The sequence below is a fragment of the Paenibacillus sp. FSL E2-0151 genome (genome assembly GCF_037993015.1).
Classification (GTDB): domain Bacteria; phylum Bacillota; class Bacilli; order Paenibacillales; family Paenibacillaceae; genus Paenibacillus; species Paenibacillus amylolyticus.
Window position 1 is genome coordinate 5,070,098 of the sequence record NZ_CP150308.1, and the last position, 57,671, is coordinate 5,127,768.

Consider the following 57,671-nt stretch of genomic DNA (forward strand, 5'->3'; position numbering starts at 1 on the left):
AGTTTGGCATTGGCTCCGTTAAACGCTTTGGTCTGGAGGTTAAATTGCTTTCGGAATTCAGCAAGCTTCGCATATTCGCTATTCCGTACCCGAATGGCTCGCTTAATCTTAACCAGATTAGGTTCTGCACTTTCTCTCATCAGATCATACAACTGTTCATCGGCACTCAGACTCAGCTGATACGAGGCAACAAAATTTTCCAATGCACGTGCTCTTGATTCATATTGATCCAGCACCTTTTCAGCCTGTGCCAACGTTTCTTCTTTTTCAAATGATAGTTCTTTCAATGAACTGCGCAGGGCCACTGTCTTCTCGTTGGTCTGTTTCATGGCCTCTTCCGCCTGTTTCAACAACGTTCTTCGTTCATGAATATGACCTACTGCCTGATCCAGCAGTGCTTCGAGATCACTGTTTTTGTTCTTGCCTTTGTCTAAAATAGACTTGTATAACTTCATATCTTCCTGCTCATGACTGGTCAGCGTCTTCAAACTCTGATCGATCTCCTGACCGCTGAGCACCAATTGGTTTATCTGATTTGCCGCAGGCTCCTGCGGATCTCCACAACCACTCACCAGCAGAATTAGCAATACACTAACTGCCGCAAGCGCCACTTTTTTACTCGTTAGCACCCAAGTCCTTCCTCTCTTGCATCATCTTGTTGTTATATTACAAGCGGGTATCTCCGCTAAAATTGGCTACCCAGTGTGCATCCGGATCGTATACTTCGAACTCGTAACCCCGATCTTCGAGTAACTTCAGAATGCGTGGTAAAGCCTGCACCGTCTGCTCCCGCTCATGCATCAGAATCACTTCCTTATCCCGATGTACACTTTTGCTCACCCGGGCCACAATCTTGTCCGGCTGACCGGGAAGATTCCAATCGAGTGAATCTGTCGTCCAGTCCCACATCTTGAATCCGGCCGCTGCAATGTCACCTCTGAACTTTTCACCGATCTGTGGACTGCTGCCATAAGGTGCACGAATAAGATGAGGCGTAAAACCAATCAGGTCTTGCACCATCTTCTGCTCTTTCTTGAACTCTTTCACAAAGTTTGCCGAGTTGCCGCTCTTATACAGCTTTTTATAGTTATGTGTCATGCTGTGAAGTCCAGGATAACTGCCTTCCTTCAACAGCCGTTTCACTGCTTCTGGATGCTGATTCAACTGACGTCCGATCATGAAAAAGGTAGCCTTTGCCTCATGCTGCTTCAATATATCCAGCAGTTGTTCTGTATATTCAGTTGGCCCATCATCAAACGTTATGTAAGCCAATTTGCGAACCTGGCCCTGGAACCGTGCCGGCTCCTCCTTCGCATCCGGAGTAACTTGTATCATGCCGAGCTTGGCCGGCTGTTCGATTACAGTAATCGGAGGCGGCGCCACAACGCTTTTGATCCAATGCGTCATGCCAAAGAATACATATGTAATACCGGTAACGAACAGTACCAAGAGCATTAGAGCTATGATTACCCTTCCATACCGGATTTTTCTTCGTTTATGTGTTTTCGTGCGACTTGTGCTAGGCGGAATACTGCCACGCTCTCCCGCTCTCTCTTGTTGAACTCTCACTGTCATGCCACTTCCTTACTTTCATTTTTTCCCGATTATTGGTATATTATCTCGTTTCATGTCTCTATATAGAAGATTAATAGAAAAATGGATCGGGAGAATGACAGAATAGTTACAAGCCCGGTTACAATCTACTTATCTCTTCGTTCTCTTTATCTTTCCTGCGGTTGTCTTCTCCTGTATAATGAAGTGATTTACGCTATCAGACTTCAAGAAGGAGCTACACCCATGACAAGCTTGAACCGTGCCGGCAGATCCATCTATCTGTTATTCTTTGTCGGCATTATCGCCATTTCTTTTTCTTCGATCTTTGTACGCTGGTCTACCGCAGATGTTGCGGTCATTGCCATGTACCGTCTTTTTCTCACCAACCTGCTAATGCTCCCGTTTGTCTGGAAATACAGACATGAGATGATGCGGCTGAGCTTACGGCAGTGGGGCTTGCTGCTTGCATCCGGTGTGATGCTGGCCCTTCATTTTCTGCTCTGGATGGGTTCGCTACGGCTCACCAGTGTTGCCAGTTCCACAGTTATTCTCGCGCTGGAGCCTATACTGATTCTTGCCGGTTCGGTCTGGCTGTTCAAAGCCAAAATTAACCGCATGATGATCATCGGCATGGGCATCGCCCTGCTTGGATCAATCGTCATTGGCGCAGGAGATTTCCAGTTGGCAGGTACTGCCCTACAAGGTGATGTACTGTCTTTGCTTGGCACAATTGCAGTCGCCGTTCATATGCTGCTGGGTCAATTTTTGCGTGTGGGGCTTAGTGCATTTTCGTATAACTTCTGGGTGTTCTTCGTAGCTGCTTGCACGCTGGCGGTATATAATCTGATCATGGGCCACCCGTTCGGAGGTTACGCTGCGTCAGAGTGGGGAATCTTCCTACTGCTCGCCATTGTGCCAACGATCTTTGGACATTATCTCTTCAACTGGCTGCTTCAATATATGAATGCCACAACGGTATCCATGGGCGTACTTGGGGAACCCGTATTCTCTTCATTACTGGCCTGGATGCTGCTCGGCGAATCCCTCAGTGCATTACAGATGTCTGCCGGGGTTGTCATTATATTCGGGGTATGGATCTTCATTCGATATGGCAAAACCAAACCTCAGATTGCTTCAGCAGAAGCCTCAGTTGCGGGAAAAGGGCCTATTGAACCTACCACGGTATAACGTATTTTTTCGTAAATCATAGTAATAAACGACTCTATCACTCTCATAAGGCGGTGTATTTTGATGAAAAATATTGTATCCATGCGCTGGCTGCTCGCCAGAATGTATGAACCGGATGTAGTTATTGCAGATTGCCGATTCTTGCTCGGTCAGCCAGAGGCTGGAAGACAAGCCTATGAAGCTGGACATATTCCAGGAGCTGTTTATCTCGATCTGGAAAAAGATCTGTCTTCTCCTGTGTCTGCGCACGGAGGACGTCATCCGCTTCCTGATCCAGCTGTGCTCGCAAGTCGTCTCTCCAAAGCTGGCATCGGCTCCAATAGTCGTATTGTTGCTTATGACGATCAAGGCGGAATGAATGCATCTCGGCTATGGTGGCTGCTTCGCTATATCGGTCATGAACAAGTGTATATCATGGACGAAGGTTTCTCCGCTTGGAAAAACGCCAAATATCCGGTGACTACGGATGTGCCGGTTCAGATCCCATCTTCCTTTGAGGTGAATGTGCAGCCAGCTATGCTGGCAAGTGTTGAGGATGTGCAACAAGCCTCTGCAAATGGCAGTGCCTTGCTAATTGACTCCCGTGATGCTCGCCGCTATGCGGGTCTGGAGGAACCGATTGATGCCAAGGCCGGACATATTCCGGGTGCGGTGAATTATTTTTGGAAAGATGTGTTGGATTGGGATGGACGTTGGACAGATACTGGGGTGTTAGAAGAGCGTTTCAGTAAGCTGGACAAGGATGGTGCGATTATCGTGTATTGCGGCTCCGGCGTATCAGCCTGCCCGAACGTGATTGCACTGGAAGAAGCGGGATATACAAATGTGAAATTGTATTCCGGGAGCTGGAGCGACTGGATTAGTTATGAGGAGAATCCGGTGGCTACTGGTAATGCGGAAGCGGACAAAGACGTATAGCAGTATATCGATTTGAATACACCGCCAGGTGGCTTATCTGCCCCAGCGGTGTATTTTTCTATGTTTGGAGCCAACATCGAGTCAACAACACAACCCAGTAAGTATTTACAAGCATACAGAAGTAGACATTACGTGGCAGCTTTTTTTGATTCATGATAACGGAAAAAACCGTGATGGATATCTGTCCACCACGGTTGAATAATGAAATCTATTATTGTTTTTTACTTAACGATACATTAGCTGTTAACGTCTTGTCGATCGTCGTCCAGTTGACATAAGCACCTAGTATTTCATTAATAACAGAAACCGGAACTACGGTTTCGCCATTTAAAAGCTTAGGTACGTTACTATTGAACACTAGTTTATCGTTAATTGAATACACATCTGAACCAATTTGCGCACTTATATTTTTCGTACCTAATTTGATTTGCGTTGTACGCGTCTTATTATCCCACACTACTGTACCGCCCAATAGCTCGGAAATTGTTCGAATCGGTACGTAGAACTCATTGTTATGAACAACCGGTTTGATTACCGTACCACCTACATTCATTGCAACGTCAACATATTCAAGGAAATCGGTTTTTCGAATGAGTCCATGAACCCCTTTAGTTCGGTCTACCACCTGAGATACTTCATAATCCGTTGCCGCCGATAAGTACGCATAAGCTACACTTCTATCCATATCAAGCTTATCGGATAAGAATTGAATCGATTCACGTACTGATTCTTTCATGGCTTCATCCAAATCAGGGTCCAGTCCAATTGGAATCCAATAATCCTCTGTTTCAGCAAAAGGTTGCGTGAATTCTCCACTGTGTGGTAGTGATGGATCACCTTTCTTTAACACCGTTAACCGAACTGTCCCCCTTAAGGAAGCTTCCAATGCAGTTAACGCCACTTCCCCATCTCCTTGAGCAAAGTGTGGATCTCCAGTATAGAATAACCCGCCTTTAACTTGAATCGGATAATAAATAGTTGCACCAACACCCAACTCATTAATATCCATATTCCCTCCTGTTTCAATAGGTGGGATAGAACTCACAACTTCACTGGTATTTGGTGCAACCCCCATAACACCTAGAAACGGGTTAATTGGAAAAAGCACATTTTTGCCAGCTTTTGTTGGTAATACTCCATACCAATTGCCGTTGATTTCTTCAATAGGCGTAAATATAGATACATTATTATATAGCTCCGGTTTTGTTGCGCTAGCTCCCTCTAGTGGGCCTGTATTTTCTGGAAATTCGTTAGGAAGGGCCCCTTTACCATGGCGGTTAGAAATGACACCATACGGAACTCGAGTTTGCAACGAAAGGACTTCTACTTTAAGAACATCTCCTGGCTCCGCTCCCTCAACTGCTACTGGTCCAGTGATAATATGAGGTCCGTCTTTAACATAATCATGCTTCATCTCAGAAGCCGCAATTACCTTCGCATCATCCAACACTCCATCGGGTGAGATACCGAATTTGCCGAAGTACTCCACTGGATTTCTCCCTTGATCTTCTATCAATCCCTCATGCGATACCGTATCAAATGTTACAGCACTTCCTGATGGCACAGTAAGAATCGGAGAGCTGTCTCGATTGGGCAGTGATCCCCAGCGAATGTTCTCAATCGCAGACGTTACATAATAATCACCTTCTACCTTATCAAGGGTTGTTGGTTGCAGCGGCATACTGAAGCCCACTGAAGGTAGAGCAAATGTAAACATACTTATAATCCCTACTGAAACCCCAAATTTCCTAATCGTTCGGTTAATAAACATTACGCTCCCCCTCTATACTATGTAATATTTTCTAACACAAATAAACACTAACATATAAATACATTTACAACAATATTTTTTTGTTAACAAACATGACATTAAGGAGCTATTTTTCAAGAATAAACTTATAAACATAAACAATATGTTAATATACTTATCATATGGAAGGCGTGTAAAACTAAAATACTAATAGTAACTTAAGGATCCTTTTCCAGATATTTGAACAAAATAAATTAAGTTACAGGAAAACTATGTATGTATTTCATGTTTCTGAACCCGCCGCAGGAATACTACTGCATTCCGGTTCAGGCTTAATCACCTGTCTGCACGTGATTGCACTGGAAAAAGCGGGATACTCAAATGTGAAGTTGTATTCCGGAAGTTTGAGTTAGTGGATTAGTTATGAGGAGAATCCGGTGGCTATCGGGGAAGAGTAGGTACGGATCACAAGTCTGCAGGATCTCAAAAACAAATACACCGCCATGCAGGCTGATGCCTGGGGCGGTGTATTTTCTAGTGCCTGAGCGTCACTCGGGAATATGGGAGAGATAGAGGCATGTTTCATGGGGAGACTGATCCAACCAAATCCTTTCTCGCTCAATGAAACAGGATCTGCAAAAGAAAATGAGGAGAAGCATTCATGAGTCCATGTATCAAGATAATCACCCATATTTTACGATAGCGGGCCCATAAATAACCAAGAAACAGACCTGTAACCCCATGATTTGCAATTACTGTTGCCACATCAATATCCCAATGACCATTTCCTTGAATGGCGACATGCCAAATGGACCATAGTATTGAAACTAGTAGTATGGCGGGCCATCTTCCAAGCAACGTCTCCAATCGGGTTTGCAGCCATACCCGATAAAAAACTTCCTCCAATACGCTATTGATCATAAAACCAATCAACACCAAGAGAAGTAATTCTGTCATATCGGTTGCTACGATCTCTCCTTCTGGTTGTGCAATTGGAGAATAGAACTTTAGATAACCCCAGACCAAAATAACGATTAGTGGTACGATGACGTGTCTGCGAGTGCGAGGTTTTACCGAGATAATGTCTTGATGCCCGCCAGCCATTTTGCGATAAATCAGCAATAAAATCAACGGAGTGAACAATAATGTCGTTAACTTGAACGCCAAATAATATAGCTGGAAATGTAATCCTTGCTGGTCTATCGTTATCAGAGAAACCGTAAATAAAACGCCTGACAGCAATAATACAATCGATTGAACGACCAAGTGCTGTTTCTCCATTTGTTGGAAAATTGAGGAATCATGACTTTGATAAGGAATCATATGGATTAGAAAAATACCAAGGAATGCCGGTGACATACTATGCCATATTGGAATCACTTCCTCATGATCAGCCGTGTACCTTATATTCAAATTTCCGGTCCACACTAACCACAATACAGCAGCAAATATAATGATCATACATAATAAGCCGATTGCCTTTCCCCATGCTGGAAGCATTACTTTGAATTGCTGATTCATTCCAATTGCACTCCTTTGAGTGGCATGTTGCGTTTGCCCCATTCTTTTTTTAATTCAGTTGAGTTAAATAAATTCTAGCACATCCCTTCTTCATCGTCTATTTATTTCAGTTGAGTTAAATAATATGATATTCTGTGTGTATGCCAAAAATCGTGGACCATGAGAAGATGAAGAATATTATCGCTGAAGCTACTTGGAAAATCATTAGTGAGAAAGGCATTCATCATGCAACGTCAAGAACGATTGCGAAGGAGGCCGGATTATCACAAGGCGCTTTAAGACATTACTTTTCAAAACAAAAGAGTCTATTAGCGTTTGCAATTGAGTTAGTTAAGGAAAAGGTACTTACTCGAATAAAAAATCTGAATGCAAGAGAACTGGCGCCTCAAGAAAGAATTGTTGAATACTTGCTCGAACTAGTCCCGACGGATGAACAAACATTATTGGAAATGGAGGTTTGGTTTGCATTTGTAAGCTATGGAAAAACGCAAAAAGGGTTCGACGCCAATTATGAGGACCTGCAAAACGCAATCAAGAACTGCATCATGTACTTGAAAAATGAAGGTCTTCTGCGTACAACCGATGAAGAGAAGGAACAAGAAAAACTGTATGCCTTTATGAATGGGATGGCTCTCAATTTGTATCTAGAGCCGGATAAGATAAATAGAACACGAAGCAAAGAAATGATACAAGACTATATCAATTGGATTATACGTTAAAGGAAAACTTGATGCATAGATCAGGGAGCTAAGCCAGCTGACCCGCGCCTAGCAAAATACACAAGAAAGTCCGGTGGCTACCAGGGAAAAATAAAGACTAAAGAGCCCACGTTTTGCGTGGGCTTCTTTGTGCTTTCATTATATCCATACATTTTAGGTGCTTACATCTCCGACTTCTGTAACGTTTAGATTCAGCTTATGTTTTCGGCATACTTCGTAAAAATCTTTTGAAACAATGGGTTTGAAGATATTTATATAATCCAGCATAAAAAATTCATGCTCGCCAATTCGCTCTTCATGAAGGCAGATTTGAGATACAACTTTGACGATCTTACGTGGAGGTTGTTGTACAGATGCAGCAATGACCGCTTTGCGCCCATATTCCGAACATTCATAATCAAAAATATCCAAACGATCAAGCTGATGTGCAGTCCAATAGGTTTTTTCAACCGCACGACCATCGTGGTAACAGACCGTTGTCGGAATAAACTGTGTGTTTGTTTTCGTTTCCTCCAACAGCGTTTTAAAACGATCTGATACGTGTCTCGTTCCTGTGATCGTCTCAAAATAATCTACGTTCAGGTTACGCACCGTAGGCACTAACTCAACCTCTGCCGTTGTCCCCTCAGGCAACGGATTCTCTATCGCCAAATAATTCATATCTAATTGGGGAGTGAAAGTTGTTCCGCCACTAATAAACCCTCTACGTGGATATTGAGATTCCAGAAAATAATAGTTCAAAAGAATGATGTCTCCTTTCCAAATAAAGTGCCTTTCAATCAATTATACAGGTTAAGCGGCCCCTCCAATTACTCCGCGGTTTTAAGCAAGTTATCCACAATAAAATCAAGCTGTTTGTCTAACGAATAAATATCATTGTAGAAAAATAAACCAAAGCTCATATCAATCAGACGTCCTTCTTTGACTGCGGCGATGTTATTCCAAATTGAATTGTCTGACAGATCAACCATTCCTTCAAAGGAAGAACGGAATATATAATCACCCACATATTCAGGTAATACTTCATAAGAAACGTCCTTGCTTGTAGCATCGTTTCTTGCATTTTCAATTTCACGTTGCAAGACTTCAGGTGCTTTCATCCCTAAATATTGATAAATAATCTGCGACCCCCGGCCATAACCCAAGCCTGTCATTACAGCCATGGAACCTTTGTTACTTTCCATAATTGTGACGGTTTTATCCAAGATACCTGCTTGTTCAAGTTTTTCCTTGCTTTGCTCAACCTTTTTGTGAAGGTTATCTAACATTTCCTGAGCTTGTCCCTCTTTACCCAAAATTTCTCCAAGCAAATTCATACGTTCTTCTACTGGCAGGTCATAAGGAATATATACTGTAGGGGCAATCATTTTAAGTCCTTCATATATTTCTTCATTGGTAACAATAATGAGATCGGGATTAAGCGCAGTTACTGCTTCCGGGTCCGGATTAAATGCTCCTAATGAGGTGGCACCTTCCAGTTCACTCGCAAAAGCCGCTCCTTCTTCTACAGAAGAGATCCCCACAGGATTTACGCCTAAAGCAAGCAAATCACCCATTAAATACAGGACAACTACTCGTTGTGGATTAACCGGTACTTCAATATCCCCTTTTAAGGTGGTTACGGTCTTCATTTGAGATTGTGTATCTGTATGGTTAGCGTTGTTGGCCGCTACCTGATTCGTTGGCTTCTGAGAACCTTCATTGGCTGCAGGACTTCCTGCCCCACCAGTTGAACAAGCACTAAGCAATAGGGTTAAACAAAGTAATAATGTGATAGCCAAGGGTGTCTTTCTACTTCTGTACATCAATAATTCCTCCTCAAATATATGATGATTATGATAATCATTATCAATATATAAGGAAGTTAGATCCTGTACAATGCCTAATCGTGCCACAGTCGATGGTACATTAGGACTTTCATGCTGCTTTCGATAACGAATAGGTGCAATCCCCATATATTTCTTAAATATTTTAGCAAGATAATAACCATCAGGATAACCAACAGCCTTGGCAATTTCCTGTAAAGTAGCATCTGTAGCAAGCAGCAGTTCCTTCGCTTTGTTCATCCGGATTTGAATGACAAAATCAATCGGACTATAACCAGTCTGGCGTTTGAATAGCCTTGATAAGTGACGTGGACTGCTATCCATAAGCTCTGCTAACAAGTCCATTGTGATGGGTTCAGCGTAATGTTCCTGCATATAATATTTCATTTGTGCAACCAGGTCTGGCTTTATTGTTGGCACGCGCCCATTGTGGATCTGCCATAACAACTCGTATACAAATTGATAAAATAATGACTTTACATGGAACTGTTCCAGTGCCTCTTGCTCTTCCCAAGCTGTCATCATGTATTGTACTTTGCTTAACAAGGAAACAGGCTGATCAGGTGCAAAGCCGTATTGAAGCTTGAAGGGATTACGGTGCTCCATCAAAGCCAAAATATCCTGACGCTCAGGTAGCGGAATGATGGCTTTGTAATAAATCATATAATATTCAAGGAACTCTTCAACAGGCAAAATGTTCAGGCAACAGCCCTTCCCACCATGCAAAACATGGAATCGTGAGACCTGATGATCTTTTCCATCCAACCGTATAACAGCATTGCCACGCACCATGTATAAGAAACAGCTCGCAGGGAATCGGTAGGAGTGAAGTACCTCCTTCCTTTGCATAGTTATATGGCGAATATCCATTATTTTAATAGATGCCTTGTTCCATAATAAAAGATGTTCATTGAAATGTAAGATGGCTTCCCAGCTCCTTAAAATCATTGGTCATATATAGTCAACAGAGAGTCAACTTGCATGCAAAATAGGGGCCGGATCACCCACTAACGTGAGTACCCGACCCCTTGCTTTGATATACATATGAATATACAGACCTTAATCAACACTTTAACAGATCAAAAAGAAACAGTCTATATTTTTGGGAAAATGTTCTATATATTTAGGTTGCTGGCCGGCAAAATACAGTTGAAACGGAGCTTAAGTCGATGATGTCCAACAACCATCTTACTCGTGAAGAATTACAGGATTATGTGCAACATGTATTTGGCGCCAGTTACCTCATAACGCAGAGCGCAAGAATACATGGAGGCGCACAAAAAGTCATTTACAAAATTGACTGCACGAATGGTTTCACTTGTATGCTGTACGTTTGGGATATTTCCAGCAACTATTTTCAGGAAGAGATCTTGAATGAACCCACTTTCCACAGTTCCTATGGCAGCGAACTTTTCTCTTTGAATACTCGCTTTCTCGCTCAACATGGAATTCGAACACCAATCTTGTATGATCTAAATAACGATAGAGACCGGCACTCTTATGATTTTGCTCTTGTTGAGTATGTGGATGGACAGAAAGCCGAAGCGTATTTCCAGCATAAAAATCACAAAGATCGGGATGAGTTGTTTCAACGGATCAGGGATATGTTGTCTAATATGCATGGAATCCAAAGAAACGTTTATGGAAACGCCAACGATAACAGCAAAAAGGCTGGGCCTTGCTACCAAGTTCAGCGGTTAGATGCCGAAACAGCCTTATCTTATGCATCCAAACACATGACAGATATAAGGAAAAATGACGAAAGGTTGCTTGAGAAACTTTACGAATTGGAAGCAGCAATTCAACCTAGAGATCTCTATAGTTTCATTCATGGAGAGTTAGGTCCGGATCATATATGGATAGATCATGTTATGCAACCATGCCTTATTGATATTGAGGGCGCAGGATTCTTCGATCTCGAACATGAGCATAGCTTTCTGGAGTTTCGATTTGGAGACTTTTATCACTACTTAAAAAATAATGATCTCGACCCGGAGCGGATGACATTTTATCGATTTTGCCATCATTTGTCCTTGATATCAGGAGGACTGAAACTGCTTCACAGACAATTCCCCGATCAGCAATTCGCAAGAGGCCTCGCGGAGTATCATGCTAGATGTGCAGTTCAGATGCTTTCATGAATATGGATATAAGCCTGGAAGGAGATTTGAGCATGGAGTTTATTCACGAAGATGAAAAACTTGCAGTGAGCGTTATTCAAGCCATTCACACTGGAGATATTCCAACGTTAGAGCAACTACTGGCAGAGAATCCAGGATTGGCAAACATAAGAATATTGGAAAGAAAGCCTGACAACGTAGATGCAGACTCCAGTATCTCTCGAACACTGCTGCACGTGGTGACGGATTGGCCGGGGCACTTCCCTAATGGAGCGGATGCCGTGCGAGTATTGACCAAGTTCGGTGCGGAAGTGAACGCTCCTTTTGTCGGTCCAAACATCGAGACACCTTTGCATTGGGCTGCAAGCTCCAATGACGTTCAAGTGCTCGATGCCCTTCTTGATGCTGGCGCAGACATTGAAACGCCTGGCGCGGTGATCGCCGGTGGCACGCCGCTGGACGATGCTATTGCTTTTGCACAATGGAATGCAGCACGGCGCTTGGTTGAGCGCGGCGCGATCTTTGCCCTTTGGCATGCAGCCGCCCTTGGAGATATTCACGCCCTACAAGAACATTTTAAAGGAGCCAAACTCCCGGAACGTTATCCTTGGGGAACAAGCACCTCCCCTTCTCCTCCCGATGCAGTAACCGTTGCCTTCTGGTGTGCTTGCCATGGAGGTCAAAGAGAAACAGCCGAATGCCTTCTTGACCAAGGCGCCGAACTGAACTGGATAGCCAGCTGGGATGGAATGACTCCACTGGATACAGCAAAACGTAATTTTTCATCCGAACTGATCCCGTGGCTTGAAAGTCAAGGTGCCAAATCCGCTAGCGAGATTCACAGGTAGATGAATAGCTAGCATGGAATTGCCAATCGCCAGCCGCTGCGAATACAGTTATGAGGAGAATCCGGTGGCTACTGGTGAAGTTTAGAGGACTCCAACAAATAAACACAACGAAAAGGACATCGCCACTTGAGCGATGTCCTTTTCGTTGTGGAGTGACCCTAGAACCGTGAGAGGCGGCAAGGGTCTAATTCATTTCTTGATTTACCATCAATAATTTCACTTGCAGCCAGATTCGCAATCAGCGGCGCCAGCGTAATTGCAGAATGCATTAGCGTCAGATAAAGTCCATTCATGTGATCATGGAAGCCCACAATCGGATAACCGTCTTCAGGCATGGGTCTCCATCCAACTTTTATACTCTCCAGTTCCAGTTGATTACCGTGCTTGAGACTGCGACGCAATGTGTCGTAAGCTCGCTTACCGACCGCCTGTGGTCCATTTGCCTCCGACTCGTCAATATAGTCTTCCGCAGCCAGTAGCGTATAATCTGTCAGTTGACGCGCTTCAAATTGCTCATTGGAGATTAATGTGTGTATCAGTTTATTAGCAGTTTTCATCCGAATCAGAATCGAAGGTGACGAAGTTACCGGCACGTGACAACCTAACGGGTTACAAAGTTCGGGTGTACCTGTTCCTGCAGCCAATACCACAACATCTGACTCCACAAAACCCTTGGATGTATGAACACCAACCAGATGGGAACCCTCTTGCTTCAGCTGTGTAACGTTGGTGTCGAACTGAATCTTTGCTCCGTACTCTTGCGCTTTGCTCAACAACAGCTCCGTTACCGCAATAGGGTCCACCGCACCTTCTTTGCTGACAAACATGGCTTCATCCGGATATTCCTTCAGATTGGGCTCCAATGCCTCAAGCTGCTCCCGGTTTAATTTTTGAAAGTGTTGCTCCCTTAGAGGCGGAGTGTCCCAAGTTAGCGCGCCATGCCAATGAATTTTCAGTTCGGACAACTCTTGCTGAAGTGTGTGATATTCTTCCACAGCTGCATCGTACAAATGCCAGTATTCAGGAGCCACTCTATGCGTCGTATGTATCCAGGCAAATGATTTTTCCGTGACTTCACGCGCCGCGGCTGAGTGCCGTTCAATAACAGTTACATCTTGATTTCGTTTGGCTAGATGATAGGCCATACACGCCCCAACAATCCCTGCACCAATGATCGCAATTTTTTGTTTATTCAAAACTAACTCTCCCTTGTCACCCTATCCCCCAAGGAATCGATTTTCCGAGGTTCGGATGGGTGTGCTCCTTTTTCGTCTTCTTCGCCGTACAGCTTCTCCATATGCTGTATATGGCCGGCTCCCCAGTTGCTCATTGTCTGGAGCACAGGTTTCATGAGCTGTCCGTACTCCGTAATCGAGTATTCGACCTTTGGCGGAATTTGGGCATATACTTCCCGATGCACAATATCGTGATACTCCAGTTCTTTTAACTGCTGGGTCAGCATCTTTTTCGAAATATCTGGAATGGCTTTTTGTAATTCGCTGAACCGCATTGTACCGTTGCTCAGCAGGCGTAGAAGAATCAATGATTTCCATTTACCCGTGAGGATATCCAAGGCCGTTCCGAATCTGCAATATACCGTCATTCTTATTCCTCACTTTCTGACCATACCCAGGTTTACTTTTGGTTACCTGGTTAGGTTTAAGTGCCTACTTCCTGATTCGGCTTTCTCACTTTAGTATAGAGGCAGATATTAAAATCGAGCAAGTAAGGGGAAAAGAAAAGATGAATGTAACGTTATGGATCATACAAATCATATTGGCGCTAGGTTTCATATATTCAGGATGGATGAAAACCATTCGTATCGAGTCGTCAAAAAAGACCTGGGCCTGGGTCAATGATGTGCCGAAGAATCTAGTTGTTCTGATCGGTATCGCGGAGCTACTAGGAGCACTTGGCCTAGTTTTGCCTTGGGCGCTGAACATCACTCCTGTGCTTACACCCATCGCCGCGATTGCTCTGGCTACGGTCACCCTTTTCGGGATGCTGTTTCATATTCGGCGTAAAGAGTACCGGGAGCTCGGCGTAAATATCTTTTTATAGTTCTGGCATTGATCATAGCCTTTGGAAGACTATAAAGGAAACGGGGAACGTTTTGGAAAGTGACAAAAAGCCACTAATATTATTATATAATAACCTCACCACATAAAAGGCTGGCTTCAACAGCTCATGGAAGGAAGACAACTCTCTATTGAAAGCAACCTTGAATGTACAAGAACACATACTCATCTGGAATTGTGCATCGCTCAAAATCATGGATGTACGACATATTGTCATACAAGCCGACGAGTGCGTACGTCCTTACCTGTTCCCTGCCAGCGCCTTTTTGTACGTAACGAATGGCAATGCAACCGTGATCTTAGATGGAAATGAGCATGCTACCAAACCATTTTATATGCTCCATGGGGGCAAAAACACTCGTCTGGACATCATCCCAACGGACGAATCCTTTCATTATTACCTAATTTTCTACAAAGCCTCCTTACCGCTATCTGGCAAGCAGCATACACTTCAACAACCGGATCAACCATTGCCATTTCACCTCCAGTACGGTTTTATTCCATATCATCCTGCCATCCTCTACGAAATCACTGAGCGAATGCTGGGCGAGTGGAATAAACCGGGACGCTTGGAGCGACTCCATACCAAAACACTATTCTATCAATTTGTATATGAATTGCTCAGACAAATGGATCAACAGCAGGTAAGCATTGTTAGGCCTAACCTTGCTTCTCAGCTTATTCGCTATATGCAGGAGCACTACGCTAAGCCGCTGACGCGGGAAACCCTCGCTCATACATTCCATTACAGCGTCCCTTATCTGTCCAAGTACTTCCGACGTGAAACTGGCGCAAGTCTAATCGATTACTTAATCGGTATTAGGATGAACAAAGCAGTAACGCTGCTGCAAAAGACCGAGTTATCTCTGCAAGAAGTCGCTGCAAGCGTCGGATATGCTGATGTATCCTATTTTATAAGAATGTTCAAAAAACATACGGGAGTCACACCAAAGCAATTCAAGGATGAGTCCGGACAAGTGACAAAAGGTTCTTATCGTCCTATCCTTAGGCTTCGATCATCCATTGCTCCGCGTAAACTCCGTCGTTATATTGATATCAGAGATGATAATCATTATCAACATAGCGAAAAAGGAGATTTACGGATGTATAGAAGCAAACTACCTGTAGGAATTACCCTCCTGTTGTGCCTAACTCTATTGGTTAGCGCATGTTCCAGGCCAGCAAACACGAATGGAAGCACTGGCAGTACGCAAAGTCCAACTGTAGGTGCAGAGAGTAATATCAGTAACACCACAACCGGCTCGGAGATGGTAACCTATTCTGCGGTTAACGGTGAAGTACAAATCCCCAAAAAACCTCAAAGGGTCGTAATGGTTGCAGGAGCCTTTACCGGTCATTTGCTAGCTCTTGGCCTTAAGCCTGTTGGAACTGGTGATGAGTCCTTTAACAGTTATACAGAAGGAAAACTCGATGACGTTGTCAACATCGGTAACGATGTACCCTACGAGAAAATCATGGAGTTGCAGCCGGATTTAATTGTCGTTTGGAATGACCCTGAAACGATCGAAAAGCTGTCCAAAATTGCGCCGACCGTCGCTGTTGAATATGGAATACCTCTACGGGAGCAATTGATGGATTTTGGCAAGATGACTGGTAGAGAAGAGCAAGCGAAGGCCTGGATCGCAGAGTGGGATGCTAAGATCGCTGAATATAAACCACTCGTGGAGCAAGCGGTAGGTGATCGCACGGTTTCGATTTTTGATACGGGAAGTGCCAAAGAATTTTATGCTTACGGGAGCTTTGGTAGAGGTGGAGATATTATTTATGGCGAGTTTGACCTGAAGGCACCGCCGATCATTCAGAAGGAAGCCATCGATAGCGGCAAAGGTTGGGCCAAGTTATCACTTGAATTGTTACCACAATATGCAGGAGATTATATCTTTGTAAGTGGATGGACAGGTGATGAGAGTGGAGATTCCGTTTTTGAAGGTCCTATCTGGGATAACCTCCCTGCTGTCCAGAATAATCACGTTTATCGCGAGGAAAGCCGTGGCTTCGTGTTTAGTGACCCAATTTCGTTGGAAGCCCAACTTAAATTTGTCGTAGACAGCCTAACCAAAACAGAGTGAAATTGAGTAGGCCACGGTATGTACGAGGCGAGGAGCAATCCTCGTCTTTTTATGTTTTTGTATAGTCCTTATCTTTCATTTGAAGAGAGTTTGAAAACAAAAGCACACACATAAACAGGGACCTCTCACCCTGTTGGCAAGAGTCCCTGTCTTTAAACTTGTTATATAGCCCATTTTCCGTTAAGTGATGGTAAGGCCGCCACTTGCATATCCCGCTACCGTTGTAGCCACATCAATTCCGGCTGTTACTGATGCTGAGAATACCATAAGCAGGCGGTCACCGGCAGATACCGGAATACTCAGTCCTGTAGTCACCCCGCTGGATATTGTGCCCAGTGCCAAAATGCCGGTCAGTGGAGGAGCTAAGGTTACCAATGCACCCGGTACAGCTGTAAAGGAGTTATTAGGTGTAGTGGATCGGAATAATTGTGCAGTTAAGGTTACTGTAGATCCAACCAAACTAAGTCCGGCTGTTGTGCTGAAATAAGCGGCCAGTGAAGTAATCGTTCCTGCACGCGATGCTGAGAAAGCAAAGTTAAGCAATGTGCCTGCAGCGCCTGTGAGATCAATAATTCCTCCGTTAACACTTACTCCGGTAGAACTGTTACCAAAACCAACTAAACTGGAAGTATTCAAAAGTCCACCCAAAACTGTAGTCAACACAACGGGAAGTCCTGATGCATAAGGAATAATTGTTCCAGAACCACTCGCACCCGTAGCCCCGGTTGTACCTGTCGCACCTGTTACACCCGTTGTACCTGGCGTGCCTGTCGCTCCCGTTACTCCGGTTGTACCTGCTGTGCCTGTTGCTCCGGTTACTCCCGTTGTACCTGGTGCGCCTGTTTCTCCTGTTGCTCCTGTTGTACCTGCTGCGCCTGTCGCACCTGTTACACCCGTTGTACCTGGCGTGCCTGTCGCTCCCGTTACTCCGGTTGTACCTGCTGTGCCTGTCGCTCCTGTTACTCCGGTTGTACCTGATGCGCCTGTCGCTCCGGTTACACCCGTTGTACCTGCTGTGCCTGTCGCTCCTGTTACTCCGGTTGTACCTGCTGTGCCTGTCGCTCCCGTTACTCCGGTTGTACCTGATGCGCCTGTCGCTCCCGTTACTCCGGTTGTACCTGATGCGCCTGTCGCTCCAGTTACACCCGTTGTACCTGCTGTGCCTGTCGCTCCCGTTACACCCGTTGTACCTGCTGTGCCTGTTGCTCCCGTTACTCCGGTTGTACCTGCTGTGCCTGTTGCTCCGGTTACTCCCGTTGTACCTGCTGTGCCTTGTGCTCCTGTTGCACCTGTCACTCCAGCTGTCCCTGGTGTGCCTGTCGCCCCCGTAGCCCCAGTTGCGCCTGTAGCTCCGTTGATGCTTGGGGTTTCACCCAGCAATTCGGAAGAAACCAAACGATGGGCTGTTACCAATGCGCCTGTGCTGCTCTTACCCCATACGGATACTTGGACAGGATCATTAACCGTCGCTGTTGTTGTAAAAGTAAACTCGAAAGCATCAAGATTCGCAAAATAGTTATTGGTTATTACTTGATTGGGTGCGATGTCAAAAGACTCACTGACATACAGGACCCTCATTCCACCACTCATGTAATACCCTTGTATTTGTATGGTTGAGGTACTCACATCACTACGGTTATCAATTTTGACTGTAACTGTCTGAGTCGGCCTTACACCGCTAACAGCATTATTTTCTATTGGCCCTGTTGATAAAAAGCTCATCGCTACATCTCCTCTTTTGGGGATTTCTGATCTCCTAGATGTCATTAACTGTTTTTTCGTGCTCCACCACCCGGTGTGCATCTACCAATTGCCCAGAGGCTTGTTTGCCCCACACTGAAATCCCTACTTCCTCCACACCTTCCACGTCTGTTCCAAAAACAAACTCAAAAGCATCTAAATCTGCAAAATAAGTTCTGGTCACTGCTTCATTAGGGGCAATACTGATTACTTCACTCACATACAGTGTTCTTGTTGTGCTTAGCACATACCCCTGAATGGATACTGTTACAGAATCCACCACAGCTCGACTTACCAATCTAATCGTTACCTGTTGTGTCGGTCTAACCCCGGAAACCGGATTGTTTTCAATCGGCCCAGTTGACAAAATAGCCATTTTTCCCATCCCACCTTTATGAACCTCTGACTCTAGCAGTATTTGGCATAAGCTCACTAGATAGTAATATTCAAACACTCAATCAACGGTGTGGACAAAACACAGGGGGCACCCCACCATTATCACTTAACAACCTTCTACGCTCAGGGCTTTAGCTATACAAAAACTGGAATATGTACAACAAAGAGAAGAAATTATGCAATGTCAAAGTTGGTCAGCAAGTAAGAGTAGATTTTGTTATATAACCAGGATCGATTCCAGAAAAAAACGAAAATGACCGTTCCCCCGTTAGATTCCAGGGAAACGGTCACAGCTTAAGACGTCTTTTTCTCGTATCTAATTGTTGGCCGTGTAAAGCTATGCTTGAAAGTGTAGTTTTATAGAATACGAGATCGTATTTTACCATCAAGCCCAATGTTAAACACATAGAATAATGATTTTGGTCATCCTCTACTAAAAAATAGAAAAAGATTGTATTATCTTAAAATTGTGATATGATATCGTCAAGTTAATAAACATTTAAAAGAAAATATGAAAGATAATTACATTTAAAAGTGACCAAATCTCTTTCTTCGCCAAATTTCAGTGTTCTAACCCATTTTATTGAAAGCGATTACAAAAAGAAACCTGACAGATTATAGCTTTTCTAATCGCACCCCCAGATACAGGCTTACTTCGGGTTATAGCCACTCCCCTTGCTGCCGTGACCACATACCCGGTGCACAGGTTGTCTGGCTTAAACCATACATGACAACATGAAGACTTATCCTAACAGCCAACCTAACCATTATTTCAAGAAGGGGGTGACATGAGGAAAATCTTTTCGTTTTTTCGACATTTCATCATCTCAGCTATCCTGAATTTCAGCTCACCAACTAATCCAATCTCATGGAGGCGAAACGTATGATTCGTAAACCGCTAGTTTTGTTGTTGTCGTGTCTGCTAATCTTTGTCACCCTGCCCGTTGAATCGAGCCATGCAGCCAATGCAGCCGTTGCCAAACTTCCTGGAAACTCTAACCCCCTCATCGATCATAAACTGGGAGCCGATCCTTATGTGCTCGTCCATAACAATCGGGTCTATGTCTACATGACAGGTGATGCATATCTGTACAACAGTGACGGCTCTGTCCGAGAGAACCAGTACAGCACGATCGGGAAAATTAACGTCATCTCCTCAGCTGACATGGTGAACTGGACAGACCATGGTTCCATCCCGGTAGCGGGTGCGAATAATGCCAATAATGGACAAGGAATTGCCAAATGGGCTACTCAGTCCTGGGCTCCTGCCATGGCGAAGAAAACCATTGCTGGCAAAGAAAAGTTTTTCCTGTACTTTGCCAACTCGGGTGGAGGTATTGGCGTACTCACGGCTGATTCCCCCATTGGACCGTGGTCCGATCCACTTGGTCGTGCCCTCCTGACTCACGGTACACCGGGTATGTCTGGCGTAACCTGGCTCTTTGATCCGGCGGTACTTGTCGATGATGATGGCTCTGCTTACTTGTATGCTGGAGGCGGCATTCCGAACGATACCAATGCTGCTTCCATTGCCAATCCCAAAACAGCTCGGGTCATTCGTCTCGGTGCCGACATGACCAGTGTGATGGGCAGTGCTGTGACTATTGATTCTCCTTATATGTTCGAAGATTCTGGCATCCACAAGTATAACGGCAAATATTATTACTCCTACTGCATCAACTTCGCGGGAACACACCCCACTGCATATCCGAAAGGTGAGATCGGATACATGGTCAGCGACAGCCCGATGGGGCCTTTCACGTATAAAGGACACTTTCTGAAAAATCCTGGCACGTTCTTCGGTGTAGGCGGCAATAACCACCATGCCGTGTTCCAATTCAACAACGAATGGTATGTGGCGTACCATGCGCAAACGGTAAGCAAGGCATTCCTCGGTGATGGTAAAGGGTACCGTTCCACACATATCAACAAACTGACACATAATGCGGATGGAACAATCCAGGAAGTTCAGGGGAATATGACAGGTGTACCTCAGACCACTAACCTCAACCCGTATGTCCGCGCGGAAGCCGAAACCATTGGCTGGCAAGCAGGAATTAACACTGAACCGAGTCAAGCGAGCGGTGGACCTGTAGCCAATCAGAATGTCACTAATATTCATAACGGGGATTGGATCGCGGTCGGCAATGTTGATTTTGGCTCAGCTGGAGCCTCCAAGTTCAAGGCCAATGTCGCTTCTACCGGAAATGGCAACATCGAGGTTCGACTGGACAGTCCGACAGGCCCACTAGTTGGAACACTTAACGTAAGTTCAACTGGCGGTTCGCAAACTTGGCGCGAGATGGAGACCAATGTTACCAATGCTACAGGGGTACATCGTTTGTATCTGGTGTTTACAGGCTCGGGCAATGGAAATCTGTTCAAACTGGACTACTGGCAGTTCACATCCGGTTCGGGCGGCAACCCTAACCCAAATCCTAATCCCAATCCAAACGTTACCCGTTACGAAGCCGAGAATATGACGCTTGGCGGTCAATACGCTGGCGTAGTCAGTTCCCCTTTTAATGGAGTCGCTCTTTACGGGAACAATGATTATGCAGCATACAATCAATATTTTGGATTCCCAACCCACCAGTTCTCTGTCCGCGGCGCTTCCAACAACAATAATACAGCCCGTGTTGATCTGGTCATCGGGGGTGTAACCGCTGGTTCTTTCTACTTCACGGGAACGGAGCCGACCGTTCAAACCCTCACCGGCATCACTCACGGTACAGGCAATCAGGAAATCAAGCTGGTCGTAACAACGGATAATGGCACTTGGGATGCTTACATTGATTATCTGGAGTACTCGCTTTAATTCATAGGACATGATCAATTGGGAGGATAGAATATGTGGAAAAAAATCAGTGCTCTTCTACTCGCTCTTCCTTTGCTTATAACATCATTCCCTTTGACAAGTCCGGCAGCTTCGGCCGCAACGTTCAGCAATCCGGTTATTTACGCGGATGTTCCTGACAGTGACGTCATTCGGGTAGGCAATGCATTTTATATGACAAGCACAACGATGCATATGAATCCGGGAGTCCCGGTCATGAAGTCTTACGACCTGGTCAACTGGAGCATCGTAAACTATGTATACGATACGCTTGGAAACGGGGATATACAGAATCTGAACAATGGACAAAACGAGTATGGGCGTGGTTCCTGGGCGAGCAGTTTGCGGTACAACAACGGTATATATTATGTGGCCTTTGGATCGCTTTCCACGGGCAAGACGTATATTTACCAAACCAGCAATATTGAAACAGGACCATGGACACCTTACACATTGAACAGTTATTACCATGACCCCTCCCTTTTGTTTGACGGGAATCGAACCTTTCTTGTTCATGGCAGTGATAACATCAGTATCGTTGAGCTGACACCTGATGCCAAAGCCGTTAAATCCGGCGGGCTCAATCAGGTCCTGATTCCAAACGCAAGCAGTGTTGCCGGCTCCAACATGATTGTAAAGGCAGAAGGAGCACACATTCAGAAGATCAATGGTATGTACTATGTATTCCTGATTGCCTGGCCTTCGGGTGATGGTCGCATTCAGCTTGCCTATCGTGCAAACACATTGACAGGTCCATACACAGGTAAAGTTGTACTCAGAGACTCGGGAATCGCCCAAGGAGGCATCGTGGATACCGCATCCGGCGCTTGGTACGGCTTGCTGTTTCGTGATAGCGGAGCCATTGGACGCATCCCCTATCTCGTTCCTGTGACGTGGTCTGATAACTGGCCTGTGTTTGGGGTGAACGGCAAGGTTCCCCTTAACATGAATATGCCCGTTGAAGGTCAGCCTGCTGCCAAAATCTACGGGTCCGATGAGTTCAACGCAACCACATCAGGCACACCCTCAGTAACGCAACTGTTAGTGAACGGCGGCTTTGAGGAAAGCAGCATTCAGCCGTGGACCAGCAACAATACGGCGAACATCACCGTAACAAATGCCGAAGCATTCAGCGGTACAAAAAGCCTGCTCGTCAGCGGCAGACAGCAGACAGCAGGCGGAGCCAAACAGATGGTTACAGGCAAGCTGGTACCTGGAGGAACGTACTCTTTTTCGGCAAAGATCAAATACACTACTGGTCCTGCAACCAAAACGTTCAATCTTAGCATCCAGAACGGTGCAAGTTATACCGGAATTACCATTATGGGCAGTGCGACGTTAACCCGTGGACAGTGGGGTACCATTCAAGGTACGTATACCGTTCCGTCGAATGCAGACCTGTCCCAAAGCTTTATTTTTGTGGAAACACCGTATAACTCGAATCCGGACCCGACCAATGATTTGATGGCGTTTTATGTAGATGACGTCTCCCTGACGAGCAATTCATCTTCTGGTACATCCAGTCTCGGTACTTTCTGGCAGTGGAATCATAACCCTGATGCTGCCAACTGGTCCCTGCTCCAGCGGCCCGGTTTCATGCGGTTAACCGCAGGCAAAATCAGCAAAAACCTGTTAGAAGCCCGCAACACCCTGACACAACGAACCTTTGGTCCAAAAAGCACAGGGATGACCGCTTTGGATACAGCAGGTATGAAGGATGGTGATTATGCTGGACTTGCCGCTATTCAGGCCAAATATGGTTTTGTCGGCGTAAAAATGACGGGCAGCACCAAATCCATCGTTATGGCTAATGCCAGTTCCGGCACCATGACTGAAGTAGCAACTGTGCCATTAAACCAGAACAGAATCTATCTCCGCGTCATCTGTGATTTTACGAACCAAACCGACAAAGCCTACTTTGCTTATAGCCTGAATGGCAGCAACTGGACAACCATTGGCAATACACTTCAAATGTCTTACACCCTGCCACACTTTATGGGATACCGGTTTGCACTATTCAATTATGCAACGAAGTCTACCGGAGGATATGCAGATTTCGATTATTTCCGCGTAGAATAGATGTAGTTTTATTCGGTTATTAATTTTTCACTTATTGATCAGGACCTGTAACTTCACCATGTGTGGAGCCAGGTCCTTTTCAGTACATTTTCTATGAAGAGCTTCACCTTTTAACTTCAAAAATCCCGGAACTGCTTTATATAACGCATGTATTCTTCAGCACTTCGGTTAATCTCTTCATCCGTAGCCTGGAACGAGGCACCATAGACTGCATAATGCGGCAGCGCCTGAACCCCTACATGATTCATGCTTGCTACGAAGGGTGCAACAAGTTCCTCTACGCTGTAACCGATGGAACCATCTTTCGCATAATTCTCCTGCTTATCCCCTATGGACATGGCCAGACCCATCCGCTTTCCCTTCAATCGATTACCTTTCGATCCGTACGCCCATCCATGGGTAAACACGTCATCAAACCATTTCTTTAGCAGCGGTGGGTAACTGTACCAATATAACGGGAACTGCAACATCATATGATCATGCGTCTCCAACAACTCTTGTTCTCGGCAAACATCAATCTTCCATTCGGGGTAGGCCGAATATAATTCGTGAAGAACAATATCATCTGTATGCTGCAACAACTCCTCCTTCCAGCGACGATTGACTCTTGAACTTTCGATATCGGGATGTGCCAGAATAACAAGTGTTTTCATCATAAGTTCCTTTCTTCCCATCCAGGGTGTTGGTTTCTTTAATTGAATATGGACTTACAGAATATGGACTTACAGAATATGGCGTTACCGCCAACACCATCGTGGATGTCATGTGTGCTTGGGGGAGGGACAATATTGCTTTCAGGCAACAACGGGGCGAAGATATCGTTTTGTTGGAGAACAACGATTCCGTATCTTGATTTCACAGTTGCACATTCCCATACATTATGTAGGACATATGTCTCTTTTTCCACGAAAACGATTAAAAAACCTTTATATTCCAGACAAAATGATCGATATACAAAATGGGACACCTGAATATCCCGTGTTGAGCATTGGATTCACATCTCACAAAAGCAACACGGGAAACAAAATGATACATACGGTAGCGAGTAAGAGAAGAAGAGAAGCTCTGCCTGGTGAGATGGCAAGGGCTAACAAAGGAGTAGTCATATGAAGGTACGAACGAGTCAAAGAGGAAAAACACGCAACATCTACATGAACTTGCTGTTATCTGTTCTGTTGTTGATTAGCAGCATCCCGCTGTGGCCGGTCTCAAAAGTGAACGCCGCTGATGAGGAACATCATCTGTTATCCCTGAACCGGCCTGTGTACAGTTCCTCATCTCTGGGCGGCAATACGGCAGATCTTGTGGTTGACGGCAACAAAAACAGCCGCTGGGAAAGTATATGGCAGCAAGATCCGCAGTGGATCTATGTTGACTTAGGCACGGTGGCCTCCATCTCGGGCATCTCCATCCAGTGGGAAAATGCGTATGCTTCCGCCTTTGATCTGGAAGTATCCAACGACGAGGTCAACTGGCAGTCTGTTTACTCGACAACAAAGGGGCAAGGCGGCCTGACAGAAATTGAGGTCACAGCGGAGGCACGATATGTGCGCTTGTTCAGTCATCAAAGAGCACAGCCAGCATATGGCGTCTCTGTATACGAATTCAATGTATATGGGACGGGCGGAGCAAATCCACCTCCCAAACCATTAGCAATGAACCTTGCACTAGGACAACCGGTTACAGCGTCTTCGGAAGAAATTGATGAGCCCAGCCGTTCAGCCGAGGATAAAGCCAAAATGGAAAAAGGGAATTACGAAGCACGGAATGTAACGGATGGCCGTCCGGATACACGCTGGTCTTCCATCTACAAGGATCAGGAATGGATTGTTGTAGACCTTGGACTAATCCGGGAAATCGGGAACGTATCCCTACAATGGGAAAACGCTTTTGGACGTGCATACGATATTCAAGTATCAAATGATGCAGACCAGTGGACTACATTATACCGGGAACTGCACAGCGACGGTGGACGGGATGAGATTCCGGTATACGCCGAAGCACGGTATGTGAAATTAGCCGGACTTGGCAGAGGAACAACCAACGGATACTCCCTGTACGCATTCGACGTCTACGAGTATATCGAAGGCGATGCCAAACCTGTGCATACAATTCCGAATATCCCTGAACCGTCCTCGGTAAAGGTGGGTTCCGGCAGTTACGCTGTAAATGACATCACCATGCTGCAGCCGAAAAACCCGAAAAATCGCACGGCTGACATCACAGCGCCCCTCCCTTCCAATGACTGGTGGCAGTCTATTCTTGTATCCGATCTGGGGGATGGCAACAGTCTGGTCACACTCCCGCTTAAAAGCAGATATACCAAACAAGGACTTCAACTTCTGAATCCCGGAGCTGGTTACGTTTCGGCTGATGGCGGTTCTATGGACGCTGACGGTGAACCGGATCTGATCATGAGCACCAGCAATATGAACCCGGCGGAGGTAAATACCAAGGTGGCGGGATATGGGGATTATTCCGCCACGATCATCATGAGCGATGATGACACAGCCAAAATGAATACCACGTTTGTGAAAGGTTCCCCTTTCCTGTACAACACCTTCGATAACCCGGATACCATTATTGTTCGTTCTCCCAACATCACACGTCTCTTCGATGATCAGAACCGTGAAATTGTTCTGAATGATGGAGAATCGCTGACGGCCGATCATATCGGTGTTGAAGTAACCAATCAGGACAGAGCGCCCACGCCTCAGACCTTTACAAGAAACTACGGGATCTTTGCACCTGAAGGAACCGTATTTATGAAACTTGGCAATACGCTCAAAATCAAGCTGGGCCAGAGCGAAAACTATCTGTCACTGGCTACCCTGCCGTCCGCGGCAGAACTGTCTTATTATTACCGGCATGCCTACGCCTTTGTAACCGATACAACAGTGGACTACAATTATAATGAGAGCACTTCACTGGTAACGACTACCTTCAACTCGGTAACCCGGACGAAGCGGGCAGGCTTTTCCTCCGAGACACTGATGGCCTTGTTGCCGCACCAATGGAAACTAGCGACTACTCCGGTAACGGAGCTTGCTTACCCTTCCATTCGCGGCATGATGAAAGTAAGTGAAGGCAATACGTTTACGACACAGGATCGATTCTATGGCATTATTCCGCAATTTGTGGAGCCAGATGATCCAACCTACTCGCGTGCACAATTAATCAGCTATCTGGATCAGCTTGACGCGGATACGGCAGGCAATCTGATGAGCGAGGATCCTTACTGGCAAGGGAAAAAGCTTCATCCGCTTGCGCTGGGTGTGCTCATCAGCGACCAGATAGGAGATTCGGTACGACGAGACAACTATCTGTCCCTGCTTCGAACCATTTTGACAGATTGGTATACCTATTCGCCGGACGAACCTTTGCACTCGTATTATTTTTATTATTCGGATGAATGGGGAACCATCTTCCCTTACGGTAGCGGATTCGGTGTTAATACCGGATTGACAGATCATCATTTCACCTACGGTTATTACGTTTTTGCATCGGCTGTACTGGCCACATATGACAAAACATTCTTGCAAGATTACGGCGATATGGTTGAGCTTCTGATTCGGGACTATGCCAATCCTTCACGAACAGATGATCAGTTTCCATGGCTTCGCAATTTTGATCCGTACGCAGGCCACTCCTGGGCAGGTGGTTACGCCGATAATCGCAGCGGGAATAACCAGGAGGCCGCAGGTGAAGCGCTCTTTAGTTGGGTCGGCCAATATATGTGGGGTGAGGTGACAGGCAACAAAGCCTATCGTGACACCGGGATCTGGGGCTTCATGACCGAAGAGAAAGCTGCCGAGCAATACTGGTTTAACTATGACGGGGATAACTGGCTGGAGGAATACCAACATGCTACGGTAGGTCATGTGTACGGCAGCGCCTACCTGTATGGAACGTACTTCTCTAATGAGGCGGAGCATATTTACGGTATTCACTGGCTGCCGCCAGCAGAATGGATGACCTATTATGGACGTGATCCGCAGAATACTAAGGCTCTCTACAATGGTCTCATTAAGGACCTGGGTGGTCAGCAGGAGCGCACATGGCAGCATATTATCTGGCCATTCCAGTCCATTGGAGACCCGCAAGGTGCTCTAGCCAAATGGAATACGAGCGAGATGCAGCAAAATGAAGTCTTTAACGCGTACTGGTTCATGCACAGCATGGGTTCTACGGGAACACGCACGATGGATATATGGGCAGATGATCCGGCAGCAACCGTGTATGAAAAAGACGGCGTCTATACAGCGCAAATCTGGAATCCGTCCGACACTGTCAAAACAGTTCATTTCTACAATGCCCATGGCGCTTTGGGTTCGGCTACCGTGTATGCCAAAGCGCAAGTAAAGGTTAACCCGCTGGAACATTCCGTCGTTAAACAGCCGGATGCCTCTCAGGGTGTAGTCTATCTCGATCGGAGCCAATGGACCATTACGGCATCCTCCAGTTCGGAGCCGGTAGAGCGCATGGTGGACGGTGATCTGACTACACGCTGGTCATCCGGACAGATTCAGAAGCCCGGCGATTGGCTGCATATCGATCTGGGTAGCGAACAGACTATGGATACGGTATTCATGAACTCCGGCAACAACGGCGGTGATTATGCTCACGGGTACGAAATCTACGTATCCAAAGATAACGAGAACTGGAGCGAGCCTATCGCAGAGGGAGCAGGAACATCTCCAAGTCTGTCCGTTGATTTGGGCATGCAAACCGCCCGTTATGTCAAAATTGTATTGACTTCCTCTGCAGACAGCTGGTGGTCGATCTCTGAACTCAAGCTTGCCCGATTTGGCAAGCTTGAAGCAACACCAGAGCTCCCACAGCCCGTACCGCCTCCAGATCGCTCTTCATGGATCGTAACCGCCTCCTCTACTCAAGGAGCAGATGTTACAGCCAACATGCTGGACGGAAGTTCAGATACACTATGGACAAACGGTAGGAAGCAAACCAAAGGACAATGGATTACCATTGACCTCGGCCAGAAGAGTTTTTTCGATGCCATAGACTTGGACCCGGGCCATGCGAAAGAAGACTATCCGAGACAGTATCGGATTTATGTCTCGGATGACGGTGAACACTGGGGCACATCCATTGCGGGCGGCGAAGGCACGCCTGGACGCATGTCCATCACTTTCCCTGAACAGCAAGCACGTTATGTGAAAATGGTGCAGATCGGGGATTCCGATCAATGGTGGACGATCTCCGAGTTGTTTGTTCATCATAATGGAACGGGCAAACAAAAGAGGCTACTGCCAGATGGCTGGTCCGTGACAGCTTCCTCCGGAGACGATGCAGCAGCTATACTCGACGGCTCGGACCAAACACGCTGGACCTCCGGTCAGACTCAAACAGGCGGCGAATGGATTCAGCTTGATCTGGGAGCCTCGCAGCCAGTGAATCGGATTGTGCTGGACAGCGCGCACAGCCGGGAAGACTTTGCTCGCGGTTATGAAATATATACTTCTCTGGATGGAGAGCATTGGGGAAAAGCCTTGGCTTCGGGTGAAGGATCAGATGCGCTACTTTCTATCGCTTTTACACCGCATGAGGCACGTTATATTAAGGTCGTACAGACAGGTACCGATTCTCATTGGTGGTCCGTGGCTGAATTAGAGGTCTATACCGCTGATCAGACACCTTGGATATCCGGGGAACAGGATCATCTGCTACCTGCTGAACTGGATCGAACATCATGGACAGCGACTGCCTCCACCTCTGAAGATGTTGCGGCGATGCTCGATGACGATCTGAATTCACGCTGGACCTCTTCATCTGGTCAACATGCCAATCAATGGGTCCAGATTGATCTGGGAAGCAAGCAGAGCTTCAGCCGCTTGACAATGGACTCAGGCAGCAGCAGCAACGATTATGCTCGCAGCTTCCAGTTTTTCACTTCTGATGATGGCGAACGTTGGGAAGGGGTTACGGAAGCACTGGGAACAGGACCTGTCATCTCACATACGTTCTCCAGACAAACGGCGCGATACATCAAAATTGCCTTGACCGCGGACACTCCCGAGTGGTGGTGGTCCATCGCCGAGTTAAAACTTTACCATTAATGTTATCATGATCTCTCCAACCATCTCTCTCCCGTCCTTGCGGGGCAGGGGTGGTTTTTCATGATAAGGATGAAGCATACCTCATGTAAACTTCATGTTCCATATATCACCTTTATAGTAAGATATAGATTGATGTAAATATTATTAATTTCTAATCGATAAGGAGGGCTTTATTTGAAAAATATAATTGTCTTTGGTGCAAGCAAGGGATTGGGCGATGCATTTGTCAGAGGTGTGCCACAATCCGGTGATAAGGTCTGGGTGGTCTCCCGCAGCAAGCCGGAAAGTCTGTCCGTGGAGGATGGCGTCGAGCGAATATGGATTCAGGCTGATCTTTCCGAGCTTCAGGCCGCAGAGCAAGTTGCCAGCCAACTTCAAGGCGAGACGTTGGATGTGCTTATTTATAACGTGGGGATCTGGGAAAAGGAAGGATTTGAAGAGCACTACACGTTTGATAAGGATGAACCCGCAGATATCAGTCAGCTGATCCATGTGAATGTGACTTCTACAATTGTATGTATACAGGCTTTACTGCCTCAGCTCCGCCAGTCTGAAGCAGGCAAGATCATCCTGATTGGTTCAACAGCCGGTTTGAGCAATGCAGGCAGCAGCCAGGTTTCTTTTGTCGCCTCCAAATTTGCCATACGGGGTATTACGGAAGCTCTAAGAGAACATACGAGAAATGACCGCATCGCGGTGACATGCATCAACCCGGGAGAACTGGCGGCAGAAATTCCGTATGAAGACGGGATGGAACGTGCACTGGCCGAGTATGATGGGACCCGCATTCCCCTGCAAGATATGGTCTCCATCGTTCGATGTATCATCAGCTTGTCCAAAGCGGCCTGCGTGAAAGAGATCAACATGCCCGCATTAATGGATACGAACACCTAGATAGCAATGACATCTACACGCCTCAATCGGTCCGTTCACCGGAGTGCGCTCTGTATACACACGCTGGACAGAAGCCCGTTTACATTAATACATGCGACAAGTGCTCAATACCTATAGAATTCAGGCGTTCTTGCTCAGGGATATTTTCATATAACAAATGGGATTTTCCGGCCTTGTCCAGGTGATCACGCATAGCTGCAATTCGTCCTTTGTTAACATCAATAAAACGAAAATCGATTTGGCGCAAATGCTCCAGCCCGGTCAGTCCAGCAAACGAATCCGCCTTGAGCGCCGTATTAATCTCTTTCAGTTCAATAGACTCCAAAGCACGGGCTGTCCATAGATGTGTCGTATCCCGCAACGATTTCATATAGTCCAGTTCGAGCTGTCTGAGAGAGGTCATATGGGAAAAGTCGCATAACTGCTCCAGCTTGGGCAAGGACAGATGCAGATATTCCAGCCCGCGCATCTGTTCGAGTCCCTGAATACTCGTCAGTTTGCGAACAGAGCTGAGCTTCAACATCGAGATGGTCGACTGTGTCAATACATCTAGTCCCCCTTTTAACTCACAGTGATCCAGAGATAGATACTGAAGCATAGGCAGTTCCGCTAACACATCAGCACTTTCGATCGTGCAGTTCAGAATGAGCGTATGTAGTTGGAGACATGCCGCAATGGAAGCAAATCCGTTGAATTTGCCACGCAGTTCAAGAAAGGTCAATCGTTTGTAGTGTTTAATAAAATCGAGCACGGTTGCCTTTGCAGGTGAATTCAATCTTAGAAACTGCAGTTGCTCCATCGCACCCAGTATCGTCAAATCCTGAGCCTGCGAAAGATCAAGTTGCAAGGCAGACACATGTTTCAACTGTGCCAGTCGCCCCAAAAATCCGGATGAATATACCCCTTTAGGGTCCATATGTAATATGTGTAGAATCAGATCCGGCCGGGCAAAGAATACTTTGGCATCGAGCTCGGCAAGGTCCTCGTATGTATCCGCGTCAACGCGAAAATGAACCGTTGCTCTGCGACGCAACAGATGCACCGCCTGGTGCATCTTTTCGGCATTCCATGGAACCCCCTGTATTGAAGCATGCCATAACTCACTCACAGATAATACCCCTTTCCATCCATAGTTCCAATTCATTCCATTATAAACAAGATCGCCTGGATGAACCACTACCGATCCCGTTTTTTCATTCCTTTCCTCTTTTTTCATCCCTCCCCTTTCACCCTGCTCATACTCATACCTTTCCTTTCCGTTGCTTTCAGGATTATTCGACAGAAATCTACATAAAACTATAGATTAAGCCGACATATAACTTAGGCGTTTTGAGCTTTTTATTAATCATCTGGGGAGATGGAATATGTCGAACATGTTGAACAAGTGGGGGAAAACGGGAGCACGGACATCCAGTATGGCAAATACGTTGTCCATTGTGCTGCTGATCATTATCGTAGTTGTCTTTGCCGTGCTGGGAACATTTATGTTTGCAAGCACACGAAACATTCTGGTGAAACAGCAGGAATCCATGCTCCAGACCAAGACACAAGCCATTGTTAGTGAATTTGATGCACTATTCAAGGAAAAAGGTGCACTGGTCAAGCAAATGTCCACCAACACATTATTTCAGCAATACATAGAAACAACAGCATCTGCTGCGGATGCGAAAAGTTCAACCTACGCTGCGGAAACACAGGCGACACTCGCCGCTATCGTTAAGGCAGAGCCTTCGTTTGCCGATGCCTGGGTCGCGGGCCTGGATGGAAAAGGCTTTTGGATTCAAAATGATGGTGTCGTATCTGCACCGGACTTTGATATCCAGTCACGTCCATACTACAAGCCGGTTACCGACGCAGACGGACTTTATTTCTCCGATCCGTACATTGATATTGCAGCAGGCGATGTACTCATGGGTATCTTCTATCCGATCAAAGACGAAAACAACAACACGATCGGCTTTGCCGCAGCGGATATTGCATTCAAGGATATCCCGGCGATTATGGAGAGTTATTCCCTTGGAAGCACAGGTTATTCTATGTTGCTATCCAAGAGCGGGGAAATTCTGTACCATCCGGATCAAGAGAAGGTATTGAAGGAGAACATCCTGAACAGTACGGGGGACATGGGAGACATCGGCAAGAAAATGCTTGCCGGTGAAAACGGCGTACAACTTATGAACGACAATGGGGAACGTCGATATATCGGCTACGCTACCAGCAAAGATACGGGATGGTCCGTTGGTCTGACCATATCCGAAGAAGAAGTTCTTGCGGAATTAAAAACATTCACGTGGATTACGCTTGGCGGTTTTGCTGCAGCCACCCTTCTGCTTGTGATTATCTGTTATATTACCCTTCGCCGTCTGTTACGCTCCATACCACAGCTGCTGGCCAAGATTAAACAGATTGAACAAGGTGACCTGACTGTCAAACTGGATATCAAATCTAATAATGAAATTGGACAGATCGCCACAGGCTTGAATTCCATGGTGCAGAAAATTCAGGGCATGCTGCAAATGGTCGGCAGCTCGGCGCAAATCCTGAACCAGTCGTCGAATGATCTGCAGGCCATCTCCTCACGAACGGCTGTGACCATGAATGACACATCAACAGCCATCAACGAGATTGCCAATGCAACGAATTATCAGTCCATCGAAACGGAAAATATCTTACGCAAAACAGGCTCATTATCCAGCCAAATTGATGAAATTGCTACCGATGCGCAGGCTATGGGAACGGTCGTGCAGACATCTGCTGATCAAAGCAGCCAAGGACTTGCGGTCGTGGAACAATTATCGAAATGGTCCGACGAAAACCACCAGTCCACCCAAGCAATGTCCTCTATTATCCAGGAGATTGACCTGAGTCGGAATGAAATATCCAGTTTTGTGGATACAGTCAAACAGATTGCCTCTCAAACGAACCTACTCGCCCTGAATGCCTCCATTGAGGCTGCACGTGCTGGCGAACATGGAAGAGGATTTGCCGTCGTTGCCGAAGAGGTCCGCAAACTTGCAGAACAGACGGCTCAGGCAACAGAGGAAATCAACAAAAAGGTGAATGTTATTGAAGAGAAAACAACCCTGTCGGTTGAACATACCATGCGCGGTATGAAGATTGCGGAGGAGAATGCCAAATCCGTAGAAGATACCAAACATGTTTTCTTCAGTATTAACAAAGACTTGAAAGATCTGCAGCAACGTATGATGCAGATTACCACTAATACCGCCAATGTACACAAACACAAAGATGAGATATTCCAGGCACTGGAGATAATCTCCTCCACCACAGAGGAGAACTCGGCATCGACGGAAGAAGTAAGCGCCAGCACGCAGGATCAGCTGGATAGTATCGAACAGGTAGCGGATCTGTCGAAACAGTTGAACCAGCTATCTGGCAAACTGCAAGACGAACTAAGTCAGTTTAAAGTAAAGTCATGATCCGCAAGCTTTCCCCTGCTCTTCTCTTTTTGTCGCTGTCCATTTATTATTAATGAATATGCGTACGAAGAGGATTGGAGGCTGAATCATCATCATGAACTTTGCCAAACGAATGGATCATTTCAACGAAGGAATATTCACCCGGTTGCTGGAGATCAAACGCCGCAGACTGGAGAACGGTCAGCCCGTTATTGATCTCAGTGTGGGTACGCCGAATATCCCACCTGCGCAGCATATTATAACTGCACTATGCGAGGCCGCTGCTGATCCGGCTAATTATATATATGCTGTGAATGATCAGAGTGAGTTGCTGCAAGCTACAAGCGATTGGTACAAGCAACGCTATCAGGTCGAGTTAGACCCGGCAACACAGATCTGTTCCTTGCTTGGTTCACAGGAAGGGCTGGCACATATATCCCTCTCCATTGTCGATGAAGGTGATCTGGTGCTGGTCCCTGACCCCTGCTATCCCGTCTTTGCGGATGGACCGTTACTAGCAGGTGCAGAACTGTATTATATGCCGCAAAAAGAAGAAAACGGGTATGTTATTCAGCTTCAGGATATACCGGAAGATATCGCTTATCGAGCAAAATTCATGCTGGTCTCCTATCCTAACAATCCAACAACTGCGATGGCACCGGATCAGTTCTATCTCGACCTGATTGCCTTTGCCAAGAAGTATGATATTATCGTGCTTCACGATAATGCGTACAGCGAGCTCGTATTTGACGGAATGTCATGTGGAAGCTTCCTCGCATTCCCTGGCGCCATGGACGTCGGTGTGGAATTCAATTCCCTGTCAAAAACGTACGGACTGGCAGGAGCTCGAATCGGCTTCTGTGTGGGCAATGCAACCATGGTCTCCATGCTGAAAAAGCTGAAATCCAATATGGATTACGGGATGTTCCTACCGGTCCAAAAAGCAGCAATTGCCGCCATTACCGGTGATCAATCCGAGGTTGAACGGGTCAGAGCAATCTATGAACAGCGAAGAGACATCCTCTGTGATGGATTCAGCAATCTCGGTTGGCCCATCGCTAAACCTGAAGCAACGATGTTCGTCTGGAGCCGGATTCCGGCGCACTACGACAGCTCGGAGCAATTTGCCATGGATCTGGTTACACATGCAGGAGTCATCGCAACCCCAGGCAGTGCCTTTGGTCCTTCAGGCGAAGGTTACGTTCGCTTCGCCCTCGTTCAGGATAATGAAATATTGCAACAAGCGGTACAATCAGTTGATGACAGCGGGATTCTGAAATCCAGCTAACGGGAGCACAATTCGAATGTGCTCAAGCCAAAATCCCCTCAAGATCCACAGGGAGTAAGAGTTTCACGTTTGATAAACGTGGTCTCTACTTCTTGTAGACGTGAGGGGATTTTGCCATTTGGTGCGGGAGTAGACATTCATCGGGTGAGGTTATCTGTGGGTACCACACGTCAGGTCCAATGATCCAATATCTATGCAACCGGGTTAAACAGGAACATAAGATCATGGCTGGAGGGCATACCGTGACAGCAAAAAGCCTGCTCGGGGAGCAGGCTTCAGGTTTGAACTTTTTATACAGACTTGCGCCAGTTGGAACGATACATCAGATACAGGAAGTACGGTGTTCCGATGATCGCAATGAGTATGCCTGATGGAATCTCTGTCGGTGCCATGACGGTTCTGCCGATTGTATCGGCGAGCACCAGCATAACTGCACCCGCTAATGCGGATAGGAACATCGAACGTCTTAACTTATTCCCCGTCAGTAACCGAACCATATGTGGTGCAATCAGGCCGATAAAACCAACGGTTCCTACACAAGCAACCGCACCTGCTGCAAGTAATACACCCACTGTCATGGCCAATAATCGTGTACGACGTACTCCTAGACCAAGCCCGGATGCACTGTTGTCGTCAAATACCAGCAGTTCGAATCTGCGTGCCAGCCACCAAGCCACCGGTACCAAAATAACTAAAAATAATCCGATAACCCTCACCTGTTCCCAGGTACGAGCATAGGTGCTTCCTGTCAGCCAGATATATCCGCTGCTACCGTATACCGCACCACGGACAATCAGAATCTGAATACCTGCTCCAGCAATGGCAGACATCGCGATCCCCAGCAACACAACCGCCGAAGGGTTCAGTCCTTTCTTCCAGGCGAGGGAGAACACCACCACTGCAGCAATGGCTGCACCGATGATTGCCGCAATTGGCAGCAAGTATATCGGAAGACCCGGCCATAAGATGATGACCATCATCGCTCCAAGCCCTGCACCTGAGGACACACCAACAATTGAAGCATCTGCCAGCGGGTTACGTACCGCCATCTGAATGAGTACACCACTGATTGCCAGTGCAGCTCCTGCACCTGCGGCAACAAGTGTACGCGGAATCCGAAGCTGAATCAGCGCGGAGAACAGTCCATCCGATTGGAACAGACTTGGTAACCAATCGGCCAGAGGAATTCGCATACCGCCAAACATCGTACTGAGCAAGATAAGCACGACCGTTATGACTGAGAATAATACAGCCATCGGGCCAAATGCAAAACGACGCGCAGCTCCTCCTGTGCTCATTGAAGTAGACATGCCTGATCCGTTCGCAGCCTTCATCCGTGTAAGAACAAGCCAGATGAGCCACGGTGCACCAATGATCGCCATAACAGCACCCGTTGGCAGTTCCATGCTGGAGTTATGCACCATCTTGGCGAGGACATCTGCTCCAACCAGGAGCGCTGCGCCCCATATGAACACACCGGGTAAAAGTAATCGGTTAGAACGTACACCACTCAATCGAACCAGATGTGGTGCGACCAGTCCCACGAAGCCAATCGGCCCGATTACACTTACAATCACAGCAGCCAGCAATACAGCAAGAATTAACCCTACTGCACGAGCCAATGTAACCTTTTGTCCCAAGGAAGAAGCCGTTGATTCATCCAACTCCAGCATATCCCACTGTCTGGACAGGATTAACGCGAGAAGGGTAATACCAACCACCCAAGGCAAAGCATAAAACACACCACTCCAGTCATTCTGGACAAGTGTTCCGGAGCCCCAAAGGAACAACCCTTGTGTCTCCATGGAGAAAAAAATATGTAATGCACTTGTAAATGAACCAAGCACCATCGATACAATCATACCGGACAACGCAAGTCGAACCGGACTTGATGTTCGTCCGCCGCCCATGAAATAAGCCGCAAATGCTGCCAGCAAACCACCTAGTGCTGCGAAAAGAAAAGGCGACTGACTTAATAGACCTGGAAAAGCGATAGCTCCCAGCACCACCACAAAGTACGCTCCTGCATTAATGCCCAGCGTATCTGAAGCAGCCAATGGATTACGAGTAATCGTTTGCAGCAAAGCGCCCGCAACAGCCAGTGCGCCACCCGCAAGAATACCAATCACTGTACGCGGCATGCGCAAGTCCCAGACCATATTGTGCTCTAATGAATCCTGTCTGCCTGTAAGAGCGTCCCAAACGACATGCAAAGGAATGGAAGCTTCTCCATAACACAGACTTACAAAAAAAAGCACGATGAGAGCGGTTAGACCGCCCCCATATATGCTAATTGTGCGCCAATTCATAGCTGGCTTAGATCCTTGAACCGAACTCATTTGGTAATCGCCTCGACTACCCCATCAACCAATACTCTGGAGGAGATCGGTCCACCAAATGTCCATGTTGTGCTATCGAGTTGATATGTGCGTTTTTCCTTCACAAAATTCAGTCCGTTCCATACCGAGTTATCTTTCATAGCTGTGCCAAAGACGTCATCGTCTGGTTGTGTAATATAAATGAAGTTACTGTCCTTCACATCGGTTAAGGATTCAATACCTACTGTAGAGAAGCCATAGTTCTCAACTTTATCCGGCTTCCATTCGTTAACCAGTCCGATTTTGTCCAAAGTACCAATCACAACCGAGTTATCGGTAAACATACGCAAGCTGACTGCATTTTGATATGTGAATGCTTGTGTCAGTGCAAAATTGAAGTTTTCTTTCCCCGCAGCAGCCAGTTTTTCTTTGGCTTCTACATAGTGCTGATCGAGATTACTCAAAACTTCTTTTGCTTTGTCTTCTTTACCGAGAGCTGTTGCAATGTTATTAAAGATCTCTGTCATCTTGTCATAATCATAGCCGTCACCATCATACGGATCATATTCAATCGTTGGAGCAATTGCATTCAGCTGATCGTAGACCGCTGTGTTATTATCTGCATTAGCAATGATGAGATCTGGCTTCAATGCAGCAATAGCTTCCAGATTGGGTTCACTGCGTGTTCCGATATCCGTTACACTGTCATCCAGTGCTGCTTCGGATGTTACCCACACTTTATAGTTAGCGTTATCTGCGTTACCTACTGGTTGAACACCCAGGGCAACGACATCTTCCGTATATGTCCATTCAAGCGTAACAACACGTTCTGCTGGCTTGTCCAACTTAAGCTCTCCACGTTTATGCTTCACGGTAACAGGACCTGCTGTCTCTTCAGCCGGAGCACTACCCGAGCCACTACCTTGACTTGTATCAGTTGTAGTCGTGGTTTTACCACAACCCGCCAAAACCAGCACAAAGGCCAGCATAATCAACAGTCCATTCAACCCTTTTTTCATATCTCTTTTCTCCCCTGTTAATATGTATTTATATGATAACAATTATCATTATCACTATTGGATTATGCCGTAGGAATGGATTTTTGTCAATGGAAAGTACCTTATTCCCATTCTTTTATCAAATAAAAAAGGAAAGGATAGCTCAAAAGCCATCCTTCCCTTCTATTGATTGCTGTTAACTCAACTGCATCGTAGTGATGCATGTATTATCATTTTCATATGTAGACAATTGCGTTTCTGCAACCTTTCCATCTCCAACAATACGAATCAGATAGGTTCTGTCTCTAGGCACCCAAAAATCCATAAATCCGTTTGCACCAGACTTCATCACTGCATCTTTCATAAAAGTGTTGCCTTGAGAATCGTGAATGGTAACACTGAATTCCTTATTGCTCATTTCCCCCTGACAACCGGTCAAGCTATGAATTGCACAGGGATGGGTCTGGTCCACATAGGGTGCAATGGAAAGGAAAAATTCATTTTCAGGCAAATCATATGTAATGGTTTTTTCATCTTGATCGGTGACGATTAACTGTTTTGCATTAATGGAGGCAGATTCCGGTGTTTCTTTTCCTGTGCTGATATCTTCCACCAATTTTCGGATGTTGGGCGCATTGGCTGTACCCGCCTCTTCCTTGCCCGTATTGCTTGCAAACAGATAGGTTCCGATTACAATCACAACTACAACACTTGCAATGATCCACATTTGTTTTTTCATTTGGAGTCCATCTCCTCGTCCGTTTTCATCAAGTATAATGGAGAACAAACCATCATGGACTTAAACATCGAGAAATTCACCAGATATTCACATATATGGTTCGCTCATTTCGGGATATGCATATATGATATCTGGTCGATAAGTCTTACAGTTCATTGCGTGAGCGACAATTAATATGCCATAATCCGGTCTGCCATTTCCTCGGCTTGAAGTACCGCAGACAACGGGTCGGATAGAAAATATCTATTCCAGTCAAGGCTAATAATCCGGCAGTGATCTGTCTCGATGGACTTCTGCCATGGTTTGCCTGAAGCTTGATCAAGTCCGTGTCTTGGACCATTATCCAACACCAACAGGTAGTCCTCCAGGTACCCACCTACCGCACTCCGCGCAATATCCAGGTATTCCAGGCCCGGCTCCAATAGTTCCTGGCGAACCTTGCCTGCTGGCCTCAAGTTCAGTAACCCGTAGGCTGCCTTACCTCCACGAGTTCCCGTATTTCCCACAAGGGTAATATGTTCTCCCCAGTTCGGATCAATGACGGTAAATGTCTTCTCTGTCGAGACCTTGCCCGGGATCGTTTGCTGCAAAGAATGTACTCTCCGCCCGTATTCCTTAATCCATGTTTCGGCTTCTGTCTGGCGATTCAGAATACGTCCCATCTCTCGAATCCCCTCTGCTACAGAGCCGTAACCACTCCCTCCATAGACCACCGTAGGCGCAATCCGGGCATACGAAGCGTAGGCAGCAGGATTCCAGGTGATAATCAAATCGGGCTCCAGTTCAAGCACTTTTTCGAGCGAGATAAAATTATGATTGCCGATATCCTGTACTTGATTATAGATATAAGGCTCCAGCATTTGGTTACTTTCAATGAGTGAATGCGGCGCTCCGAGAGGCGTCACTCCCAATGCCAGCACTTCTCCCAAATTCCAGTCGACGACAACACGGCTAGGCTTGTTAGGTATCGTAATCTCGCCCATGCTTGTGGCAAGTATCCGAGTTCTGGCTCTTGGCAACGCGGCTGCCGAGGATTTCCACTCTTGGACTCTTTTCAAATCTATAATCTTCTGTTTTGGCTGGTTTTTGTCAGCTTCAACTATAGGTACCGTTCGTTCGCTCCATCCCGAATAATGACTTTCCAGAAGGGCATGTGGTGGGGATGTTTGCAGGGCTACATCTGGAGCACTGCACTCTCGACGCTTTCTGTAAAACTCAGGAGATACACCATAATGTTTCTTGAAATAACGACTTAGCGTGTAGCCGTTCTCATAGCCTACTCTCTCCGCGATTTCCTGTAAGGTCCCATTTGTGCTCACCATTAGTTTTAATGCCTGTTCCATCCGAATCTGTGACAGCACACGACTGGGACTCGTATTTAATTGAAGCTGAAACAATTGGTTCAGATACCTTGGACTACAATTCAGCATTTCAGCTACCTGTTCTATCTTGAGTGGTTCCCCGTAGTGACGTTTCATATAATGCACCGCTTGATCTACCCGATCCAGCTTAGCATCGTTAAACTTCTGCTCCTGCATTTGTTTCAGCATCTCGGCGAGCCATTGGTAGAACAGCGCCTTGGTTTGAATCCGGCCTGCTGACTGTAGTTCATTCCATTGTCTGTATATCAACTGCATGATTTCAATTAATGGCAATGGACACGCTGGTTCAAAACCAAAACTTACTTGCAAAGACTCCGACCCAGTATATGTTTGGGATCTTTCAGTATTTGGCTTCTCTGACTCTGGTGACGAATAAGACAACATATGTATTTCCATCGGCTTCTTAGCCAGACAATCCAGGCGCGTTCCTTTGGAGGCGTGCAGAATATATGTCCCTTTAATGTGATGCATCGCCTGACCGAGCCAAATCTTTCCCTTGCCATTCGTAATTAATAAAAAAGCATTCGAGGGAAGCGTCCACGTATTAGGATCTTCAGTGATGTTAACGGTAATGATTCGAATATCCAGAAATCGGATTGTTATATGCTCCCATAATGCCCCGTATTCTTCTATGTTCATCGTCATGGACCTTTCTTTGTGTTTCCTCGTTACTACATCCAAAGCTTCGCCTCATCATATATGATAATCATTCTCAGTTCAACCTGTCGATTGAGTTCTGAAATGGTTATGCTTCCGCTTCCGAATCGGTTATTGTGCAATCGTTAGATTGTCTCTAGAGTTATATTAAATGAAAATCATTATCAATTAGAAAGAGGGTTTGTCATGTTGTTTAAGAAAGCTTGGTATCGTATCGTCCTGCCTGTTTTGCTGATTATGGCCGTATTCATTAGTGGTTGTACCGAAAAAAAGACGGTGGAACAAGTCGTGACAGAAACAGAAAGCACCGCACCACAGACAAGAACAATCTCCACAATGATGGGAGACGTTACAGTCCCCCTCAACCCGGAGCGAGTAGTTGTTGATTGGAATATAGGACATGTTCTGGCTGTCGGTGTAACACCTGTTGGTGTGCCGAGCAGTCTGCTGGATTATGGAATGTTCCTGCGTGACAAACTTGTCGATAGCGCCGATTTGGGTAACCATAGTGAGGTTTCACTTGAGAAAATGGTAGAGTTGGAACCGGATCTGATTATCACATGGGACCAGGAGAAATTTCAGACCTATTCCAAAATCGCTCCGACTGTCGTATTCGTACCCGATCAGTATGATTCCATGGAAGCAGAAGTGACAGCCATGGGCGAGATTCTGAACCGCGAAGCAGAAGCTATAACTTGGAACGAATCATTTAAACAACGGATCGCAGCAGCTCAGGCCAAAATTAAAGGTGTCATTCCGGATGGTGCCACCTTCACCGTTGCCGATTTTAACTTTTTGAAGAACCCAGCCATTATCGGCAACAGCGCCAATCGTGGTGGAAGAGCAGCCTATGAATTGCTTGGACTAACTCCGGCACCCAAGGTAAAATCAGATCTTCTGGACCAAGGCAAAGAAAACCTGGAAGCTAGCGCGGAGGTCTTTGGAGAGTATGTAGGTGATTACCTACTGATGATGGTTACAGAAGGCACGAAAGATCACTCCCTGTTGCCTACCGCCTGGGACAATCTGCCTGCGGTGCAGAACGACCATATCTACAAACTGGATATTCATAAATATTTCACTGCTGATCCCTATACCTCCATTCTACAAGCCGAAGAGATCGCAGATCGACTCGCAAGTGGACAGACTGAGCTGAATTAGCGCGAGTTTTCAAATCTAGTGAGACCCGAAACCGAACCTGAACGTGTTCAGCGTAGGCAAGCGCACTGAATCCTGAATGTATGAGAACGTGCCCTTCAAGTACGAGCAAGCGATCAAGACGTCGTGAAAGCAGATTTTCTTCCTTACAATGAAAAGCTTCGCTTTGGGCGGGATTCAGGGTCGTTCTCTCGGCTCGCCGCCGGTTAGATCAAAACATGGAGCGAGCGCTAACGAATCTGAGACGTCTTATTCAACAATTTGAAGCGCGTGCAGAAATCTAAGGAACCTGAGACACTCTATATCCGATTAACAAGCCGTTTTCAGTGTTTTATAAGGTAATTTTTGTAGATAACGTGTCTGATGTTCCTTAGAATTTAAGAAGAGGAGCGGAAGGCCAAATAAGATGTCCTGAGTTCCTTAGAAAATCATCTATCCATTCGCCAAGATCGGCAATCTGGGATTCAAGTTTTTATCCAGCTCAAAAAAGATTACACAAACAGCGCCCACCAGAACGATTCAGGTGGCGCTGTTTTATTTGGTTTGAATATCTCGCTGTCGTCAATGATCATAAGCCGAAAGACTATAAATATCTAGTTACAAAAATAAGTGTTCATACTTTCGAATCTGGGATCTTAAAATTTGAGCAACTATCTCAAAATCTTGCTACTACTGACAAAAGTCTTAGGAGAATCCTTGCTCACCTGCAAAACGGGGATGGACATCAGCACAAGACAACTCCTCATTAGAAAATCGAATCCAGACATAATCATCATATAACACACCATGTGTTTGTTTTACGATCTCCGAAGCTACATAATCATTCAGACCTAATGATTGCAAAATTTTATCGGCATGATGTCTGGTGCGAGGGAAACATCTGGATTCAAAGTAATCCAGTACATCCCCAACGGTTACCTTAGACTTGCTTGGAAAAGGGAGAAAAACAGGCGATACACTTTTATCTTGCCATACTTCAACCGTTTGATTGCTATAATCCAACTTCACTTTGGCAATCACCTGGTCATGCTCCAAGACCTCAAATTCAAGAGGAGAAGATATAAATTTGTTTATCTTTTTCATCTGCTACCTCCCATAGTGATCTTTCATATTTCTTTGTTATGATTATATCATTTCTTCAACTTGTATTTCATTTCCTTACTTCATCATTCTATTGAAAAAAGCCCGAACAATTTCGAGGAGATCTCGAAATTGTGTCGGGCTCTTCAGATTGCCCTCCTCCGTGCAAACCTATCTACGTATTGGAGAGCGCTTTGTTTTTCTCATAAAAACGGGCATTATGGGAAGAGACACCCGCCATATCGGAAGCAGCAGGTTCCAGATACGTCTTGGCACTGTTGACTGCGAGCACCGCATCGTTAAAAGCACCTGCGATCAGCCTGACTTTGCTTCCATAAGTGATGAAATCACCCGCTCCAAATATGCCTGGAATGTTGGTACGCATGCGCTGATCAACGGATACGCCGTAATCTTCCCGCGCCAGTCCCCATTGCACAAGGTTACCAAAATCACGATCATACCCATGGCTTACGACAACTTCATCCACTTCAACATGTGTGATCTCACCAGTTTCTACATGGGCCAGCTCGACACGATCGATTTTGTCACCTGTACCGTATAAGCGTGAGATGCTAAATGGCGTCATGACGCTCGCTTGAGCTTTCATCTGAGCAACTGGCGACTCGTGTCCGGTAAATTCATGACGTCTGTGTGCCACCGTAACTTCACTTGCTATTTTGCCCATTTCATTCGCCCAGTCGACTGCGGAATCGCCACCACCCGAGATCAGAACACGCTTCCCGGCAAATCGGGACAGGTCGGTTATCGTATAGTGCAGATTTGTCAGCTCATACCGATTGGCACCCTCGACATCCAGCTTTTGCACCTGAGTCATGCCTCTACCCGCACATAACAGAATGGTACGTGTGTAGTGACGTTCGCCTGTTTTGGAAATGAGTACAAATACACCATCCTCACGTCGTTCAAGCTCGGCAATTTCCTGCCCAAACACAATCGTTGGATCGAACGTTCTCGCTTGTCTCTCCAGCGATTCAATCAGCTTCTCACAGCGAATCGGATCAATTCCACCTACATCCCAGATCAGCTTCTCTGGGTACGTACGCATGAATCCACCCAGTTCCTGCTTGGCTTCAATGATTTTGGTACGCATGGCTCTCATGCCACTATAAAAGGAGGCGTACATTCCAGCAGGCCCACCACCTATAATCGTAATATCGTAGATATCCAATTGTGTCTCCGTTGTCATTTAAGGCACCAACTTTTCAACAACATAGTCCATCAATTTTACAGAGCCAATCGGACCTACACCTGATACAAATTGGCTTGTCTTCAACGGGAAGACATGATCATTCTTCACAGCCTCCAGATTCGACCACACCTGGCTTGCTTTGAGATCTTCCATAGATTTCTTCGTGTCATAACCTACGAGGGTTCTGTCTTCCAGGAAAATATAATCCGGATTCATCTCAGGCAAGAATTCCAGGGAGAACTGGCTAAACCAATCTGTAGAGTCTTTGATCGCTTCAGGACTATTCAGACCCAGGATATCATAGAAGAAAACACTGCTGCTTCCTCCTTTGGGACCCATGAAACGGTAACGATTGTGCTCTACCCGGAGAACCAATACGGTCTTGTCTCCCAGGGCTGTCGCAATTTTCTCTTTCGCTTGTGAGGCTTTCTCGTCGAATTCAGCCAGTACTTTGGAAGATTCTTCAGTCTTATCGAATATGGCAGCCAGCTTCGGCATAGCACGTTTCATTTCACTGTTGGCATCCAGTGCCACCGTAGGAGCGATTTTGGACAATTCATCATATACGCCCTGTTCCATACCCTCGCCAGCTGTAAGGATCATATCCGGTGACAACGCAAGCAACTGCTCATAATTATATTGATATTGCTCGACTTCAATGATCTGGACCCCATGTTCTTTCAAATAATCAGGACGGTATTCTGCTTCAACTTCTGGAGTTAACAAAACGATTTGGGGTGTAACACCCATTTCAATCAGATACTCGGCATAAATCGAATCAAACACAACCAGATTTTGAGGATGGGTTGGAATCGTTACTTCTCCAAACTGATCCTTCACCACCTTAGTCCCACTTTCAGTCGCTGTTTCTTCTGCAGTACTCGCTGCTCCTTCAGTTGAAGCCCCTGCTGTTCCAGCTGTAGCATTCTCTTCCTTGGTTCCACCGGAACATGCCGCCAACATCATACTGATCACCAACAGCATGATACCCAACCCTTTAAATCTTCGTGACATGATATACTTCGCCCCTTATGTATATTGATAATGATAATTATTATCAAATAGTATCAAATAAGAAGTGTTGCTTCCATAGCATATCGTGCGTATTCAGTTGGATTATTGTGCTCTCTCATGAAAAGATTCCGTAAAATGGCGAATGATCTGATTAAGAATCAGAGTGTGTCCCGTTATTCCGTGACCGTCTACCCACAGGTGAGTATCTACGTAAAATACCCGATTATTTTTCACAGCCTTCAGCTCGTTCCATTGCGGACTCTCCCATAGTTTCCTCATATTCTCTTCAGCACTGAAGTGCTGCATAATCCGCTTCTCCACAAAGAGGTAATCGGGATTGGCTTGTGTGAGCAGTTCAAGCGAACAAGGGTTAAACCATGCTGTACCTGAATCCAGTGCTTGCGGCAGTGTTAATCCAAGCTGTTCATATAACAAGTGTGATACCCCGTGTGAATGCCCACCCAGATATCGATAACCAAACGCTTCTACCCTCAGCAGCATGACAGTGGACGCGGATTGGATGAAGGGTTGCAACTGTCGCTTAGCTACGCTGACTTCGTGTTTCATCTGCTGATGCAGTTTATAAGCCTCATCTTCTTTATGAAACCAGGCTGCCAATTGATCGAGCATGGGTTCTACATCTTGATGAAGTCCGGTTAGAATGGGTGCAATTGTGTGCAGCTCCCTTTTGACCTCTTCCGTCAATACGTTTCCTATCAACATCTCCGGTTGAACTTGTCGAACAAGCTCTATCTCCACCTCATACTGTGTTACCTCCAGCATCTGCACTCCACGCGCTATAAATTGTTCATGGTGATGTGGGGACAACAGGATCGGGGTGACCACTACGGCATGGGGGATGACACCCAGATGAATCATAATTTCTGCACAGATTGGATAAAGTGACACCATCTTGCGCTGCGTCATCGTCTGCCTATATATCTTAGGTGATACGCCAGTCAACTGTTTGAATCGTCGGCTAAAATAATGAGCATCTTCAAATCCAGTTTTTTTGGCAATATCCTGTGAGGTTGCAGCGGTTAATATCAGTTCTTCCTGCGCGCGATAGATCCGGTAGTGGGCCAGATAATCCAGAGGTGGCTTACCATATCGCTCGCTAAATTTGCGGGAGTAATGCCATGGACTGATTCCGGCAATCTGAGCTAACTGTGTACGTGTAATGACCTGATCATAATGCTGCTGCATGTAGTCAATGGAGCGAAGTATACCGTGTTCTGGCTTCAACTCGTTATCCGGCTGTTTCCGATATAGATTACTTAACAACTTATATAACAAATGCTGATTGCCAACCCTTTCTGCACTCTGATCCTGTGTATGCACTTCACTCCAATGCTGAATGATACTTGCCAGACCTCCACCGGACAGTTGCACTTTCTGATACGCCTCTCCTAACGGTAACCGCCATTCGAACTTCTCAGCTTCCCGTCTATCATGCAGCACCGAATATGTATCGAACTGAACATACCAGCCTGCCAGATCCAGGTTGCCACCTTCAATGACCTCCATTACAGAGTTCTCTTCAAGCGCAATTAATTCTCCATAGGAGACGTGAACTCGGTGTCCATTTATATTCCAGATCGCTTTTCCATCAATGATAAATATCAAGGTGTGACTGGGAAAGTAATGCAGCTCGCCTTTCGTTATCCATGTGTTGCTTAGTGCATTCGTTGACTTCCATTGAGCAATCCATTCCATGTTGTCAGACATAGGTTATCCTTTCAAAGGGATTAGTAATCCAGATTTATAGGTTTCACTATATCAAAATACATGACAACTCCATAACCAACAAGCTATGGCTTGAATAAAATGGTGGACAGCGATTGTACATTCCATACTTACATTAATCAGAAAAACACAACAAAAAAGCCCGCACCATAAGGTACAAGCTCTTTCTTACAACTTTAATGCTACTTTTCAATGCTACGTTTTACATATTAATCAATACTAGCTTTCGGTGACCCCTGTCCCCGTTTCTGTCCTTTTCCTGCCATCCAATACGTTAGTCCACCTGAGACACCAAATGCAATAACCACACCAATGCAAGTGTGTAACAGATTCAAGCTACCCTCTTCGATGAAGAGCGGGAGGCTGACCAAGCTCGGATTCCCCACCATAGCAAATGCCTCGACAGATAACAATCCAAAATACAGTCCACCCGCAGCTCCACCCAGCAATGCCGCGTAGAAAGAGGAGCTTTTTCTCATGTTGACCGCATACAATGCAGGCTCTACCACTCCAAGGAGGGCTGTTCCCATTGCCCAGAAAGCAAGTCTTCTGGATGTTGGCTCTTTCGAGCGGATTCCGTTTGCAAGCGCGGCCCCCGCTTGTCCAACAATCGCCACTAACATGGCAGCAATCACCATAGAACCACCATTCATAACCATTTCATTAATGATGATGGCAATCAGCCAGTAGTGTAATCCCATAATTAACATTAACGAGAAGACTGCTCCCAGTAACATCACCGTCAACACTGGAGCATTAGCTACTAGTGAATCCAATGCCTCCGGCAGATACTCATCAATCCAGGTGCCGACTGGACCAAGTATCATCAATACTAGCGGAACAAGAATCAGTAACGTCAGGAATGGAGCAACCATCCCTTTGGAGAATTTTGGACTCCATCGTTCAACGACTCTTTCCAGGCAGGCCGCTGCACAGATCGTGAGAATGACCCAGATGGGCGTAGAGTAAAAAGCAGGCTGGGACACAAGTGGCAAACCCAGGAAATGAACCTCTTTTTCCCCTGACATCAGCATGGTCATCTCCGGATAAAACATGAGTCCGCCAAAAGATGCTGCAACATAGATATTGCTCTTCAACCGATACGCTGTGCTGATTGCTACCAATATAGGCAGTACATAAAATACACCGTCTCCAATGATCCTGAAGATCGTAAAGGTCTGGCTGTCCATCAACGCAGAAGAGTCCGCAGAACTGTACGTATCCATTAACGCAATAATGGCGACTATAATTTTAATAACAGCGGCTCCGAGAATTGCAGGCATCAAGGGCCTGAACACATCGGATACAAAATGTAAGATCGAGAATCTGTTCTTCTTCGTGTGTCCTTCTTCCTGCAACGCTGTCCCTGTCGAATCCCAAGCGTCCATTCCCAGTAACGCATTGTAGATAAGTGAAGATTCATCTCTTATTACCAGACGGCTCTGCTCACCTGTTACCCGAATATCTGCTACAACATCTGCGGAGGCAAGAACCGACATGTTCAATTGTGTACTTTCCTTCAGTGCTAGCGTCGTCGTGCCCTTATCGTGTTCTACGAGCTTGATGTTCTCCTTGCCTCCTGCGAGTTTCAACCAATCTTCAATCTGTGTGTCATGCATTATGTACGATCTCCTCATATTACGGTAAACCCGTGTTTTGTGATGTGTTATGATCTAATATGCCTCTATCTATATACACATTTCCATGAAAAAACTTCAATAGGATAAAAAAACTAATTTCCCTGACATTGCATGTTCATTTATACAAGGTATATGGACCTATGAAAGTCGAAAAAGCAAAAAAGCCTACTCTTATGTAGGCTCTTATCCATCTGTACTTATGAGTCATACTTTTCATACTCATAACCGACATTCGCAGTCATCAGATGGCGATGCACATAAATATACATCCTCATCCTATGACAGTGCCAACATCGCGTTCATATCTTCTTCTGCCGTTGTAATTAACTTCAGACCAAACATATCCACGAGTACATCCAAGACACCTTCCGATATGAACTCAGGCGGTTTTGGTCCAATTCGAATGTCCTGAATGCCAAGGCTGAACAGGCCAAGCAGGATCGCAACTGCTTTTTGCTCAAACCAGGACAGCACAATGCTGACAGGTAACTCGTTCACGGTACAGCCAAAAGCATCCGCCAAAGCCATTGCAATTTTCACCGTAGAACCGGAATTGTTGCATTGACCCAGATCGATATAACGCGGTATACCCGTGTCTCCAACCGTACCATAATCCACATCGTTGAAGCGGAACTTACCACAGGATGTCGTCAGGATTACAGTATCATTCGGTAAGGATGTCGCGAGTTCACGATAGTAGTTGCCACCTTTGCCTGGCGCATCACAACCGGCAATAACGAAGAACCGACGAATATGACCGTCTTTCACCGCTTGAATAATTTCGGGCGCAAGCCCAATCACAGTCTCATGATGATATCCTGTCGTTAAGACTTGCTCTGACTGTACATTAGCCGCAGGCAGAGACAATGCACGTTCAATCAGCGGTGAGAAGTCATCATCCATGATCTTGGCCACACCCTCCAGACCCGCCACTTCGTAGGAGAAAAAGCGGTCTGCATATGTGCCTTTGATCGGCATAACACAGTTCGTCGTTGCGAGAATAGCACCCGGGAATTGTTCGAAAAGTCTTCTCTGATCGTACCATGCTTTGCCGATATTACCCTTGAGATGGGCATATTTCTTCAGCGCCGGATAACCGTGTGCAGGCAACATTTCCGAGTGCGTATAGATGTTAATTCCTTTTCCTTCGGTTTGACGCAGCAACTCCTCCAATGCATACAGATTATGCCCTGTCACCACGATGCACTGTCCTTCGATCTGGTTCTGGCTAACCGTAATCGGTTGCGGTACACCAAAGCGGTCCGTGTGCGCACGATCCAACACATCCATAATGCGGATTGCTGCATTACCTACCTTCATCGCCATCTCCAGATGTTCCTGTACATTAAAATTCGAGTTCGTTAATGTCATATATAATGCCTCATGTGTAATCCGATCCACCTCAGGATCAGAATATCCCAACTGGCGTGCATGTGTCGCATAAGCAGCGATGCCTTTTAACGCAAAAATCATCGTATCCTGCAAACTTGCGATTGTTTCGTTTTTGCCGCATACTCCTACCACGGTACACCCGCCACTCGGCGTCTGTTCGCATTGATAACAAAACATATGGTTTCCCCTCCAAACTTAGATTAAACGCAGTTCGTTATGTAATAGCGTAACAGACCCTGATATGAGCTAGTGTGATGGTGCACACAGTTTCTGATCCAACATCTATATATGGTTCTCCAGACTATCATCCAAACTGGAAATAATAACATTCAAAAAAAGGCATATCTCGGATCATTATGAAAAATACTGTGTACAGCTAAAAACGTATAAATCCATAATCTTAAAAAAATACGAAAATGAAACGATTCTAGATTTTGCCCGTAAGGGTAATACACAGAGAAATCTAATATTCAAGGAGCTGGTCAATTGCAACATTACAGACACAGTGCGGAGGAAACCCTTCAGGCTGTACAGAGTTCCTCCAAGGGACTTACGACCTCCGAAGCTGCCAAGAGAATTGAAACGGAAGGATATAACGAGTTAAAAGGTAAAGATGCAACACCAGTCTGGAAATTGTTCCTCGAAAATTTCAAAGATCCGATGGTCATCGTGCTGCTGATTGCAGCCGCGGTACAGGTTGTACTTGGACATCTGATTGAATCATTGATCATATTCCTGGTTATTTTGCTCAATGCGGTGATCAGTGTAGTGCAGACCAAAAAAGCCGAGAGTTCGCTTGACGCACTGAAACAAATGTCTGCACCTGAAGCCAAGGTCATTCGTGACGGGCAGAAAAAAACCATTCCAGCGAGGGAACTCGTTCCCGGTGATATTGTTATGCTGGATGCAGGTGATTATGTCCCGGCAGACGGGCGTATCCTGGAATCAGGAAGTCTGAAAATCAACGAAGGCATGTTGACCGGAGAATCCGAAGCTGCGGAGAAACACGCCGATACCATCCCGGATGAGGCTCCAATCGGAGATCGTCGCAATATGGCCTTCAGTGGCTCACTCGTCGTATATGGACGGGGTATGCTTGTCATTACAGGTACAGCTCTCAAAACCGAAATCGGCAAAATTGCCGAACTGATTGAAAATGCCGAAGCCAAAAACACCCCATTACAGCGCAAGTTGGAATCATTCAGCAAAAAACTGGGCTTTTTCATCCTGGGCTTGTCGATTCTCATCTTTGGCATTGAAGCCGGTCGTGTATGGTTGACCGAAGGTACGGAGAATATCGGGCCTTCCATCGTAAATGCACTGATGTTTGCCGTAGCTGTTGCGGTTGCTGCCATTCCTGAGGCATTATCCTCCATTGTGACTATCGTATTGTCACTCGGAACAAATAAGATGGCCAAACAACATGCGATCATTCGCAGACTGCCTGCCGTTGAGGCGCTCGGCTCTGCCAGTATCATCTGTACGGATAAAACAGGAACGCTAACTCAGAATAAGATGACTGTCGTGGATTATTACATTCCCCATGGCACCAAGGACGAATTCCCGGATGATCCCGATCAGTGGTCGGAAGAGGAGCGACGTCTGTTACATATTGCAGTGCTCTGCAATGATTCGAATATTAACCAGGAAGGCAAGGAACTGGGTGACCCAACCGAAGTGGCTCTCATTGCCTTCAGCAACCGGGTGAACAAGGATTACAATGAAATCCGTGACCAGTTCCCGCGTGAAGCTGAGCTTCCTTTTGACTCGGATCGAAAGCTCATGAGTACGGTGCATACCTTCGAGGGACAGACGGCTTTGCTGACCAAAGGTGGACCGGATGTGCTGTTCAGCCGCTGTAGTCATGTATTTATCAACGGTGAGGTTCAGCCCCTCACACCTGAGATTCGCACACAGTTTGAAGAAAAAAATGAGGCCTTCTCTAAACGTGCCTTCCGTGTGCTTGCCTACGCGTACAAAAAATTCGATGATAAAAACCAGGTCACCATTGATGACGAGCATGATCTGACACTGGTTGGTTTGACAGCGATGATTGACCCACCGCGTGAAGCGGTATACGGTTCTATTGAAGAGTCCAAAAAAGCGGGCATTCGCACCATCATGATCACTGGAGATCACAAAACAACGGCTCAGGCGATCGGTGTGGATATCGGCCTTGCCGAACCGGATGACCTCGCCATTACCGGAGCCGAACTGGACAAAATGTCTGATGAGGAGCTGGATCAACAACTCGAACATATCTCGGTTTACGCCAGAGTATCACCTGAGAACAAAATCCGGATTGTGCGTGCATGGCAGCGTAAAGGCAAAGTTGCAGCCATGACCGGAGATGGAGTTAATGACGCACCTGCGCTGAAACAAGCCGACATCGGCGTAGCGATGGGTAGCGGAACAGATGTCGCCAAGGATGCGGCTGCCATGATTCTGACGGATGATAACTTTGTCTCCATCGTGAATGCGGTCAGTGTTGGACGGATGGTATTTGATAACATCAAAAAAGCCATCGCATACCTGTTTGCCGGTAACCTCGGCGCGATTATCGCCATTTTGTTTGCCTTGATCGTCGGCTGGGTTAATCCATTTACGGCCCTACAGCTGCTGTTCATCAATCTGGTGAACGACTCCCTGCCTGCCATTGCTTTGGGTACAGAGAAACCCGAGCCAGATGTCATGCGACGCAAACCGCGTGATATTAACGAGGGTATCTTCGCAGGCGGAACCCTGCAAGCTGTGATTACGCGTGGTGTCCTGATTGGTGCGGCTGTTATTGTGTCCCAATATATTGGACTTGGCATCTCGGAGGAAATCAGTGTGGCTATGGCATTCACAACCTTGATTCTGGCACGCAGTCTGCAAACTTTTGCAGCACGTTCCAACACACAGACGATCTTCCAGGTGGGTTTCACGACCAATAAATTCGTGCTTGGCTCCATTCTGGTATGTCTCTGTCTCTATGCAATCACACTGATTCCAGGTGTTCGCGGTGTATTCGCAATCCCGGATACATTCGGCTGGAATGAGTTCCTGATTGCAGGCGGACTTGCACTTGTCGCCGTCATTCTCATGGATGTCATCAAGTGGATTCGCAATCGCGGCAAACAAGTTACTGCGGCGTAAGATCTGCAGTTATAACATGCACAAACAGGCGCCCGTTATCGGAGCGCCTGTTTATTTACAGTTTTTTTTACACAAAGAGAACAGTCCACACACATACTGATGTTTCTAAAACATCCTCGCAAAATGTTTAAGCATTAAGCTGATATCTATATACCAACCAACAGATGGACAGGATAAGGATACATAATCCCCAGGATACCGAGGGGATGGTCGCCGACCAGTTAAACTTTTCTTTCCCTTTTGAACCATTTGTTAATCCGGATGCTATTAAAGCTATTCCAATAATTAAACCGATCTGGGCAAACAACAATAAAAATCCTTCTACCATTTAGATTACTCCCTCACATACTCCGCTATCAATTTGAACATCATTAGCGATTAATAAGTCCGTTTTCTGTATCTAATTACCCCTGTTTAATGCCAAAAGCGATCCATCGTCCATCAATATCCTCGATCACAAACTCCTTGTTATTATAGTCTGTATGATTGAGGGCACGTACGATATTCACATCGGCGTTGATCAATTCCTGTTGAAGCTCTTCCTGGTTTTGGGTAATAAAATATGCATCATCTTCTCTTCATAAAACTGCGCGGTTCGATTCATATCAAGCGTCGGAAATACGCTATGGGACATTAATAATGCATGAGTCATGGGTATAATCTCCTTCATTTTCAATTCAACATGCTAATTACTTACATATCTAGTTACCTAACCGCTGATCCATCTGCTTATGTATGCTTCAATGATCATTTTAGTTAAATTCAGGAAATCCGTCTATTGTTTATTATTAATATCTTTCTATGCTCATCACATCCGAATGAATTATTATGACACTATTGCCATATGATAAATTTGGGTGTAAAATGATATATTGCTTTTCATCACATTTTCATCAGAGCTCAATCCGAATTCATATTCATACCCAAGACAGGAATGGTACCGTGAAAGATAAAATTGTCATGCCACTCTGGACATGCTGCTTGTTCATCGTTGTGATGAATACCACCATGTTCAATGTTTCTTTGCCAGTCATTATTCAAGATCTACAGATTACCTCGGACCTGGGGTCTTGGGTCATCTCAAGTTATTCGATTGGTTACGCCCTGTCGACGGTGATCTACAGCCGATTGTCAGACCGTATCCCGGTACGCAAACTGTTAACGGTCGGGCTTCTGATCCTGGGGTTATCTTCATTGCTAGGGTTGTTCGCGCATAACTTTGCAATCCTGTTACTGACACGTATTCTGCAATCTGCGGGTGCAGGAGTTATGGCCGGGCTGGGTCTCGTCATTGCAAGTCGTTACATCCCGGTGGAACGACGCGGAGCTGCCATCGCGCTGATCTCATCAGGTAGCGCCATGGCTTTTGGACTTGGCCCCATTGTCGGCGGACTCATTAGCGAATACTGGGGCTGGAACGGACTTTTTGCCATAACGGTGCTTGTCTTGCTCGCCCTGCCTGTATTGCTCTATTTCCTTCCACGGGAAACAGTCAAAACAGATCAGCCGTTCGATGTTATTGGTGCCATACTAACCGTCATTAATGCCACTACACTTCTCGTCGCGATCACCCAGCAATCCTGGTTATGGTTTGCCGTGGGCGTTATTTCACTTGTTGCACACCTCCTGTATATTCGAAAAGCGAGTCTTCCGTTTGTGAATCCACAAGTATTCCGAACGCCAGGATACAACCGGTTAATCCTTATCGGATTCTGCGTGCTGGTGGTGAATCTGGGCAATCTGTTTTTGATGCCGCTTGTGCTTGCTGATCTATATGGGCGCTCTTCGCTCGCCATTGGTTTGCTGATTGCTCCTGGGGCAATCGTTGCAGCATTCTGCACCCGTTTCGTTGGACGCTGGATCGACCGTTATGGCAATATGCGATTTATGATCATCGGACACACCCTGCTCGCAGCGGTACTTGCTTTATTCATGCTCGGACTGGATCAGTCCGCCTTGATCATTACCAGTGGTTATCTCTTTTTCTCACCGGCACTGTCAGCCTCCATGGCTTCCCTGAATAATGAAGCGTCACGAGTGCTGCCCAAAGCGCAAATCGGTTCCGGTATGGGCATGTTACAATTGATTCAGTTCTTCGGTGGTTCGGTGTCTGTAGCCGTGTGTGGGCTGCTGCTACACAGCATTCCGGGAGTCTCGGTCGAGCAAGCTTATCATGTGGTGTATGCTTGTCTGTTGCTCGTCTGCGTTGTTTCACTCGGGTTGACCGTCTGGCATAGCAGAGCTTCACGCTCAGGCATTAAACCTGTTACATTGGACAATTGATAATTGAGTTTAAAGTTCAGAACAAAGAGGCCCGCACCAAGCGCGAGCCTTTTTTAGTTTGGAACAGAAATGCCGTTTTTTTTAAAAGTAGATCACTCAATGAACTTGAACTTACCGGTTACTTTCCTGATTTCATCCTACAGCAGCATGCCAACTATTTACCGTCCAGTGCGAACTTCCAGGCCTCCATTATGCTAATTGGGGCTTTACTACTGCTCTCGCCCTCACCTTCCTGCGTCCAAAGTGGTGGGTAATACGCAAATACTTGTCCTGTCTGGAGCTGAGACATATCCTCTTGCCAGCCTTTCCAGCGAAAGGTCCGATAGAACTGCTCCAGATCACCATTCGCCAGCCAGTTGATGAAACCTGAATATGCCAGTTCTGTCGATTCCCATTCGAGTGTATCCGGTGCAAAATAATATATGTGTCCCGTGCGGCCATACTTGCCTGTATCCAGTCCAAAGAAACCACCTGCCGCATCATATGCAACGACCATCATACCTTCCAGCACATCTACCCAAGGTTGCTCACTCACACCATTCCAACTGGTGAGACTCCCAGATGTACTGTCACCACCCGCACCAAGCAACGTGATCCAGCCATGGTCCAGTACAATACCTTCTGTCTCATAAGCAACAGCCCCCAAATAGGATTTGGTGCTTATTTGCAGACGATAGAGGGTATCCTCTCCAGCCTCTTGTTTTGCTGGAACATACACATATGTATTTTGCCCACTATCCAGGAGTTCCTTGAGTTCTTCCCATGCGTGATTCTCCCGATCTACTAATTCAGCTATCGTTAATGTATTCATGAGCAGTCTCCTCGCTGATTTTATAAGAGCATATCATGGGTTATTAACCCGTTCAAATCTGCTATAATCTATCTTCAAAGCTAAATTCAAGGGGGAAACGATTTGATTCGCGTAGTTATACTTATGATTCCGATTCTGATGTTGCTGGTATCCGGTTGTCAGAATCATACATCTGCCATGAAGGAACCCGTTTCTGTTCAAAAGTCTGATCCCCAGGTCATCCATTACATATCACCCCAAGGAAACGACTCGAATAAAGGAACCATTCAATCTCCTTGGAAAACGTTGCAGCACGCAGCCGACCACGCTTCGCCAGGAAGCACGATCTATTTGCGTGAAGGTGTCTACCATCAGAAAGTCAAAATCACCCGGAGCGGTAATTCTTCCGCTAATCCAACCCTATTTTCAAGTTATCCTCAGGAGCAGGTTATCATTGATGGTAAAGGTTTATCTGTCCGGGGCATTGAAGGGTTAATTGAAATTGAAAATGCCAGTTATATCACGATTCAAAATCTCGAAATTCGTAATTTTACAACCACACTTGGGGGCCAAGTTCCAACCGGGATTTATGTCCACGGAGCAGGTGAGCATATTCAGCTGTTAGGCAACACCATACACGCGATCGCTAGTTACGCAACTCCTGAAGGTCCCGATTTGCGGGGCAGGGATGCCCACGGTATTGCCATATATGGCACAGAGCACCCTCAAGCTTTACGCGATATCATCATCAAGGATAATGAATTGTATGATCTTACACTTGGTTC

Annotated in this window: 40 protein-coding genes (2 of these 40 running past the window's edge); 17 read left to right on the forward strand and 23 right to left on the reverse strand. The window is 46.0% G+C overall.

All coding sequences use genetic code 11. The features are described from left to right. Both MHI55_RS22740 and MHI55_RS22745 read right to left on the reverse strand, forming a co-directional pair. Positions 1-629, reverse strand: partial view of a YkyA family protein gene (locus MHI55_RS22740; RefSeq protein WP_340386995.1) — the 5' portion only. Its footprint begins 25 nt before the window's first position; the window shows 629 of its 654 coding nt (coding positions 1-629); its start codon is at positions 627-629; its stop codon lies off the left edge, out of view. 37 nt (positions 630-666) lie between these two features. Continuing rightward, a complete protein-coding gene (locus tag MHI55_RS22745; RefSeq protein WP_235431597.1) occupies positions 667-1,569 on the reverse strand; it encodes a polysaccharide deacetylase family protein in 903 nt (300 codons plus the stop codon). Positions 1,570-1,797: 228 nt separating this feature from the next. Here MHI55_RS22745 and MHI55_RS22750 point away from each other — a divergent pair, with 228 nt between their 5' ends. Then, positions 1,798-2,742 (forward strand): DMT family transporter, encoded by a 945-nt coding sequence (locus tag MHI55_RS22750; protein WP_340386998.1) that lies wholly within the window; start codon positions 1,798-1,800, stop codon positions 2,740-2,742. A gap of 63 nt (positions 2,743-2,805) precedes the next feature. Further along, positions 2,806-3,660, forward strand: a complete 855-nt coding sequence (locus MHI55_RS22755) for a sulfurtransferase (protein WP_340387000.1) — start codon at positions 2,806-2,808, stop codon at positions 3,658-3,660. A 211-nt stretch (positions 3,661-3,871) separates the two neighbouring features. Here the strand turns inward: MHI55_RS22755 and MHI55_RS22760 are convergent, their stop codons facing one another. Both MHI55_RS22760 and MHI55_RS22765 read right to left on the reverse strand, forming a co-directional pair. Then, a complete protein-coding gene (locus tag MHI55_RS22760) occupies positions 3,872-5,431 on the reverse strand; it encodes an acetamidase/formamidase family protein (protein ID WP_340387002.1) in 1,560 nt (519 codons plus the stop codon). A 597-nt stretch (positions 5,432-6,028) separates the two neighbouring features. Beyond that, a complete protein-coding gene (locus MHI55_RS22765) occupies positions 6,029-6,931 on the reverse strand; it encodes a CPBP family intramembrane glutamic endopeptidase (RefSeq protein WP_340387004.1) in 903 nt (300 codons plus the stop codon). Between the two features lie 140 nt (positions 6,932-7,071). Here MHI55_RS22765 and MHI55_RS22770 point away from each other — a divergent pair, with 140 nt between their 5' ends. Then, positions 7,072-7,650 carry a TetR/AcrR family transcriptional regulator gene (locus MHI55_RS22770; RefSeq protein WP_340387006.1) on the forward strand — a complete coding sequence of 193 codons (579 nt, stop codon included), beginning with the start codon at positions 7,072-7,074 and terminating at the stop codon, positions 7,648-7,650. 153 nt (positions 7,651-7,803) lie between these two features. On the opposite strand, the gene MHI55_RS22775 is transcribed toward MHI55_RS22770, so the two are convergent. Both MHI55_RS22775 and MHI55_RS22780 read right to left on the reverse strand, forming a co-directional pair. Then, a complete protein-coding gene (locus MHI55_RS22775; RefSeq protein WP_340387008.1) occupies positions 7,804-8,391 on the reverse strand; it encodes a DUF1629 domain-containing protein in 588 nt (195 codons plus the stop codon). A 68-nt stretch (positions 8,392-8,459) separates the two neighbouring features. Next, positions 8,460-10,241, reverse strand: coding sequence for an AraC family transcriptional regulator (locus tag MHI55_RS22780; protein WP_340387010.1), 1,782 nt, complete (start codon positions 10,239-10,241; stop codon positions 8,460-8,462). Positions 10,242-10,645: 404 nt separating this feature from the next. Between MHI55_RS22780 and MHI55_RS22785 the strand changes: the two genes are divergently transcribed. Further along, positions 10,646-11,617, forward strand: a complete 972-nt coding sequence (locus MHI55_RS22785; protein ID WP_340387012.1) for a phosphotransferase — start codon at positions 10,646-10,648, stop codon at positions 11,615-11,617. A gap of 65 nt (positions 11,618-11,682) precedes the next feature. After that, positions 11,683-12,444: an ankyrin repeat domain-containing protein gene (locus tag MHI55_RS22790; protein ID WP_340387014.1), complete on the forward strand. Its 762-nt coding sequence runs from the start codon at positions 11,683-11,685 to the stop codon at positions 12,442-12,444. 158 nt (positions 12,445-12,602) lie between these two features. Here MHI55_RS22790 and MHI55_RS22795 read toward each other — a convergent pair whose 3' ends face one another. Further along, positions 12,603-13,640, reverse strand: a complete 1,038-nt coding sequence (locus MHI55_RS22795) for an FAD-dependent oxidoreductase (protein ID WP_340387016.1) — start codon at positions 13,638-13,640, stop codon at positions 12,603-12,605. A 2-nt stretch (positions 13,641-13,642) separates the two neighbouring features. Then, on the reverse strand, positions 13,643-14,047 hold the full coding sequence (locus MHI55_RS22800) for a helix-turn-helix domain-containing protein (RefSeq protein WP_340387018.1): 405 nt from the start codon (positions 14,045-14,047) through the stop codon (positions 13,643-13,645). 140 nt (positions 14,048-14,187) lie between these two features. Here MHI55_RS22800 and MHI55_RS22805 point away from each other — a divergent pair, with 140 nt between their 5' ends. Both MHI55_RS22805 and MHI55_RS22810 read left to right on the forward strand, forming a co-directional pair. Further along, positions 14,188-14,505, forward strand: coding sequence for a DoxX family protein (locus MHI55_RS22805; RefSeq protein WP_340387020.1), 318 nt, complete (start codon positions 14,188-14,190; stop codon positions 14,503-14,505). 160 nt (positions 14,506-14,665) lie between these two features. Then, a complete protein-coding gene (locus MHI55_RS22810; RefSeq protein ID WP_340387022.1) occupies positions 14,666-16,612 on the forward strand; it encodes an AraC family transcriptional regulator in 1,947 nt (648 codons plus the stop codon). A gap of 180 nt (positions 16,613-16,792) precedes the next feature. Here MHI55_RS22810 and MHI55_RS22815 read toward each other — a convergent pair whose 3' ends face one another. After that, entirely contained in the window at positions 16,793-18,334 is a 1,542-nt protein-coding gene (locus MHI55_RS22815; RefSeq protein WP_340387024.1) for an exosporium glycoprotein BclB-related protein, read from the reverse strand. Positions 18,335-18,368: 34 nt separating this feature from the next. Beyond that, the gene (locus MHI55_RS22820) at positions 18,369-18,728 is read right to left on the reverse strand and encodes a hypothetical protein (RefSeq protein ID WP_340387026.1); all 360 of its coding nucleotides are present in this window, start codon (positions 18,726-18,728) and stop codon (positions 18,369-18,371) included. A gap of 903 nt (positions 18,729-19,631) precedes the next feature. On the opposite strand from MHI55_RS22820, the gene MHI55_RS22825 reads away from it, so the two are divergent. Both MHI55_RS22825 and MHI55_RS22830 read left to right on the forward strand, forming a co-directional pair. After that, positions 19,632-21,566 carry a carbohydrate-binding protein gene (locus MHI55_RS22825; protein WP_340387028.1) on the forward strand — a complete coding sequence of 645 codons (1,935 nt, stop codon included), beginning with the start codon at positions 19,632-19,634 and terminating at the stop codon, positions 21,564-21,566. A gap of 33 nt (positions 21,567-21,599) precedes the next feature. Next, positions 21,600-23,663, forward strand: a complete 2,064-nt coding sequence (locus tag MHI55_RS22830) for a family 43 glycosylhydrolase (RefSeq protein WP_340387030.1) — start codon at positions 21,600-21,602, stop codon at positions 23,661-23,663. A gap of 116 nt (positions 23,664-23,779) precedes the next feature. Here MHI55_RS22830 and MHI55_RS22835 read toward each other — a convergent pair whose 3' ends face one another. Next, the gene (locus tag MHI55_RS22835; RefSeq protein WP_340390631.1) at positions 23,780-24,316 is read right to left on the reverse strand and encodes an NAD(P)H-dependent oxidoreductase; all 537 of its coding nucleotides are present in this window, start codon (positions 24,314-24,316) and stop codon (positions 23,780-23,782) included. Positions 24,317-24,769: 453 nt separating this feature from the next. On the opposite strand from MHI55_RS22835, the gene MHI55_RS22840 reads away from it, so the two are divergent. Both MHI55_RS22840 and MHI55_RS22845 read left to right on the forward strand, forming a co-directional pair. Then, on the forward strand, positions 24,770-29,740 hold the full coding sequence (locus MHI55_RS22840; protein WP_340387032.1) for a discoidin domain-containing protein: 4,971 nt from the start codon (positions 24,770-24,772) through the stop codon (positions 29,738-29,740). 174 nt (positions 29,741-29,914) lie between these two features. Next, positions 29,915-30,634, forward strand: coding sequence for an SDR family NAD(P)-dependent oxidoreductase (locus MHI55_RS22845; protein WP_340387034.1), 720 nt, complete (start codon positions 29,915-29,917; stop codon positions 30,632-30,634). A 79-nt stretch (positions 30,635-30,713) separates the two neighbouring features. On the opposite strand, the gene MHI55_RS22850 is transcribed toward MHI55_RS22845, so the two are convergent. Further along, on the reverse strand, positions 30,714-31,850 hold the full coding sequence (locus MHI55_RS22850; protein WP_340387037.1) for a hypothetical protein: 1,137 nt from the start codon (positions 31,848-31,850) through the stop codon (positions 30,714-30,716). Between the two features lie 148 nt (positions 31,851-31,998). On the opposite strand from MHI55_RS22850, the gene MHI55_RS22855 reads away from it, so the two are divergent. Beyond that, positions 31,999-34,074, forward strand: coding sequence for a methyl-accepting chemotaxis protein (locus tag MHI55_RS22855; protein WP_207765599.1), 2,076 nt, complete (start codon positions 31,999-32,001; stop codon positions 34,072-34,074). Between the two features lie 94 nt (positions 34,075-34,168). After that, positions 34,169-35,341, forward strand: a complete 1,173-nt coding sequence (locus MHI55_RS22860) for an aminotransferase class I/II-fold pyridoxal phosphate-dependent enzyme (RefSeq protein ID WP_340387039.1) — start codon at positions 34,169-34,171, stop codon at positions 35,339-35,341. Positions 35,342-35,631: 290 nt separating this feature from the next. Here the strand turns inward: MHI55_RS22860 and MHI55_RS22865 are convergent, their stop codons facing one another. The 4 genes from MHI55_RS22865 to MHI55_RS22880 form a co-directional block, all read right to left on the reverse strand. Further along, entirely contained in the window at positions 35,632-37,680 is a 2,049-nt protein-coding gene (locus MHI55_RS22865) for an iron ABC transporter permease (protein ID WP_036617472.1), read from the reverse strand. Beyond that, positions 37,677-38,678: an iron-siderophore ABC transporter substrate-binding protein gene (locus MHI55_RS22870; RefSeq protein WP_340387041.1), complete on the reverse strand. Its 1,002-nt coding sequence runs from the start codon at positions 38,676-38,678 to the stop codon at positions 37,677-37,679. The genes MHI55_RS22865 and MHI55_RS22870 overlap by 4 nt, the downstream gene beginning before the upstream one ends. A gap of 175 nt (positions 38,679-38,853) precedes the next feature. Further along, entirely contained in the window at positions 38,854-39,396 is a 543-nt protein-coding gene (locus tag MHI55_RS22875) for a CueP family metal-binding protein (protein WP_340028767.1), read from the reverse strand. A 170-nt stretch (positions 39,397-39,566) separates the two neighbouring features. Then, entirely contained in the window at positions 39,567-41,417 is a 1,851-nt protein-coding gene (locus MHI55_RS22880; RefSeq protein WP_340387043.1) for an AraC family transcriptional regulator, read from the reverse strand. Between the two features lie 204 nt (positions 41,418-41,621). Between MHI55_RS22880 and MHI55_RS22885 the strand changes: the two genes are divergently transcribed. Further along, positions 41,622-42,596: an ABC transporter substrate-binding protein gene (locus MHI55_RS22885; RefSeq protein WP_340387045.1), complete on the forward strand. Its 975-nt coding sequence runs from the start codon at positions 41,622-41,624 to the stop codon at positions 42,594-42,596. A gap of 681 nt (positions 42,597-43,277) precedes the next feature. Here the strand turns inward: MHI55_RS22885 and MHI55_RS22890 are convergent. From MHI55_RS22890 to hcp, 6 genes are all read right to left on the reverse strand, one after another. Continuing rightward, entirely contained in the window at positions 43,278-43,676 is a 399-nt protein-coding gene (locus tag MHI55_RS22890) for a hypothetical protein (protein WP_036617460.1), read from the reverse strand. 172 nt (positions 43,677-43,848) lie between these two features. Further along, positions 43,849-44,880, reverse strand: coding sequence for an NAD(P)/FAD-dependent oxidoreductase (locus MHI55_RS22895; RefSeq protein WP_340387047.1), 1,032 nt, complete (start codon positions 44,878-44,880; stop codon positions 43,849-43,851). After that, positions 44,881-45,897 (reverse strand): ABC transporter substrate-binding protein, encoded by a 1,017-nt coding sequence (locus tag MHI55_RS22900; RefSeq protein WP_340387049.1) that lies wholly within the window; start codon positions 45,895-45,897, stop codon positions 44,881-44,883. A gap of 102 nt (positions 45,898-45,999) precedes the next feature. Then, a complete protein-coding gene (locus MHI55_RS22905; RefSeq protein ID WP_340387051.1) occupies positions 46,000-47,625 on the reverse strand; it encodes a helix-turn-helix domain-containing protein in 1,626 nt (541 codons plus the stop codon). Positions 47,626-47,852: 227 nt separating this feature from the next. After that, positions 47,853-49,262, reverse strand: coding sequence for a PTS transporter subunit EIIC (locus MHI55_RS22910; protein WP_340387053.1), 1,410 nt, complete (start codon positions 49,260-49,262; stop codon positions 47,853-47,855). 297 nt (positions 49,263-49,559) lie between these two features. Continuing rightward, positions 49,560-50,852: a hydroxylamine reductase gene (gene hcp, locus MHI55_RS22915; protein WP_036617450.1), complete on the reverse strand. Its 1,293-nt coding sequence runs from the start codon at positions 50,850-50,852 to the stop codon at positions 49,560-49,562. A 309-nt stretch (positions 50,853-51,161) separates the two neighbouring features. On the opposite strand from hcp, the gene MHI55_RS22920 reads away from it, so the two are divergent. Further along, positions 51,162-53,813 (forward strand): cation-translocating P-type ATPase, encoded by a 2,652-nt coding sequence (locus MHI55_RS22920; protein WP_340387055.1) that lies wholly within the window; start codon positions 51,162-51,164, stop codon positions 53,811-53,813. Between the two features lie 942 nt (positions 53,814-54,755). Beyond that, positions 54,756-56,096, forward strand: a complete 1,341-nt coding sequence (locus MHI55_RS22925) for an MFS transporter (RefSeq protein WP_340387057.1) — start codon at positions 54,756-54,758, stop codon at positions 56,094-56,096. Positions 56,097-56,250: 154 nt separating this feature from the next. Here MHI55_RS22925 and MHI55_RS22930 read toward each other — a convergent pair whose 3' ends face one another. Further along, a complete protein-coding gene (locus tag MHI55_RS22930) occupies positions 56,251-56,907 on the reverse strand; it encodes a DUF2625 domain-containing protein (RefSeq protein ID WP_340387059.1) in 657 nt (218 codons plus the stop codon). Between the two features lie 177 nt (positions 56,908-57,084). Between MHI55_RS22930 and MHI55_RS22935 the strand changes: the two genes are divergently transcribed. Next, on the forward strand, positions 57,085-57,671 hold the 5' portion of the coding sequence (locus MHI55_RS22935) for a DUF5123 domain-containing protein (RefSeq protein ID WP_340390632.1). It continues 826 nt past the right edge of the window; the window shows 587 of its 1,413 coding nt (coding positions 1-587); its start codon is at positions 57,085-57,087; its stop codon lies beyond the right edge, outside the window.

Coding starts and splice junctions, on each gene's coding strand:
- MHI55_RS22765 (WP_340387004.1), bottom strand. CDS start 6,931: ATGAATCAGCAATTCAAAGTAATGCTTCCAGCATGGGGAAAGGCAATC.
- MHI55_RS22785 (WP_340387012.1), top strand. CDS start 10,646: ATGATGTCCAACAACCATCTTACTCGTGAAGAATTACAGGATTATGTG.
- MHI55_RS22905 (WP_340387051.1), bottom strand. CDS start 47,625: ATGTCTGACAACATGGAATGGATTGCTCAATGGAAGTCAACGAATGCA.
- MHI55_RS22755 (WP_340387000.1), top strand. CDS start 2,806: ATGAAAAATATTGTATCCATGCGCTGGCTGCTCGCCAGAATGTATGAA.
- MHI55_RS22825 (WP_340387028.1), top strand. CDS start 19,632: ATGATTCGTAAACCGCTAGTTTTGTTGTTGTCGTGTCTGCTAATCTTT.
- MHI55_RS22895 (WP_340387047.1), bottom strand. CDS start 44,880: ATGACAACGGAGACACAATTGGATATCTACGATATTACGATTATAGGT.
- hcp (WP_036617450.1), bottom strand. CDS start 50,852: ATGTTTTGTTATCAATGCGAACAGACGCCGAGTGGCGGGTGTACCGTG.
- MHI55_RS22805 (WP_340387020.1), top strand. CDS start 14,188: ATGAATGTAACGTTATGGATCATACAAATCATATTGGCGCTAGGTTTC.
- MHI55_RS22830 (WP_340387030.1), top strand. CDS start 21,600: ATGTGGAAAAAAATCAGTGCTCTTCTACTCGCTCTTCCTTTGCTTATA.
- MHI55_RS22840 (WP_340387032.1), top strand. CDS start 24,770: ATGAAGGTACGAACGAGTCAAAGAGGAAAAACACGCAACATCTACATG.
- MHI55_RS22885 (WP_340387045.1), top strand. CDS start 41,622: ATGTTGTTTAAGAAAGCTTGGTATCGTATCGTCCTGCCTGTTTTGCTG.
- MHI55_RS22870 (WP_340387041.1), bottom strand. CDS start 38,678: ATGAAAAAAGGGTTGAATGGACTGTTGATTATGCTGGCCTTTGTGCTG.
- MHI55_RS22850 (WP_340387037.1), bottom strand. CDS start 31,850: ATGAAAAAAGAGGAAAGGAATGAAAAAACGGGATCGGTAGTGGTTCAT.
- MHI55_RS22750 (WP_340386998.1), top strand. CDS start 1,798: ATGACAAGCTTGAACCGTGCCGGCAGATCCATCTATCTGTTATTCTTT.
- MHI55_RS22910 (WP_340387053.1), bottom strand. CDS start 49,262: ATGCATGACACACAGATTGAAGATTGGTTGAAACTCGCAGGAGGCAAG.
- MHI55_RS22860 (WP_340387039.1), top strand. CDS start 34,169: ATGAACTTTGCCAAACGAATGGATCATTTCAACGAAGGAATATTCACC.
- MHI55_RS22835 (WP_340390631.1), bottom strand. CDS start 24,316: ATGAAAACACTTGTTATTCTGGCACATCCCGATATCGAAAGTTCAAGA.
- MHI55_RS22855 (WP_207765599.1), top strand. CDS start 31,999: ATGTCGAACATGTTGAACAAGTGGGGGAAAACGGGAGCACGGACATCC.
- MHI55_RS22930 (WP_340387059.1), bottom strand. CDS start 56,907: ATGAATACATTAACGATAGCTGAATTAGTAGATCGGGAGAATCACGCA.
- MHI55_RS22770 (WP_340387006.1), top strand. CDS start 7,072: ATGCCAAAAATCGTGGACCATGAGAAGATGAAGAATATTATCGCTGAA.
- MHI55_RS22820 (WP_340387026.1), bottom strand. CDS start 18,728: ATGGCTATTTTGTCAACTGGGCCGATTGAAAACAATCCGGTTTCCGGG.
- MHI55_RS22760 (WP_340387002.1), bottom strand. CDS start 5,431: ATGTTTATTAACCGAACGATTAGGAAATTTGGGGTTTCAGTAGGGATT.
- MHI55_RS22880 (WP_340387043.1), bottom strand. CDS start 41,417: ATGAACATAGAAGAATACGGGGCATTATGGGAGCATATAACAATCCGA.
- MHI55_RS22875 (WP_340028767.1), bottom strand. CDS start 39,396: ATGAAAAAACAAATGTGGATCATTGCAAGTGTTGTAGTTGTGATTGTA.
- MHI55_RS22800 (WP_340387018.1), bottom strand. CDS start 14,047: ATGACGGTATATTGCAGATTCGGAACGGCCTTGGATATCCTCACGGGT.
- MHI55_RS22890 (WP_036617460.1), bottom strand. CDS start 43,676: ATGAAAAAGATAAACAAATTTATATCTTCTCCTCTTGAATTTGAGGTC.
- MHI55_RS22815 (WP_340387024.1), bottom strand. CDS start 18,334: ATGAGCTTTTTATCAACAGGGCCAATAGAAAATAATGCTGTTAGCGGT.
- MHI55_RS22865 (WP_036617472.1), bottom strand. CDS start 37,680: ATGAGTTCGGTTCAAGGATCTAAGCCAGCTATGAATTGGCGCACAATT.
- MHI55_RS22900 (WP_340387049.1), bottom strand. CDS start 45,897: ATGTCACGAAGATTTAAAGGGTTGGGTATCATGCTGTTGGTGATCAGT.